This window comes from Acidisoma sp. (genome assembly GCF_035492295.1).
Taxonomy (GTDB): Bacteria; Pseudomonadota; Alphaproteobacteria; order Acetobacterales; family Acetobacteraceae; genus Acidisoma.
On the sequence record NZ_DATJJK010000174.1, the window covers coordinates 1 to 57671 of the forward strand.

49 protein-coding genes (1 of these 49 running past the window's edge) are annotated in these 57671 nt (G+C 61.0%); 14 read left to right on the forward strand and 35 right to left on the reverse strand.

The window, feature by feature from the left end:
- The 5 genes from VL752_RS12410 to VL752_RS12430 form a co-directional block, all read right to left on the reverse strand.
- On the reverse strand, window positions 1-455 hold a 455-nt coding region (locus tag VL752_RS12410; RefSeq protein WP_325355642.1), incomplete at its 3' end, for a hypothetical protein.
- 164 nt (window positions 456-619) lie between these two features.
- Window positions 620-1009 (reverse strand): response regulator transcription factor, encoded by a 390-nt coding sequence (locus VL752_RS12415; protein ID WP_325355644.1) that lies wholly within the window; start codon window positions 1007-1009, stop codon window positions 620-622.
- Between the two features lie 166 nt (window positions 1010-1175).
- Entirely contained in the window at window positions 1176-1802 is a 627-nt protein-coding gene (locus VL752_RS12420; RefSeq protein WP_325355646.1) for a response regulator transcription factor, read from the reverse strand.
- On the reverse strand, window positions 1799-7657 hold the full coding sequence (locus VL752_RS12425; protein WP_325355648.1) for an AAA family ATPase: 5859 nt from the start codon (window positions 7655-7657) through the stop codon (window positions 1799-1801). Before VL752_RS12425 ends, VL752_RS12420 begins: the two co-directional genes overlap by 4 nt.
- Before the next feature lie 333 nt (window positions 7658-7990).
- Window positions 7991-8605, reverse strand: coding sequence for an arylesterase (locus VL752_RS12430; RefSeq protein ID WP_325355650.1), 615 nt, complete (start codon window positions 8603-8605; stop codon window positions 7991-7993).
- A gap of 67 nt (window positions 8606-8672) precedes the next feature.
- Here VL752_RS12430 and VL752_RS12435 point away from each other — a divergent pair, with 67 nt between their 5' ends.
- The 4 genes from VL752_RS12435 (at window position 8673) to VL752_RS12450 (ending at window position 15080) form a co-directional block, all read left to right on the forward strand.
- Complete coding sequence (locus tag VL752_RS12435; protein ID WP_325355652.1) at window positions 8673-9374, forward strand: ABC transporter ATP-binding protein; 702 nt, start codon at window positions 8673-8675, stop codon at window positions 9372-9374.
- The gene (locus tag VL752_RS12440) at window positions 9371-11896 is read left to right on the forward strand and encodes an ABC transporter permease (RefSeq protein ID WP_325355654.1); all 2526 of its coding nucleotides are present in this window, start codon (window positions 9371-9373) and stop codon (window positions 11894-11896) included. The genes VL752_RS12435 and VL752_RS12440 overlap by 4 nt, the downstream gene beginning before the upstream one ends.
- 354 nt (window positions 11897-12250) lie before the next feature.
- Window positions 12251-13612 carry an MFS transporter gene (locus VL752_RS12445; protein WP_325355656.1) on the forward strand — a complete coding sequence of 454 codons (1362 nt, stop codon included), beginning with the start codon at window positions 12251-12253 and terminating at the stop codon, window positions 13610-13612.
- Between the two features lie 271 nt (window positions 13613-13883).
- Window positions 13884-15080 carry a mandelate racemase/muconate lactonizing enzyme family protein gene (locus tag VL752_RS12450; RefSeq protein ID WP_325355658.1) on the forward strand — a complete coding sequence of 399 codons (1197 nt, stop codon included), beginning with the start codon at window positions 13884-13886 and terminating at the stop codon, window positions 15078-15080.
- A gap of 152 nt (window positions 15081-15232) precedes the next feature.
- On the opposite strand, the gene VL752_RS12455 is transcribed toward VL752_RS12450, so the two are convergent.
- The 6 genes from VL752_RS12455 to VL752_RS12480 form a co-directional block, all read right to left on the reverse strand.
- Complete coding sequence (locus VL752_RS12455) at window positions 15233-15976, reverse strand: SDR family NAD(P)-dependent oxidoreductase (RefSeq protein ID WP_325355660.1); 744 nt, start codon at window positions 15974-15976, stop codon at window positions 15233-15235.
- Between the two features lie 408 nt (window positions 15977-16384).
- Window positions 16385-17236, reverse strand: a complete 852-nt coding sequence (locus VL752_RS12460) for an N-acyl homoserine lactonase family protein (protein ID WP_325355662.1) — start codon at window positions 17234-17236, stop codon at window positions 16385-16387.
- 40 nt (window positions 17237-17276) lie between these two features.
- A complete protein-coding gene (locus VL752_RS12465; RefSeq protein WP_325355664.1) occupies window positions 17277-18287 on the reverse strand; it encodes an ABC transporter permease in 1011 nt (336 codons plus the stop codon).
- 22 nt (window positions 18288-18309) lie between these two features.
- The gene (locus tag VL752_RS12470; protein ID WP_325355666.1) at window positions 18310-19872 is read right to left on the reverse strand and encodes a sugar ABC transporter ATP-binding protein; all 1563 of its coding nucleotides are present in this window, start codon (window positions 19870-19872) and stop codon (window positions 18310-18312) included.
- Window positions 19873-19881: 9 nt separating this feature from the next.
- On the reverse strand, window positions 19882-21042 hold the full coding sequence (locus VL752_RS12475; protein ID WP_325355668.1) for a sugar ABC transporter substrate-binding protein: 1161 nt from the start codon (window positions 21040-21042) through the stop codon (window positions 19882-19884).
- Between the two features lie 139 nt (window positions 21043-21181).
- Window positions 21182-21955: an SDR family NAD(P)-dependent oxidoreductase gene (locus VL752_RS12480; RefSeq protein WP_325355670.1), complete on the reverse strand. Its 774-nt coding sequence runs from the start codon at window positions 21953-21955 to the stop codon at window positions 21182-21184.
- A gap of 188 nt (window positions 21956-22143) precedes the next feature.
- Here VL752_RS12480 and VL752_RS12485 point away from each other — a divergent pair, with 188 nt between their 5' ends.
- The 5 genes from VL752_RS12485 to VL752_RS12505 are packed head-to-tail and all read left to right on the forward strand — an operon-like array spanning window position 22144 to window position 27478.
- A complete protein-coding gene (locus VL752_RS12485; protein WP_325355672.1) occupies window positions 22144-22815 on the forward strand; it encodes a GntR family transcriptional regulator in 672 nt (223 codons plus the stop codon).
- Between the two features lie 57 nt (window positions 22816-22872).
- The gene (locus tag VL752_RS12490; protein WP_325355674.1) at window positions 22873-23883 is read left to right on the forward strand and encodes a substrate-binding domain-containing protein; all 1011 of its coding nucleotides are present in this window, start codon (window positions 22873-22875) and stop codon (window positions 23881-23883) included.
- 48 nt (window positions 23884-23931) lie between these two features.
- Window positions 23932-25452 carry a sugar ABC transporter ATP-binding protein gene (locus tag VL752_RS12495; protein ID WP_325355676.1) on the forward strand — a complete coding sequence of 507 codons (1521 nt, stop codon included), beginning with the start codon at window positions 23932-23934 and terminating at the stop codon, window positions 25450-25452.
- Window positions 25449-26477, forward strand: a complete 1029-nt coding sequence (locus VL752_RS12500; RefSeq protein ID WP_325355678.1) for an ABC transporter permease — start codon at window positions 25449-25451, stop codon at window positions 26475-26477. Before VL752_RS12495 ends, VL752_RS12500 begins: the two co-directional genes overlap by 4 nt.
- 5 nt (window positions 26478-26482) lie before the next feature.
- Window positions 26483-27478, forward strand: coding sequence for an ABC transporter permease (locus VL752_RS12505; RefSeq protein WP_325355751.1), 996 nt, complete (start codon window positions 26483-26485; stop codon window positions 27476-27478).
- Between the two features lie 216 nt (window positions 27479-27694).
- Here VL752_RS12505 and VL752_RS12510 read toward each other — a convergent pair whose 3' ends face one another.
- The 3 genes from VL752_RS12510 to VL752_RS12520 are packed head-to-tail and all read right to left on the reverse strand — an operon-like array spanning window position 27695 to window position 31254.
- Window positions 27695-28672 (reverse strand): substrate-binding domain-containing protein, encoded by a 978-nt coding sequence (locus VL752_RS12510; RefSeq protein ID WP_325355680.1) that lies wholly within the window; start codon window positions 28670-28672, stop codon window positions 27695-27697.
- A gap of 24 nt (window positions 28673-28696) precedes the next feature.
- Complete coding sequence (locus VL752_RS12515) at window positions 28697-29734, reverse strand: ABC transporter permease (RefSeq protein WP_325355683.1); 1038 nt, start codon at window positions 29732-29734, stop codon at window positions 28697-28699.
- Window positions 29731-31254, reverse strand: coding sequence for a sugar ABC transporter ATP-binding protein (locus VL752_RS12520; RefSeq protein ID WP_325355685.1), 1524 nt, complete (start codon window positions 31252-31254; stop codon window positions 29731-29733). The genes VL752_RS12515 and VL752_RS12520 overlap by 4 nt, the downstream gene beginning before the upstream one ends.
- 156 nt (window positions 31255-31410) lie before the next feature.
- Here VL752_RS12520 and VL752_RS12525 point away from each other — a divergent pair, with 156 nt between their 5' ends.
- Window positions 31411-32454, forward strand: coding sequence for a LacI family DNA-binding transcriptional regulator (locus VL752_RS12525; protein WP_325355687.1), 1044 nt, complete (start codon window positions 31411-31413; stop codon window positions 32452-32454).
- A 307-nt stretch (window positions 32455-32761) separates the two neighbouring features.
- Here the strand turns inward: VL752_RS12525 and VL752_RS12530 are convergent, their stop codons facing one another.
- From VL752_RS12530 to VL752_RS12600, 15 genes are all read right to left on the reverse strand, one after another.
- Window positions 32762-33322 (reverse strand): glucose-6-phosphate isomerase family protein, encoded by a 561-nt coding sequence (locus VL752_RS12530; RefSeq protein WP_325355689.1) that lies wholly within the window; start codon window positions 33320-33322, stop codon window positions 32762-32764.
- A gap of 33 nt (window positions 33323-33355) precedes the next feature.
- Window positions 33356-34168: an ATP-binding cassette domain-containing protein gene (locus VL752_RS12535; protein ID WP_325355691.1), complete on the reverse strand. Its 813-nt coding sequence runs from the start codon at window positions 34166-34168 to the stop codon at window positions 33356-33358.
- A gap of 5 nt (window positions 34169-34173) precedes the next feature.
- Window positions 34174-35187, reverse strand: a complete 1014-nt coding sequence (locus VL752_RS12540; RefSeq protein WP_325355693.1) for an ABC transporter permease — start codon at window positions 35185-35187, stop codon at window positions 34174-34176.
- 20 nt (window positions 35188-35207) lie between these two features.
- Window positions 35208-36176 carry an ABC transporter substrate-binding protein gene (locus tag VL752_RS12545; RefSeq protein ID WP_325355695.1) on the reverse strand — a complete coding sequence of 323 codons (969 nt, stop codon included), beginning with the start codon at window positions 36174-36176 and terminating at the stop codon, window positions 35208-35210.
- Window positions 36177-36242: 66 nt separating this feature from the next.
- Window positions 36243-36965 carry an SDR family oxidoreductase gene (locus tag VL752_RS12550; RefSeq protein ID WP_325355697.1) on the reverse strand — a complete coding sequence of 241 codons (723 nt, stop codon included), beginning with the start codon at window positions 36963-36965 and terminating at the stop codon, window positions 36243-36245.
- A complete protein-coding gene (locus tag VL752_RS12555; RefSeq protein ID WP_325355699.1) occupies window positions 36962-38527 on the reverse strand; it encodes a sugar ABC transporter ATP-binding protein in 1566 nt (521 codons plus the stop codon). The genes VL752_RS12550 and VL752_RS12555 overlap by 4 nt, the downstream gene beginning before the upstream one ends.
- A gap of 22 nt (window positions 38528-38549) precedes the next feature.
- Complete coding sequence (locus tag VL752_RS12560; protein ID WP_325355701.1) at window positions 38550-39566, reverse strand: substrate-binding domain-containing protein; 1017 nt, start codon at window positions 39564-39566, stop codon at window positions 38550-38552.
- Between the two features lie 64 nt (window positions 39567-39630).
- A complete protein-coding gene (locus VL752_RS12565; protein ID WP_325355703.1) occupies window positions 39631-40659 on the reverse strand; it encodes an ABC transporter permease in 1029 nt (342 codons plus the stop codon).
- Window positions 40660-40675: 16 nt separating this feature from the next.
- Complete coding sequence (gene xylB, locus VL752_RS12570) at window positions 40676-42139, reverse strand: xylulokinase (protein WP_325355706.1); 1464 nt, start codon at window positions 42137-42139, stop codon at window positions 40676-40678.
- A 6-nt stretch (window positions 42140-42145) separates the two neighbouring features.
- Window positions 42146-42778 carry an SIS domain-containing protein gene (locus VL752_RS12575; RefSeq protein WP_325355708.1) on the reverse strand — a complete coding sequence of 211 codons (633 nt, stop codon included), beginning with the start codon at window positions 42776-42778 and terminating at the stop codon, window positions 42146-42148.
- 71 nt (window positions 42779-42849) lie between these two features.
- Complete coding sequence (locus tag VL752_RS12580) at window positions 42850-43797, reverse strand: sugar-binding transcriptional regulator (RefSeq protein WP_325355710.1); 948 nt, start codon at window positions 43795-43797, stop codon at window positions 42850-42852.
- A gap of 204 nt (window positions 43798-44001) precedes the next feature.
- Window positions 44002-44664 carry an RraA family protein gene (locus VL752_RS12585; RefSeq protein WP_325355712.1) on the reverse strand — a complete coding sequence of 221 codons (663 nt, stop codon included), beginning with the start codon at window positions 44662-44664 and terminating at the stop codon, window positions 44002-44004.
- 4 nt (window positions 44665-44668) lie between these two features.
- The gene (locus VL752_RS12590; RefSeq protein WP_325355714.1) at window positions 44669-45436 is read right to left on the reverse strand and encodes a FadR/GntR family transcriptional regulator; all 768 of its coding nucleotides are present in this window, start codon (window positions 45434-45436) and stop codon (window positions 44669-44671) included.
- Complete coding sequence (locus VL752_RS12595) at window positions 45433-46353, reverse strand: carbohydrate ABC transporter permease (protein ID WP_325355716.1); 921 nt, start codon at window positions 46351-46353, stop codon at window positions 45433-45435. The genes VL752_RS12590 and VL752_RS12595 overlap by 4 nt, the downstream gene beginning before the upstream one ends.
- Before the next feature lie 40 nt (window positions 46354-46393).
- Window positions 46394-47698, reverse strand: coding sequence for an ABC transporter substrate-binding protein (locus VL752_RS12600; protein WP_325355718.1), 1305 nt, complete (start codon window positions 47696-47698; stop codon window positions 46394-46396).
- Between the two features lie 161 nt (window positions 47699-47859).
- On the opposite strand from VL752_RS12600, the gene VL752_RS12605 reads away from it, so the two are divergent.
- The 3 genes from VL752_RS12605 to VL752_RS12615 are packed head-to-tail and all read left to right on the forward strand — an operon-like array spanning window position 47860 to window position 51214.
- Complete coding sequence (locus VL752_RS12605) at window positions 47860-48630, forward strand: SDR family NAD(P)-dependent oxidoreductase (RefSeq protein ID WP_325355720.1); 771 nt, start codon at window positions 47860-47862, stop codon at window positions 48628-48630.
- Between the two features lie 27 nt (window positions 48631-48657).
- Window positions 48658-49455, forward strand: a complete 798-nt coding sequence (locus VL752_RS12610; RefSeq protein ID WP_325355722.1) for a carbohydrate ABC transporter permease — start codon at window positions 48658-48660, stop codon at window positions 49453-49455.
- Between the two features lie 37 nt (window positions 49456-49492).
- The gene (locus tag VL752_RS12615; RefSeq protein WP_325355724.1) at window positions 49493-51214 is read left to right on the forward strand and encodes an IlvD/Edd family dehydratase; all 1722 of its coding nucleotides are present in this window, start codon (window positions 49493-49495) and stop codon (window positions 51212-51214) included.
- 47 nt (window positions 51215-51261) lie between these two features.
- On the opposite strand, the gene VL752_RS12620 is transcribed toward VL752_RS12615, so the two are convergent.
- The 3 genes from VL752_RS12620 to VL752_RS12630 all read right to left on the reverse strand — a co-directional run bounded on the left by VL752_RS12620 (window position 51262) and on the right by VL752_RS12630 (window position 54340).
- On the reverse strand, window positions 51262-52011 hold the full coding sequence (locus VL752_RS12620; protein ID WP_325355726.1) for an SDR family NAD(P)-dependent oxidoreductase: 750 nt from the start codon (window positions 52009-52011) through the stop codon (window positions 51262-51264).
- Window positions 52012-52302: 291 nt separating this feature from the next.
- Complete coding sequence (locus VL752_RS12625) at window positions 52303-53679, reverse strand: sensor histidine kinase (protein WP_325355728.1); 1377 nt, start codon at window positions 53677-53679, stop codon at window positions 52303-52305.
- Window positions 53666-54340, reverse strand: a complete 675-nt coding sequence (locus VL752_RS12630; protein ID WP_325355730.1) for a response regulator transcription factor — start codon at window positions 54338-54340, stop codon at window positions 53666-53668. The genes VL752_RS12625 and VL752_RS12630 overlap by 14 nt, the downstream gene beginning before the upstream one ends.
- Before the next feature lie 262 nt (window positions 54341-54602).
- Here VL752_RS12630 and VL752_RS12635 point away from each other — a divergent pair, with 262 nt between their 5' ends.
- Window positions 54603-55298: an MIP/aquaporin family protein gene (locus tag VL752_RS12635; RefSeq protein ID WP_325355732.1), complete on the forward strand. Its 696-nt coding sequence runs from the start codon at window positions 54603-54605 to the stop codon at window positions 55296-55298.
- A 239-nt stretch (window positions 55299-55537) separates the two neighbouring features.
- Here the strand turns inward: VL752_RS12635 and VL752_RS12640 are convergent, their stop codons facing one another.
- The 3 genes in view from VL752_RS12640 to VL752_RS12650 are tightly spaced (at most 32 nt apart) and all read right to left on the reverse strand, a layout consistent with a single transcriptional unit that may run on beyond the window.
- Complete coding sequence (locus VL752_RS12640) at window positions 55538-56308, reverse strand: SDR family NAD(P)-dependent oxidoreductase (protein ID WP_325355735.1); 771 nt, start codon at window positions 56306-56308, stop codon at window positions 55538-55540.
- A 22-nt stretch (window positions 56309-56330) separates the two neighbouring features.
- Window positions 56331-57098 (reverse strand): SDR family NAD(P)-dependent oxidoreductase, encoded by a 768-nt coding sequence (locus VL752_RS12645; RefSeq protein WP_325355737.1) that lies wholly within the window; start codon window positions 57096-57098, stop codon window positions 56331-56333.
- A gap of 32 nt (window positions 57099-57130) precedes the next feature.
- On the reverse strand, window positions 57131-57671 hold the 3' portion of the coding sequence (locus VL752_RS12650; RefSeq protein ID WP_325355739.1) for an ABC transporter permease. Its footprint extends 446 nt past the window's final position; 541 of the gene's 987 nt are visible here — the last part of the coding sequence; its start codon lies off the right edge, out of view; its stop codon occupies window positions 57131-57133.

Sequence of the window (57671 nt, forward strand, 5' to 3'; positions counted from 1 at the left end):
ACCTGCAGGTCAAGATTGCGGACTGCGGGTTGGTATGCGACTGCGAGACCGATACAGAGATCTTGCAGAGTGTCCTCACACTCGAGCAGTCCACGAGCGCGAGTTTGTCGCAGAGACAGATAGCACTGAGCGAGTTTAGAGATGGACAGAAGATCCGAGTTGGAATCCTCGCTTTTATTGCGCGGGGACCTCGCCCCGAATGAATCGGCCAAGGCCAGCTCGAGGAAACCAGCGGCACGGAGCCGAGCTTCCTCTTTCCAGATCGGTTGACCGAGAACCTCGGTGTCGTGATGGACAGCCTTCAATGCATCTACGACAATTTCGAATAGCGCCAAGCGCCAGCGCAACTCGGGGGAAACCTCGCCCAGGACGGGTTCGGCCGCCCCCGTCTTGTCCGAGCGTTTTATTTCCTCGCGGATGATGGCAGATAGCCCAGCAGCCTGAAGTCCGTCCATTGCTCAATCTTTCAAGAGAGGGAGCGGCACCACGGAGTCGGGTGGGAAGGATCGTGTGCCTCAGCCTGATCACGCCCGCCAAGGCGAGCCGTGAATAACGCCGCGAAAACTGCAGAGTTTAAAAGATGTCGTGTTTGAGGAGCACATCGGCCACCTTGTCGCGTTCATTTCCTGATAGGGGAGCCCGAGGTTGCAAGGCTCGCTTCTATGCAGGCGAGTAGGTCAGCGTCCTTGAACGGTTTGGTCAGATAGCAGACGGCACCATTCTTCTTGGCGCACTCCCGGTCCCGTTCATCCGGAAAGGCCGTAATGAGAATTGTCGGAATTGGGGTGCCTGCTGCGGCCAAGTGGTTTTGCAGCTCTAGTCCCGACATGCCGGGCATCCGCATATCCGCAATCAGGCAGGAGGCCCTGGAGGGGCCACCGGCCCGAAGAAAATGTTCGGCACTGTGGAACGATTCTGCAATAAAACCGGTCGCTCTCATAAGACCCAGGACCGCTTCGCGCACAGAAATGTCGTTGTCGACAATCGAAATTACGGCGTTTCCTGGCATGTGCCCTGTTGCTTTCTATCCGACGGCCAACATTAGCGCTGCCAGGCGGCGCCTCGCTATTGCGCAAGAGGAGCGCGGTCATGGACTTGTAGCAAGGGCTCTTGCCCACTCGCAGTGGTGGGATTGACCCGGAGCCTAGGGGTTCTACGACTTTAGTATCGATCGCCTACGCGTTTTCGGCAGAGATTCCGAGCATGTCGGCCATGCGCACCAAATCGACCAAAGAGTGCGCGCGCATCTTGCGCATAACCTGGCTGCGATGGACTTTCACCGTTGTCTCGCTGACATCGAGCCGTCCGGCGATTTGTTTGTTTTGCAGGCCCGTGATCACGAGCGCCAGAACTGAGCGCTCCCGTGCGGTCAGGCCAATGAGACGCTCTTGCAATTCCGCCAAACGTTTGGCGTCCTGGCGCCGGGCGCGATCACGCTCGATCCCGACCTGAATGGCGTCGAGGAGTTCCTGTTCACGGAAGGGTTTGGTCAGGAACTCCACGGCTCCGGATTTCATCGCGCGAACAGACATTTCAATGTCAGCGTGACCGCTGAGAAATATAATCGGCAGACGGATATTTGCGCTCGCCAGTGTCCGCTGGAATTCCAGGCCGCTTTGCCCGGGCATGCGGACGTCTAGCACAATACATGCAGGCGCATCCGGGAGTTTAGTTTGCAGGAATTCCTGTGCGGTCCCGTAGCTCTGCACCGTCAGGCCCAGCGACCGTAGCAGGTTTTCTATCGCTCCTCGCACGGACGCATCATCGTCCACGACGAGGACCACTGGCTGCGGCTCGGTCAAGGTGCCTCCTGACTGTCAGTGGGCAGTTGGAACTCGAATACGATGCCTCTCGGCAGTTTAGGCTTGGACAATAGTCGTCCGCCATGCGCCTCAATGATCGATCGGCAAATCGAAAGTCCCATCCCTAAGCCGTCAGGCTTAGTCGTGAAGAGAGGCTCAAAAATGTGCTGCGCGAGCGCCGGGTCTAGTCCCGGGCCGGTGTCCCCGACCGCAACCCGCACATGGCCCGGCTCGGCCGGTGTGACGGTGACATGAAGCTCCCGCCTGCGATCCGCAACCTCTTCCATCGCCTGGATGCCGTTAACGATCAGGTTCAGCAGCACTTGCTGCAGTTGGACCCTGTCCCCCAATACCGGCCGGTCGCCGCCGGCGAGATCCGTGACAAGCACAACACCGCGCCGGTGCAATTCGCTACGGGTCAGGGTCAGCACCTCGTCGATGGCATCGGAAATGTCAAACTTGGCTATGTGAGGGCCAGATTTCTTGACCATTGCCTGAAGCCCCTGGATCACGTTCCCTGCCCGCATACCGTCGCGCTCTATCTGAGCCAGCATTATCCGCGCTTCATCAAGATCCGCTTGATCCCGGTTCAGCCAGCGCAGGGCAGATGCGGCATTCAGTGTAATCGCGACCAAGGGCTGATTGATCTCGTGTGCCAGGGAGGCGGCGAGTTCGCCGAGCGTCGTCAGCCGCGAGACGCGGGCGAGGTCGCTCTGAACGTTCCGCAACGCCTCTTCGGCAAGCTTGCGTTCAGTGATGTCCATGACCGTCCCAAAGAATTCCGGGGCGCCGGTGTCCGTGAGGCCGGGGTGGCCAATACTTTGCAGATACCTGATCGCGCCGTCAGGCAGAATGATCCGATACTCCCGTTGGAACGCGCGCCTGTCCTGCGTCGCTTTGGCGAAGTTCTGCTCCAGCAGAGGCCGGTCCTCAGGGTCAACGCGGTCGAGAAGCGCATTGTACGACACCTGCTTGGCGGCCGGATCGAAGCCGAAGATCCGGAGGAATTCTGCTGATGTGGACAATACCTCGGCGCCCACGGTCCAGCGCCAGCTGCCAGTCCGGCTTATCACCTGCGCCTGGGCGAGCGAGGCTTCACTGCGCCGCAGTTCCTCCACGGCGCGCTTCCGGGCGGTGATGTCGACTGCGACCCCCGCATAAAGCGGTGGGCCCGAGCCAACCGGGATCACGAAGGTACTGAGCTCTGCCCAGACTGTTCCGCCGTCCTTGCGTCGGTAGCGTTTCTCGACGACCTGCGTCTGGGGGCCGCCGGCCGCGCGCGCGGCGATGATGGCCGCGGTGGAGGCGCGGTCATCCTCGTGAGTAATGTCAACGGGCGAGAGGCGGAGCAGCTCCGCTTCCGAATAGCCGGTCATGCGCTGCAGCGCTTGGTTTACGGCGACGTAGCGCCCTGCCTTACCGACCAATGCCACGCCGACCGGGACATTTTCGAACAGGTTGCGCCAGCGATCTTCGCTCACCTGCAATTCGGCGTAGAGCCCGGCATTTTCGAGCGAGATCGCGGCTTGCGATGCGAGCAATTCCAGCACCGAGATTCGGGCCGGCGTGAACACGTAGGATGCAAGGTTGTTCTCGAGATAGAGCACGCCGAGCAATTTGGTCTGTTTGACCAGGGGCAGGCAAAGAAGTGAGCGCACGCGCGTCCGGCTGAAATACGCGTCCGCCGCGAAGGGGTTCTGGGCCGCAGCATCATCCAGGATGACGCTCTGCCTTGTTCGGATTACGGTGTGGAGAAGCGATTCGGGCAGTTCGGCAGCTGTCACCTCTACGCGCCGAAGCGCGACCTCGATCGTCTTGTGAGCACTCCTGGCCTCCGATTCGATCTGCAGTTTGTCGCCGCGCAGAAGAATGAGCAGACCACGTTCTGCACCGGCGTGTTCGAGCGCGATCGTCATCAGGGTTTCAATGAGCCGATCGAGCACGATCTCACCGGAAACCGCCTGCGATGCCTTGACGGCCGCGCCGATGTCGAACTGTGCGATGGGCGTCCCGAGCGCAGTGGCCGACGGTCGCGTCATCCCGTCCTCGAAAACTCCGGGATGAAGCGTCTCAAGCTGCCGGACCTTGCCCATGGCGCCCCAGAGCGAGTAGCAGGATCGCGCGTTCCGGAGAAGTGCGGAGGATATCGTTTCGAGTCCGCGTGCTGCGTAGAACCGCGCGGCCACTTCCTGCGCCAGGCCTTCGTTCTGAACAAATCCATTCGCGCGCGCCTGCCGGATGGCATCTTCATAAAGGCGCTCGGCGTCAAGCACACGGCCGGTGAGGCGCGCAATCTCTGCCGATACCAGGGCGTGCTTGTCACCGAAGGTCGGTGGATAGGTTTCGGCCCATTCGCAAAGTTGTTCCTGATGTGCCGCGAGAAGTTCGCGCCAGCGTGATTGCTCGTCGGCCGAAGCTTCCCCATAGAGCGCTGCCACTGTCAGCGCGCCATAGTAATAGTAATCCAGCAGCTGGATTTGAGCGGCTGCGGCCGACAGGAGCGGCTTCACTTTTTCAGCTGCCGCGAGCGCATCGGCGTAGTCGCCCGACAGAAACCGCGCCTTCAGTTTAAGGATCCAGTAAAAGCAGGTCATCAAGGTCATCCGGTCTTTGGCCAGCTGCGCCTCGAACCTTGCTTCGTCAAACTGTGCATCGCTGAAGGTCGAGAAGGTCACTGTCCGACCTTGCATAGTCGCGATGAAGCGTTGCTGGCTCCGGACTATGTCTGCCGCGTCTCCATACCTGGCGTCCCGGGCAAAATCCAATGCTGCCTCCGACTCGCGCCATACCGCGTCGAGTGGATCATTCAGCAGGAGACGACCTGTGACAGATTGGTACATGCCGTAGCAAGCAAAGGTCAGATCGCCCGTCTCGATCGCGGCACGATAGGCGGCGCCCATGAAATTGATCGCGGTTTCGACCGACTGCGTCCAGAAGGCCACTGTTCCCGCTGCATGATAGACCTTCGCCGGGTTGGCGACGAATCCATGCTTCTCGACCAGATCACATGCAAGCTTGGCAAAGCGATAACCCTCACCGAAACGGTGAAAGACCGGGCCAAGGACAAACCCCAGCAGGGCATAGCCGAGCGTGGCAGCGCCACTTAGTCCGTGTTGCGTGCCGACCGTCACCATGCGGCAAGCGATCAGGCAAAATAGGTGAAAGTCGGTGAAGTAGGCAGGGGGCGTGAGAACCGAGAGCAGCTGCATGGCAGCCTGAAGTTCAGGATCTGTCATCAGCGGAAGATCAACCAGGCTCTCGATCGAGCGCCCATCGAGAGTCTGCCAGACCATCTTATACTCGAGCTGGACTTGCTCCCAGCTCGGGTGTGCCGGCAGTTCAATGCCGAACAGCCGCAGGCACTCCAGCGCGCTGGCAACAGCCTGCTGGTTTTCCGACTTCATCACATGGAATTGGAGTTTGAGTTGGTAGATGGTGGCCAGATCGACCGTCGACGTCGCGCGCTGAAGCAAGGTTGCAATCAATTGCTCCGCCTTGTCGAATTCACCGGTCAGAAACGCGCACTCCGAACGCTCGAGCCAGAGGTTGAAGGCCAGCTGGTATTGGCTGCCCGAGTCCTCCTCGTCCAACAGTGCCATGCCGGATTCGAAATAGCTGCGTGCCGCGGCATAGGCCGCCGAAGCCTTGGCTTTTCGCCCGGCACGCAGGTTGATTGCCGCGGCTCGTATTTTTTCGTCGCGGTCGACGAGTAACGCTGTCCCGCGATTGAACTGGTTCGCGACATCGAAGAGATGCTCGGCGAGGTCGTCGGCGGTCATGCCTGCCAGTAGCGCACGGCCGATGCGTAAGTGGATATCGGCCCGCCGGTCATCGGGTATCAGCGAATAGGCCGCTTGCTGAATACGGTCGTGGGGAAACTTATAGGCACGGTCCTGCGGCAGGACGAGCCCGGAATGAACCGCTTCCCAAAGGGCCGCTTGTGTCGCCGCCTCAGCCTCCCCACGCACCAGGGCCAGAGTGGCACTCTCGGCAACGTTGCCTAGGCAGGCGAGTTGTTGGACGGCTTCGCGGGTGCCGGGGACAAGCCGCCGCAGTTTGCCCACCATGAGATCCACGACATTGTCGGTGTAGTTTTGGGCGCGAATGCGGTCGACATCCCATTGCCAGGCAAGCGTGCCACGGTCGAAGGTGAGCAACTCTTCCTCGGCCAGCGCCGTCAGGAACTGGATCGCGAAGAAGGGATTGCCGCTCGTTTTCTCCTTCACCAACCGTGCCAGCGGGCGCGCGCTTTGCGGCGTGCTATGCAGCCCGTCGGCAATCAGCCTGCTAACATCCTCCAGACGGAGGGGTGCCAACACGATCTCCTCGACCCGCCCACCGCCTGCGCGGATCGCCTTGAGCGTCCGCAGGAGCGGATGCGTCGGTCCGACCTCGTTGTCCCGGTAAGCTCCGATCAGCATGAGGTGCCGCACCTCGGAATGCGTCAACAGGTGCTCGAGGAGGTCGAGCGTGGCCGTGTCCAGCCACTGCAAATCGTCAAGAAATAAGGCGAGCGGGTGCTCCTGCCGCGCGAAGACGCCGAGGAAGCGCCGGAAGGCCATCTGGAAGCGGTTCTGCGCGTCCTGCGGCGGCAGATCCGGGACCGGCGGCTGTTTGTCAATCACGAGTTCCAGCTCGGGAACAAGGTTGACGATGAGCTGGCCGTTCGGGCCCAGCGCCTCGTTCAGGGCAGTTCGCCATCGGCCAAGAGCCGCTTCGCTCTGGCCCAGAAGCGGGCGCACAAGGTTCCCAAATGCTTGGGCCAGGGTGGCGTAAGGGATGTCATGCTTATACTGGTCGAACTTGCCGGACGCGAACAAGCCACGCGACGGGACCAGCGACCTGTGCATCTCATTCACTACCGAGGACTTGCCGATTCCGGAATAACCGGACACCAGCACCAGTTCGGGCGTGCCGCCTGCCACCACACGGTCGAAGGTTGCGAGCAGGCGGTCGATCTCGCCCTCGCGCCCATACAGTCGCTCCGGGAGCAGCAGACGGTCCGGCACGTCCCGTTGCCCGACCGGGAATGGCGCAATGCCGCCGGTCGCCTGCCATGCCGACAGGCAGCGCTGCAGGTCAATTGCAAGGCCGACAGCCGTCTGGTAGCGGTCGTCCGCAGTCTTGGCGAGCAGCTTCAATACGATCGTCGATAGAACCCCGGGGATCCCAGGAATCCGTTCGCCGGGCGGCACGGGCTGTCGGGCGATATGGCAGTGCACCCATTCCATCGGATCCGCCGCGATGAAGGGCAGCCCTCCGGTCAGCATCTCGTAGAAGATAATGCCAAGCGCGTAGAGATCACTCCGAGAGTCGATCGAGCGGTTCATCCGCCCGGTCTGTTCGGGCGCCATATAGGCTAGCGTGCCGGCGATGACCTCGGGCGGTGACGGCGCCTGACGCTCGCGGGGCAGCCGCGAGGCGATCCCGAAGCCGGTCAGCCAGACACCACTGTTGGCCGGGTCGACAAGGATATTGGCTGGTTTGAGGTCCTTATGGACCAGCCCCTGCGCATGCATCCGGCCGACCGCCGCCGCGAGCGGGACGGCAATGCGCAGGAAATCCAGCACCTCCATCGGCCGGCCGAGCATATGATCGAGCGGCTCCCCGCCCGAATCAGCCAAAACCAGCGTGAGCCCACCCCCGCGCCGGAGTAGTTCGACCGGAATGACAGCCCATTCGCCGCCAAGCTCGGCCCGCATCGCGTATTCATGTTCAAGCCGATGGAGCAATCCAGGGGAAGAGCCGTCGGCGCGAGCCAACAGGATCGGCGCCAGGCCCTCGCCGAGCCCCCTGAACAGTGTTGGTGGGCCCTCCCCTAGATGAGAGAGCGCGTAACCCGACAGTTCCGTCACGAGGAACCTTCTACCGGCGGCGGTCGTCCCGCTCGCCCTTGCGTACCGCTCTCGATGCGGTACCCTTCGCCATTCTACCAGAATGTTGTTGCGGTTTGACACGAAAAACGGTTCGTCCGTCGATCGCGTGGGGATTGCAAAATTCCTGCCGGGTCACATTACCGCGCTGCGAGGGACCTTGAGCGCAGGGTGATCACAGGTAACTTGCCTGAGCGACCAATCGCGATGACGGCGCGGGTTTCGATGAATTCACTGACCGTTCCGACGTGATGGCCCAATGCACAGGCGGCGCCGACGCGCTTAATCGCTCCAGTAACTAGTTTAGTTGATCTATCATCGTTTTATAACTTGCGCCTTTGCCTCCGCAATCAGCTTCAGCACCAGGGGCTCCAGTCTTCTGACTTCAATATCCACACCCGCGGCATTCGGATGAAGCCCGTCCGGCTGGGCATATTCTGGATGGCCAACAAGGCCCTGAAGAAAGAAGGGATCATAGATCAGCCCCGGCCGCTTGCCGAGATCGGCGAAAACCGCCTTGAACCTGTCGTCGTAGTCATTGCCGAGATTGGGTGGAGCGATCATGCCGGTCAGCAGCACCGGGATGTGTCGGGACTGCAGCTGATCGAGGATATAGGTGAGGTTATGCCTCATCAGCGAGGGATCGAGCGCCCGCAGCGCGTCATTGCCGCCAAGCTCGACGATTGCGGCGTCTACCGGGCCGCCGCCGAGCGCCCAATCGAGTCGCGCCGCCGCATCTGTCGTTGTGTCGCCCGAAACCGCAGCGTCCACCAGAATAACAGCAGTGCCCTGTGCCTTCAACGCGGCGGCAAGCTTCGCTTGAAACCCGTCCTTTTTTGGCAGTCCATAGCCTGCGGTGAGCGAGTCGCCGAGGATCATCAGGTGCACCGGCGCCGCCTCAGCTCTGCTCAGACTCATCATGGTTCCCATGATGAAGAGCAGCAGCGCAAGAATTGCGCGCTTCGCAGTGCCGATCCCGCCACTATATGAGCCTCGCATGATCGAACTACTCCCCAAGGCGGCCACGCCGTCACGTCCGCCAATCATCAGTCTGCGTGACCTTCGGCTTAGCATCTCCGCCGCTGCCGGCACGGTCAACATTCTCCGGGGCATCGACCTGGATATCGAGACAGGTGAGACGATCGGGATTCTCGGTCCTTCGGGTTCGGGGAAAACAAGCCTGCTCATGCTTGTGGCCGGTCTGGAACGGGCCACCGGCGGGGCCATCACTGTCGCCGGGACAGATTTGGCGCGCCTCGATGAAGATGCGAGGGCACGGTTTCGCCTCGCGCAAATGGGCATCGTTTTTCAGTCCTTCCACCTTATCCCCACCATGACCGCCGTGGAGAACGTGGCCGTGCCGTTGGAACTTGCCGGCAGACCGGATGCAACGGCAGTTGCCGCCGAGGCCCTCAGGCGCGTCGGGCTCGGCCACCGCCTGTCCCATCGGCCGGCGCAGCTTTCCGGGGGTGAGCAGCAGCGGGTAGCACTGGCCCGTGCCTTCGCGCCCGGGCCTCGTCTCCTGCTGGCCGACGAGCCGACCGGCAACCTGGACAGCGAAACGGGCAAGCTGGTGATGGATTTGCTGTTTGATCTCTGCGGCCAGGCGGGCGCGACCCTCCTGCTGATCACGCATGACCCGGTGCTCGCCGCACGCTGCGGCCGAACCGTGACCATTAAGAACGGCCTGCTCGCGTGATCCGGCTGGCCTGGCGGATCGCGCTGCGCGATCTGCGCGGCGGCACACGCGGATTGATCATTGTCCTGCTATGCCTTGGCCTCGGTGTTTCATCGATCGCCGGTATCGGCTCGCTGCGTGCAGCCCTTGGACAAGGGATTGCGGAAGATGGCCGGGCGATTCTGGGTGGCGATTTCGTGCTCTCGACCGGGCTCGGGCCCTTTTCGCCGGCCGTCTCCGCGTGGCTACGGTCCCGCGGCGCACGGGTGTCAGAGACGGTAGAAACCCGCTCCATTCTCGTGGCTCCTTCCGGCCACCGGCTGCTGGTGGCGGCCAAGGCCGTAAGCCCTGATTGGCCACTGATCGGCCAGGTGACCACCCAGCCGTCTGGCCAGTTCGGCAATCTGAAAAAAGGCATCGATGGTCGGCCCGGCCTGGTGCTGGATCCCACCGGCGCGCAGACGTTGAAACTTCATGCGGGCGACACGGTGACCCTGGGGGGCGTGAGGTTCGCCTTTCGCGGGACGATCGCCGATTCGCCGGACCGGATTGCCGACAGTCGGCTATTCGGCGTGAAAGCGTTCGTACCCCTGGCCGCGCTTGCCGGCACGCCACTCGTCGCGCCAGGTGGACTCATCACCTTTAATCTTCAGGTGGCCTTGCCGCCGGGTGTCTCCGTTCCAGCGGCGCTTGCGGCGCTCCAGGCGCAGTTCCCGCGAAATCTCTGGCGCATCCGCACGACGGGCGATGCCACGCCCGATCTCTCGCGCTTCGTCGATCAGGCGGCGTTGTTCATGACGCTGCTGGGCCTCTCCGCATTGCTGGTCGGCGGCATCGGCGTCGCGAATGGCGTAGAGGCCTGGCTCACGGCGCGGGCGCGGAGCATCGCGACCTTGCGCTGCCTTGGCGCATCGGCACGGATGGTTGGCCTCATCCAGGGGCTGCAACTGGCGGTACTGGGCATTCCGGGCGTTCTCGCCGGCCTGGCGCTTGGCGCGGTGCTGCCGGTGCTTGTCCTGCCGGCTCTGCGCGACACACTTCCGGTGCCGCATCATGTCGGGCTTTATCCCCTCCCGCTCGCCTTGGCAGCCGCTTTCGGGCTGCTCGTGGGCGCTATTTTTGCGCTCAGGCCGCTCCGCCGGGCGACCGCCATCTCGGGGGCTGCGTTGTTCCGGGCGGCAGCGCTGCCGCCAAAGGTGCCGTGGCGGCTGAGGCCGATGCTCGTCGAGCTGTCGCTGATCCTCTTGCTCGTCGCGCTGGCCGCCCTTTCGGTGCCGCGCCCGAGCCTTGCCTTGGGCTATTGCGCGGGTGCCATCGCCACGCTCGTCTCGCTGAGGGGCATAGCGGCTCTCCTCCGGTGGCTGCTGCCGCGCCTGCCGGTGTCGCGCAATGTGGCCGTGTCATGGGCGCTCCGGCGGCTGCACGGGCCAGGCTCGCCTTTGCCGCTCATGCTGATGTCAGCCGGTGCCGGTCTCACCGTGCTTGTAGCAGTGGCCGAAATCCGCGCTAATCTCATGGCCGAGTTTGCAGGCGAATTGCCCCGTTCAGCGCCGAGCTTCTATTTCATCGACATTCAGCCGGCCGAGCTTTCGACCTTCGAGGCCGTGGTGCGAAACACCCATGCCGCGTCCGACCTCCAGGAACTGCCGAGCCTGCGCGCCCGGATCCTGGCCGTGAAGGGCGTGCCGGTGGCGCAATTCCACCCTCCGGGGCGAAGCGACTGGCCGCTGCGCACCGATGTCGGCTTCACCTATGCGGGTAAACCGCCGCCGGGCACGCGGTTGCGCGCCGGGCAATGGTGGCCCGACGATTACCTCGGACCGCCCGAGGTCTCCTTCGATGCGCGGATCGCCAAGGAGTGGGGTATCCACATTGGGGACCGGCTCACGGTCAGCGTCCTGGGGCGGCAGTTCGACCTCAAGGTTGCAAGCCTGCGCGACATTCACTGGCAATCCCTTGAGCTGAATTTCCTGCTGATCGGCACGCCTGATCCCTTCGCGGGCGCGCCCCATACCGTGATCGCGACGCTCAAGGCGGATCCGGGCCAGGAAGGTGCCGTGCTGGCAGCCGTGACGGACGCCTTACCGGGTGTCACGGGCATCGATGTCGGCCAAGTCCTGGCAGCGTTCCGAGACTTGCTCGGTCAGATCGGCACGGCGGTTAGCCTTGTCGGGCTCGTGGCGCTTATGGCGGGCGGCCTTGTTCTCGTCAGTGCCATTGCGGCGGAACGCGAGCGGCGCATTGCCGAAGCCGTGGTGCTAAAAACACTCGGTGCAACGCGGGCGCAAATTCGCCTCGCCTGGCTCACCGAATTCGCGGTGGCCGGCGGCATGGCCGGCGTCGCCGCCGCGGTGCTGGGCGATCTCGCTGCCGCCGTCGCCATTCGCCGGGTCTTCCACACGGATTGGCATTTTCTGCCCGGGATCATGCTGCTGACGGTGGCCTTGAGCATTCTGGCGATGATCGCGCTCGGCTTCGTCTCAACCGAGCGCGCACTCCGCCAGCCGGCGGCGCCGCGGCTCCGGTTGGAGAACGGCGGTTGAGGCATTGCCGACTGAACGGCACTGGCGTGGCGTGGATCGGGCAGTTCACCTAACGAGGTTTGGCGTGACGCCAAACTCACCCGTCATTCGCTGATAGCAGGCCATCGACGTGTCAAGTTACGAGACGTTAAGCCGACCGCTACCAGCCCGTTGAGCAATCGCGCTGTCTAGCCGATTCAGCTTGACTTGTCGTCCCCATCAAAATGATCGCTGACAAGATCCGAGCCGATTTCGTCAACGGGCAGCTACACGGTTTCGGGGCTTCCGGTCTTCGACCTCTCCTGCTTTGATGCCGAGGGCGACTTTTGTACGCCCTAGACATCCAATCCCCTCTGCGGAAGGAGAAGTCCGATCGTGTCGGCAACCACGACGCTGCAGCTACGCATGGATGAGGCGGTTCGCCATGTCATCCGCAACTACAACCCGCAAGGCAGTCGTATTGGCTGGCTGATGCTGGCTTCGATCTTTGTCGAAGCATGGGACCTATACGCGATTGCTTTCGTCCTGATCTTCATCAGGGCGCAGTACCATCCGAGCGCCCTGCTTCTCGGACTAGCGGCGGCCGGTACGCAAGGCGGAGCTTTGGTGGGGGCTCTCGTCGGTGGTTGGCTTTCAGATCGCATAGGCCGACGCATCATGTTCCTCTGCACCATGGTGCTCTTCATCGTTCTTGCCGTCGCGCAGGCTTTCGTGACGAGTGTTGCATTGCTTGCCGTGCTTCGCTTTTTCCTCGGCATTCCGCTTGGCAGCGATATTTCCAATGGCTACACCTACATCATGGAATCGCTGCCCCCAGGCGAGCGAGAGGTGGTGGGCAATCGTTGGCAGTTCATGTTCGCCGTCGGCGAGATTATGACGCTGGCTACAATCCTCGTCATGCTGCTTTTCCACATGAACCACGAACTCGTGTGGCGCATCACGCTTGGCCTTGGCGCAGTGCCGGCGCTGATCATCTTTCTGCTTCGACACAGCCTCCCCGAGACCGCTGTCTGGCTGATACGACGGGGAAAGTTTCGTGAAGCGAAGCTGGTGTCGCGTCGTCTCTATGGCGACGAACTCGAGATGCTTCCCAATCAGGACTTCGAAGTACCTCAGCCGCGTCCAACCGAATTCCTGAACGACACGCGCCGCGATCCCGTGCGGTGGCGCGCGACTCTCTTCAGTTGGATCGCATGCTTTGCGCAAGGCACTGAATTTTCTACTTTCGCCTTCTATTTGCCGGTTCTTTTTAGTCTCGTCGGCGTGTCATCGTTAATCGGAATCAACGCCGTGACCATGGCGCTCTACGTCGTAGCGGCGATTTCCGGCTGGGTCGGCCCGATGATCACGCCACGTATCGGGCATCGTGGCATTAGCATTGCGGGTTTCGGCATCGTGTTCGTATCGCTGCTCGTCGCAGCCTGGGCGCTTTACACGAATCACATCGTGGTGCTCCCCTTTGCCGCGGCTGCGATGCTCTGGGGCCACTATTGGGATGCGTCAAACACCATGACCATCGCCACCGTTGTCGCTAAGCCGCAATATCGCGGGACAGCTTCCGGCTTCGCGTACATGTTCGTCAAATTGCCATCATTTTTGGCAATCTTCCTGTTCCCCTCTCTCTTTGCCGTCGTGGGCCACGCCACAGCCACGCTGCTGGTGGCGCTTTGCCCGCTGGCCGGTCTGCTCGGTGCCATCTTCCTCCTGCCGGAGATATACGGCTACGAGCATCACTGAAACGTGCCTACCCTTTCGCAGGCTTTAGCGTTGTCATTTTCACCGTGGAAGAAGAAGATTTTGACCGCTGTCGCCTACGGTGGCTAAGCGCCTCCCATTCCCGATGAGAGGCGGAGAGAAAACATCGACTGCCACTTCGCGATGCCGATTCCGTCCGACGGCACGCCGTTGGCGGTGTCGGCAAAGCTAGGCCCCGTGCTTTTGATTTCGCTATGAACTTTCTCATCGCCGCGGATGTCATCTAAGGACTCCGCAATAAGTTAGAGAACTCATGAAAATCACTGCCGTCGAAACTCTCTACACCCACGAATTTGAAAACGTGCTTTGGGTTCGAATCCACACGGATACCGGGCTCGTGGGGCTTGGCGAGACCTTCTACGTGGCTTCCGCGGTTTCCGCCCACATCCACGACACGCTCGCATCGCGACTTCTTGGCCGCGATCCGCTGCGCATCGAAGCGATCAATCGAGATCTGGTCGACCTACCGCTCGCTCAGGCGAGCACCGGGGCAGAATACCGAGCGGCTTCCGCGATCGACATCGCGCTTTACGATCTTTGGGGTAAGGCCACGAACCAGCCGGTACATCAATTACTCGGCGGCCTGTGCTGGGACAAGTTGCGGATCTACAATACTTGTGCGGGCTACCAGTATGTTCGCAATCGCGACATTCGCCCGGTCAACACCTGGAATATCGGAACCGAAGGCCCTTACGAGGATCTGAAGGGATTCATGACCGACGCCGGAGCACTGGCAGAAAATCTGCTCGAGATGGGTATCTCGGCGATGAAGATTTGGCCTTTCGACCCTATTGCTCGTCAATCGAACGGTCTAGATATATCAGCGGCGCAGCTTAACGAAGCCTTGAAGCCTTTCGAATTGATCCGCAAGCGTGTCGGAAGCCAAATGGATATCATGGTCGAATTCCATTCGCTGTGGAACCTGACGACCGCGAAGCGCATCGCCGGGGCGCTCGAGCCCTATGAGCCCGCCTGGTTTGAAGATCCAATCCGAATGAACTCGAGTCAGGCACTTGCGGATTATGCGCGCTGCACGCGGGTGCCAGTGTGCGCGAGCGAGACACTTGGATCGCGCTTCTCCTACAAGGAGATGCTCGATCGTGACGCCATAGATATTGTGATGGTGGACCTCTGTTGGACCGGAGGGCTGACGGAGGGGCGCAAGATAGCTGTGCTCGCCGACACTTATCACAAGCCTTTCGCACCCCACGACTGTACCGGACCGGTAGGCTTCGCGGCGGCCGTCCATACCGCCTTCTCCCAACCGAACACCATGATTCAAGAGTCGGTGCGGGCCTTCTACACAGGTTGGTACAAGGAACTCGTCACGGAAGTTCCGACAATCAGAGATGGCTACGTATGGCCGATGGAAGGGCCTGGCCTCGGCACGGACTTGCGGCCGGCCGTTTTTGAGCGATCCGATTTGGTGGTTCGACGCACCGAAGCGTGAGATTGCCGCGGCCTATCGACCTCACCGCAGCACGGCACTTCCTACTAACGCGCCGGGTGGCGTTGCTATGAAGGGTGATCGCCGCTCACGAGGATCTTCGCCAAGTAAGCGAAGATCCTCACTGTTACGTGCTGCGGCGCCGATTGGCCTGATCAGGCGATGCTCCAGCCGCCGTCAATGGTGAGGCAGGTACCGGTCACGAAACTGGCGCCGTCAGAAGTGAGGTAAGCGGCCGCCTCTCCAATTTCATTCGGCGTACCCAGCCGGCCTATCGGTGCGCGCGCCATCAACGCCTTGCGTGCTGGCTGCTCGTCAACGTCCCGAGTCATCTCCGTCCCGACGAAGCCGACGAGGATCGCATTGGAACGAATCGAATGTGGCGCCCACTCGACGGCCAAGGTGCGCATGAGACCGAGAAGCCCGCTCTTGGCAGCTGCATAGGCAACAACGTTGGGCAGGCCGAGGCGCTCGCTAGTCAGTGATCCAATGAAGAGTAAGCTGCCGCCGCGTCCGGAGGCAATCATCCGCTTGCCCGCGGCCTGGGTCAGCAGAAAGGCCGCCCTCAGATGCAGCCCGAGAATCTGATCCCATTGCTCGACTGGAAACTCGACGGCCGGGCACCTGAACTGATTGCCAGCCGCATGGACAAGCGTGTCGGCAGCGCCAAATTGCGTTTCGACACGATCGACGAGCGCCTCGGCGTCGTCGCCGTTGCCAATGTCCCATGTCAGCGGATCGGCATCGAACCCCTGTCCTCGGATCGTCTCCAAGGTGCGCAGCAGCGCATCTTCCCGACGGCCGACGAGCACCGGACGAATCCCCTTCTGTGCCAGCGCTGTCGCGATGCCTGCGCCAATTCCCGAGCCTGCCCCGGTCACGATCGCTCGCCGGATCATGAATTGCTCTCCACGTGTCTCCGTGTTGGTCGCGCACCGATGGAACGCAGTTGTTGGATTCCTGTCGTCGGCAAGTCGGTGCTGCCGAGGGCGCGGTCATTCATGTCTCGATCCTCTGATTGCCGCAGTGAGATATTCGCTGAAAGTGCACAGCTTTGCAGCGCACCGCGAAACAGACCGAGTCAATCCGAACCACCCCGTCATTGCAAGCCGCCGGGGTGCATATCATCATTGCCCCCGGACTAACCGCCCCACGAACAGCTCATCCGTGAAATGTCACCTTTGACATTCTGCGTCGCCACCATTCTCGCCTTCGTCGTGGACAATCACACCCAGGCGTCAGACAGCATGAAACTTAGCAACGCAAGTCTCACCAGATGGAAGGACGCCCAACTTGAAGGTGCGTTCCTAAGCGGCCCTGAAGACTCGGAACCCATCGACTTCTTTGATCATCGCAAATCGGCTCCAACGATCGAAGTCGTGCAGAATGACAAGCCGATCCAGATCGCCTCCGATCTCCTTGTTAATCCGATCAACCGATTTCAACTGATCCAAGGCACTCCCGATTCCTGAGCCAAGGGGGATGTAGACCCCGTCGTTATTCGTGCCGGTGAGGTTTTGTGCACCGTAGATGCAGTCGCCTGCCACCACCACCCGCCCCTTCGCCGTCTCAAGAATAACAAACTGCTGCCCAAAGGTGTGCCCCGGTCCCGATCGCACATGAATACCGGGAACCACGTCGTCCTCATCGCCCTCCACCAGCATCAAACGATGCTCCTTGGCTGCATCGAGGGCGCTGTAGATGTCGTCGGGATCCAACACCGCCGTTAGAAAACCGAACTGGCGCGGCATCGCCATGAGTTCGATCCAACTGAGCAGTTCACGCTTCTGCAGATGGAGCTTTGCATTCGGAAACTTCTCAACAGACCCCATATGATCGAAATGCGCATGAGACAGGACAATGTCTGTAATGTCGTCTGCCAGGACACCCATCTCTTCCACCATTCTGACTGGAGATATCCAGCTCGGAATGCCAAATTTCTCGGCGACAGCGATACCATTGCCCTCTTTCATGAATCCGCAATCTACCAAGACATTCCGATTACCACTTCGGGCGAGAACGAAGGCGAAGGGTAGATCGATTGCGCCCTTGTCATAGGCGCCTTGAATCAAGGTAGCGACGGGCTGATCCTTGCTCCGCGCATATTCGACAACGTAGACTTCCCACATCTGCCCCGGTGCACCAACGCTACTTCCCATGAATCATCTCCAAAATCGGCAATTCTCGAATTGCACACAACTACTTCTTGACGTGGCGAGATTCCGCTCGCGCGCAGATAACCGCAATGATGAGGACACCACCATTAAATATTGGCTGAACCCAGAAAGGCGCACCAAGAAGGTTCAAGCCGTTGAAGCCTACCGCCATCAGAATGATGGCAATCACTGCGCCAGGAATATTGTAATAGCCCGGCCTGTAGGTCGTCACGCCCAAAAACGCGGCGGCATAGGCCGGCAGCAACAGATCTGGGCCAAAGCCGGCATTGGCGGCGCCATTCTGGCCGAGCGCAAAAACCGCGCCGATCCCAACCAGAAATCCTGCAATCGCGAAGGCAACGATCTTCAGTAGTCCTGTCCGGATACCCGCCAAAAATGCCACACGCTCCGACCCGCCGATCGCGTAAAGCTTGCGCCCGAAGGGCGTTTGCTCAAGCACATAAAGTAGGACAACAGCCATGAGCGCCGTCAGCCAGACCGTTATGCCAAGCCCGAGAAAATGCCCTTGTCCGATAGCCAGAATCGTCGGCGGAATACCGTCGAACAGCACTTGGCCGCCGCTCAGCCCCAACGTGATCCCGGTTAGGAGAATTCCGGTCCCGAGCGTCGCGATGAAGGAACTGATCTGGAAGCCCACTGTCAGCACGCCGTTTATGATACCAACCGCGACACCACCAAGAAGCATGGCGGGGATGACGACACCTGCCCCATAGCCCTGACCGCCGAGGAACGCACCCAGCATCGTCAGGAATCCGAGCATATTGCCGATCGATAGATCGAACTCCCCGACGACAAGCGGCATGATGGCACCGAAGGCAGTGCAGCACACGACAGCCTGCACAACTAAAAGATTCTGCCAATTCCTGATGGACAGAAAGCGGCTGCTGATCAATGAGAAAACAAGAATCAGCAGAAATAGCAGGACGACGGTTGCGTAGCGGCTGAACAGATGCACGATCGCTCGTCGAAACCGAGAGGGCAATTGCACTCGCGCATCGAGCGCGGAAGCGGTCGAAACGTCTTGTCGGGTCATAATCCAATTCCCAGATGAATGCCTATGCGTACGACCATCGGCTAATCACGCCCTGATCAAGCTCATCACCAGTCAATTCTTTTGCCACGATCCCATTTCTCAAAATCAAGACCCGCGAGCACATGGCCGCCAGTTGCTCCGGTTCTGTCGAGAAGAAAAGAATCGACACTCCCTCCGCCGCCGCATCGCGTAGGATGTCGAACATCTTCGCCCGCGCATTCGGATCCACGCCGGAGGTCGGGTCCTCCAGGACCAGCACCGTCGGACGCAGCAAAAGCCATTTTGCGAGCAAGACCTTTTGCTGATTTCCGCCGCTGAGCTGGCCAAAGAGTGCCTTCGACCGCGACGGCCGGACGTCCAGCTCCTTGATAAGCTGGCCCATCACCCGCTCCTCGCGCTTGTTCGAATGCCAGTAGCGGCTGAGAGCCGGCAGCAGGGCGTTTTCGGTAAGAGACAGCGACGCAATCCCTCCGGAGCGGAGGCGATCGACGGGGAGCAACGTGACACCCGCCGCTATCAACTCCCGCGGAGTCGCGGAGAGCGGCACCGCCCTCCCCCGGACCTTCAGCACGCCGGACTGGCGGGTGGACATGCCGCCAAGAATCTTTGGCAGTTCGCTGACACCACTTTCGATCAAGCCCGCGACGCCGACGATCTCACCGCGTCGCATATCGAAGGAGACGTCTCTCATAAACTCGCCCGCCAAGTTGCGTGCCTGCAACACGATCTCCGTCTCAGCAGTGCCGCAGGAACCTTGGACTGCGGGTGCCCGCTGCGCATGAGCGGAATCAGCCGCCGCCCAAAGGCGCGACACGCCACCGCCTCCCCCGGTTGCAGCCACCGCCCGCTGCCGCGTCTCGCTTCCCACCATCAAGTCGATCAGTGTCCGGTTGTCCGCCTCGCCGGCGGGTCCCGTATAAACCATGCGCCCATCCCGCAAAACGGTGACGCTGTCTGCTCTGTCCTGCAATTCGGCAAGCCGATGCGTCACCATCAAGACGGCGGTTCCCGCCTGTGCGATGGTCGCCACACGATCCAGAAACACCGCGGCCTGGTTTTCAGGCAGCGAGGCCGTGACTTCATCCAGGATAAGAAGCTCAAGCCCCATCTTCACCTGGTCAAGCGCAATCACCATCGCGACCAGAGCGCGCTCAGCGGGGCTGAGCGTGCCGGCCAGTTGACGCGGATCGACAGCAACATCGAAAGAGTGAAGCATCGATGCGGTTTCGTCGTAGAGCCTGGTCCACGAGACCTTGCCACGGCGCGTTGGATAGCCCCTGAACAGCGCGACACCTTCGGCAACCGTCATGGTATCGATCAGTGGTGCCTCCTGATGAACCACAGCAATGCCCAACCGGGCGGCCTGATGAGGAGAGGCGATGCTGGCGACCGGGCGTCCTCCGATATGGAGCTCACCGGCCTCGGGCTGATAGACCCCCGTCAGAATCTTTGCCAACGTCGATTTGCCGCTTCCGTTCGCGCCAAGTAGAGCGTGTATCTCTCCATTCTTCAGAGTGATGTCGACGCTGTTCAATGCCTGGATGCCGGCGAACTCTTTGGAGATGCCTGTCGCCTTGACCGCCATCCTCTGCGCCTATTTCCAGAGTGCCAGGAATTTCGCCTGGTAGCCCGTGTTCGCCTGCCAATCGGCGCCCGGCGGAGGAAGATTCGTCTTGTCCAGAACGACGAACGGAAGATTTTCGTTATGTGGCTCGAACAGCGGCTGCTTATTCAACAGACGGATTGTCTGGTCTACAATGGCCCAACCCATATACTCATTATCATAGGCCGCGTCCGCAACTTGGAGCCGGCCGGATCGTATGAAGGCGAGATTCTGCTGATTCCCAAGGCCGCCAATAACCTTCACCTGACCCATCATTCCGGCCTGCATCAATGCCGTCACCTGAGCCGCGACAGGCGGATCGAATGCGCCGAACACATAGTTTACGTCTGGATGATTCCGCAGATAGCCGACTGTCATCTGCCCCAACTCGGTCGCGATCTGCGTCGCCGTGAAGTAGATTGGCTTGGACACGACACATTTCGGGCATTCCGCGAGTCCTTGTAGGACCCCGATCTGCTGCGCGCGAATGGACGGAAATTCCTTGTCGGAGAAGAGGGCGATATTCGCCGTGCCATGCGAGTCCGCGATCATCCACTGCGCGATGTGCCTGCCCAGAGTGCCGTAGTCCGGACCCACATCGAAGGCAAAGCCAAGTCCGTTCGGCGCGGTAAGGGCGACAGGGTTGGGTGTATCGATGCCGTTAGACCCGGCCACCACCGGAATCCCAGCCTTCTTTGCCTCAGCCAAAGCAAGCTGAATGAGGTTCGGATCAATCGCGATCGTCACGATCACATTGGCGCCGGACGAGATCGCATCGAGGATCGCCGCATTCTGCTTGTTGGGCGTCCCGCCGCCATCATAAATTTTGACGGTCCAGCCAAGTTTGTCGCCCGCATGCAAGACACCGAGGGCCGGGGAGACGCATCCGTGCAATACGGAGAGGCAGGTGATCACACCCACCTTGAGGTGCTTCGGCGCAATTGCCGCGGTCGTCGGGCCGGCATATTTGGCGGGTGTCATCGTGCGCGCTGTCTGCAACATCGATGCATAATCATCCGCATGCGCGGAAGGCAGGGACATTGCGCCGACGGACAGCACACCGAGAGACGCAATCAGTCCCTTAGCTACCCCATTCAGTCCCCGCTTCGGTTGGCGCTTGGCCGCCCGAGCACGATTTTGCCGGTTTAGCATTTCCTCTTTTCTCCGTTCTCTTTAAATAGCCGGAACTTTGGGCGAAGACGCCGATGGACATCGCGATGAGGCGACGTAGTTTTTGCCGAGTTACCTCATAGTATAATCGACATCTGTCACGGTTTCCATACGACAACTCCTACGGCATAAGTTGTCCGCCGTTGACCTCGATGATCTGGCCGGTAATGTAACCGCTGAGCGTATCCGATGCGAGGAACAGGTAGGCACCGACGCATTCCTCGGCGGTGCCGGCCCGACCCATCGGAATGCCGGCGACCATCGCGTTCATCTGCTGCTCCGTGCTGTAGCGTTCGTGAAAGGGCGTGAGAATGACGCCGGGCGAGACGGCGTTGACCCTAATGCCGTCCCCGATCACTTCCTTCGCGAAGCCGCGCGTGAAGGTGCTGACGAAACCTTTCGCCGATGCATAAAGCACGGCGCCCCCGCCACCACCATTGCGGGCGGCGATAGACGTGGTGTTGACGATGACACCGCCATTCTTTCGTAACCATGGATGGGCGGCGCGGCTGGCCCACACGACGGAATGCGCATTCAGATCCAGCACGGCGCGATCATGCTCCTCCTCCGATGCGACGGAGGGCACGCGTCCGAGCATGCTGCCGGCATTGTTGATGAGGCCATCGATACGGCCAAACCGCTGCCCAACCTGCTCCACCACGTCAGCCACATCCCTCTGGCGCGACATATCTCCGTGGACAAGGAAGACTTGGCCACCATTCTTTCGAATGTCGTCGGAGACTTTTGCTGCGTCATCTTTGCTTGAATTGTAGTGCACGGCAACGATTGCTCCCTGGGCGGCGAAAGCTCGGGCCACCGCCGCGCCGATGCCGGTTGAAGCACCGGTTACCAGAAAGACTTTGTCGGAGAAGCCAGGTATCGCGAGCGCGCTCATAGCATGTCCTTCAGTTTTCCAAGATGGGTCCGCCTGCTCTGACAGCCCCGGATCGAAAAGTTCTTGACGGATGTCTGATGTATCAGATTAAATAATTGAAATCCAGATGGGATCGGCCGGGCGAATTCAGATAGGGCCAATTCGGTAGAGAGCCAATTCGGTGGACCGGAATGAAAGGGAGGGGCTGGTTGTTCAACACCGAGTCCTTGAGTGACCAGGCGGAGCGGGCGCTAAAGGAAGAGATCCTGTCCGGGCGGCTGGCGCCGGAGCAGCGGGTGGATCTCAGCGCTTATGCGGCACTTTGGCGGTTGAGCCCAACGCCGCTTCGCGATGCCGTCAAACAGCTTGAGGCTCAGGGGTTTGTCGAGGTTTCACCACGACGCGGTGCCTTTGTCGTCAAGGTGGATTCGCAAACGGTCAAGGAGATCTTTGAGTTACGCGTGGCTCTCGAGTGCCTCGCGGTTCAGCTTTCTATCGACCATATTCCCCCTATGGAAGCGCAGGCCGCGCTTGAGAGTTACCGTGCGATTGCAACTCTGACGGCCAAGAAGAAACGTAGGGAGCGTCTGTCGTCCATTGACAATCTTGTTCATAATTTAGTTGTCAAGCATTGTGGGAATGCGCGTCTTAGAAAGACGATGGAGGGGCTGAACGATCTCATCCGCTGGAGCCGTTGGATCTGTTACTCGACCGAGCCCATTCCGTATGAAGCCGCACTGCCCGAGCATTTGGAAATCTGCGAGGCGCTGTGCGCCCGTGACACGACGGCAGCTGTGGAAGCGATGCGGCGGCATCTTCTGAATACATTTCATCGGATCGATGCCCAGCTGAGGCTGAAGCAGAACCCGAAGAAGGGCTGACTCGAGGAAGTAAACAACACGACCGACATAAGTCGGCATGATGGGAGAGACAGCGAAATGTTGGCGACTCTACGCGCAATCGCGATGATGAGTGCTATCACCATTGTCTTATTGATGGGCCACGGATCTTCTTTTGCGGCGAGTAAAGGCCTCGTGGCATTTTCGCAGGCCGAGATGACAAATGAGTGGCGTGTCATGGACACCAAGGAGATGGAGAGGGCTTGGAAGCACGCCGGCTACGATTTTGTGTGGACCAACGCAAATTCCGATCCGTCGAAGCAGCTGTCGGATGTCCAGGACCTACTGACCCGCAAACCGGTTTTGCTCATTGTGGCGCCCATCGAATATGAGCCTCTCGCCCCGGTGCCGGGCCTGGCGGAAAAGGCCCATGTGCCTCTGCTCGTTGTTGATCGCGCGTTGCCGGGCCAGCCTGGCAAAAATGGGTGGATTTCGCTTGTGACGACCGATTTCGTCGATTCCGGCAAGCGCGTTGCCGAGGACGTCGTGGCTCAACTAACCAAGAAGAATGGCGCGCCGAAGGGCATCCTTCTGCATGTCACCGGCAATACGGGTGCCTCCCCGGTCATCGACGAGGAAAAGGGGCTTGAGGAAGTTTTCAAGACCACGCCCGATATCAAAATAGCGGCGTCCTGCGACAGCAAAAACTCCCGCGAGGGCGGTCGGTCTTGCATGGAGGACCTGCTCCAGGCGTTTCCGCCCGGCAAAGTGGACGGCGTGATTTTCGACAATGACGCCGCCGCCATTGGTGGCATCGCCGCCCTCAATGCGGCAGGCCGCACGGATCTCAAGAGTATGGTGTGGGGCAAGGATGGCACAGTCGATGGCCTGACGGCGATTTTGAACGGCGAAATGAGCTTTACGGTGCAGACGCCACCGTTCTTCGGCGCGGCTTCGGTGTTGATTTTTGAGAATTGGAAGGCTGGCAAATCCGTGCAGCCTGTCGTCTACGTCAACAAGGAATCTTTTGACGCTCATACGCCGGCTGATAAAGCTCGTGTTGAGCAGAGAATTCAGGAACTGAAGAAGATGGGCGTCGGCTGCTGCTGAAAGGTCTCGCCCGAGCAATGACCACTCCTGTCTCTCCGGGAGACTGACATGACGCGCACCGCACCAGTGTTACTGACCATGGCCGGGATCAAGAAGGACTACCCCGGCGTGTGTGCGCTCAAGGGCGTGGATTTCGACCTGCACAGGGGCGAGATCCACTGCCTCATCGGCGAGAACGGCGCCGGCAAATCGACACTCATTCGTGTCCTCTCCGGCGCCGAGAGACCGAACGCCGGCACAATCACTTTCGACGGCGTGACCTATGCGGCCATCGACCCCGCTCTCGGTCATCGGCTGGGGATCGGCGTCATCTATCAGGAATCCGACCTCGTCCTGCCGATGACGGTCGCGGAGAATATTTTCCTGGGGCACGAGCCCGCCTGGGGCGGCATTGCACTGAAGACCGATCAGATGCGCAAGACCGTTGCGGATCTTATGACAACCTTTAATCTGCGCTTTCCGCTGGATGCGCCGGTGCGGGATCTGGGACCAGCCCAACGGCAGCTGGTTCAAATCGTCAAAGCCTTGTCTCGACAGATCAAATTGCTGGTTCTGGATGAACCGACCGCTGCGCTCACCACCGGTGAAATTGACTATCTCTTCGGTCTTTTGCGGGAGTTTCGGGCGCGCGGCATCGGAATGATCTATGTGTCGCATCGCCTGAACGAGATCACGGCTATCGCCGACAGGGTGACGGTGATGCGGGACGGGCTGCGCATCGAGACGATGCCGGCAGCAGCGGCGACGGAGGATAATTTGATCCGGGCTATGGTTGGGCGCAGCCTGGCCGCCCACAAGCGTCGCGTGCCTGGTCCCGTTGGAGACGACGTATTGTCGGTTCGCAAACTCGGGGTCCACGGGCAGTTTCAGGACATCAATCTCGACTTGCGGAAAGGCGAGGTACTCGGGATCGCGGGGCTGGTGGGTGCTGGCCGAAGCGAATTGCTCGAATGTCTGTTCGGCATCACCAGGCCCGACGAAGGGCAAATAACGGTTATGGGTAAGGCCGTTCACTTCGCATCTCCCCTCGACGCAATTCGCCATGGATTTGGATTGGTGCCGGAGGAGCGGCGCGAAAGCGGACTCGTTCTCGGCCGGCCGGTCGAGGAAAATATCGCCTTCCCAATCCTCAATCGTTTGACCACGGCTTCTCTCATACATCGGCGCCGGCTGTCCGCGGTCGCAGCTGGCCTCGTTGAAAGCCTTCATATCAAAACCCCGTCTCTCAAACAGGTGGTGCGAACCTTGAGCGGTGGGAATCAACAAAAGATCGTCATCGCCAAATGGTTAGCGGCGAACGTCAAAATATTACTTCTGGATGAGCCGACGCGCGGAATCGATGTTAATGCAAAGTTTGAAGTCTATAGCCTCATAGAAACTCTCGTTGATCAGGGGGTATCCATCATCATGGTCTCCTCCGAAATGCCGGAATTGCTTGCTTTGAGCAATCGTATCCTGGTGCTTAGCGAGGGGAAGCTCATCAAGGAACTCGATGCGGCTACGACGGACCAGGCCGAGATCATGCGATATGCGGTGCCGAGATCCGGCCCCGGGAGGGTAGCCGCATGACCTTGTGGTCGCTACCCGGGTCCCATTCGAAACAAGAGATCCTGATTGTCAGCGATCACAAGCCGCGTCATTTCGCGGCCGATCTTGGCCGCTTCGCGTCGCGGGCCGACGTGTTCCTGATCCTTCTGGCCTTTGTGATCGTGGCGTCGCTGGCTAGTCCGGATTTTCTGACCGCAGGTAATATCCGCAATCTGCTCAGCCAGGCAGCGCTGCTTGGCGTTCTGGCGATTGCGCAGTTTCTCGTTGTCATCTCTGGTGGGTTTGATTTGTCCGTCGCCGCTGTCATGGCTTTGGCATCGGTGCTGCTGGCGCGCTATTCTGGCGCCGGCCTGCCCGCCGCCGCGCTTTTGGGTTTAGGTGCCGGTTTGGTCTGCGGGCTTGTCAACGGTATGACGGTCACCAAAGGGCGTGTGCAACCCTTGATCGCAACACTTGCGATGATGGGTATCGCACGGGGCTTGGCCTTCACCGTCAGTCAGCAGAGCATCCTGGTCAAATTGCCTGAACTCGACCAGATAAGGTCCTGGGACGGGTTTCTGACAGTCCCCACCATTATCTGGCTGGTTCTCGTGGTAGCCGCCACCTGGTGGTGCCGTGGGACCCGACAGGCTCGGCATGCATACGCCGTGGGCGGCAACGAGATCACCGCCAGGCTCGCGGGCGTCGCGGCCGATCGCATCAAAATCGGTATTTACACAGCCGCCGGCACGCTGTCGGGGGTCGCCGGCCTGCTCCTCGTCATTCGCTCGGGAAGTGGAGTACCGAGTGTGGGCGTGGGATGGGAGCTTGATTCGATCGCTGCAATCGTCATCGGCGGTGCCAGGCTTTTTGGCGGAGAGGGCAACCTGCTGAAGGCAATGGCAGGCGTGCTGATCTATCAATTGATAGCCAACATCATGAACCTGGTCGGCGTCGATCCCTTTTATCAAGGTATTGTCCGCGCGCTTGTCATCATCCTCGCGGTAGGGTTGAGTGTCCTACGGAAGACACGCGCCGAACACCGGCAGATTCAGGGGCGCCTGTAATGTCGATGGCACTATTCAGGACCGACAGCTCGAATTCCCTGGGTCGATATTTGCGACAGAACAGCATCGTGTTTGTGTTCTTCTGTTTCGTCATCTTCGCAATTGCTGTTTCCTCTGGCCGGTTCATCCATCCATCCAATCTGATCAACATTCTGTTTCAAACCTCCGTCGTCGGGGTCCTCGCTTTGGGCGAGACGCTGGTCATGCTGACGGGCGGCATCGATCTGTCGATCGTGGCGACGACAGTCGTAACGGCAATCATTATCGGTGGCGCCGGGTCGGAGCAGCAGCAGCAGATGAGCATGTCCAATGCTCTGCCCTATTTAGGATTTTGGCTCTCTATTCTCGTGGGGATCGGTGGCTCGTTTCTCATTGGCCTGATCAACGGCATCATAATCGTCAGATTTCGAATTCCCGCCTTTATCGCGACACTCGCGATGTCTCTTATGCTCGCGGGGGTCGCTCTGCTGCTCACCGGCGGTGCGCCCATCTACTATCCGGATCCGTTTTTTGCGCAGTTTGGGCAGGCCAAGCTATTGCACATCCCCTATCCGGTCTGGACTTTCGTGGCTCTCGCCTTGATTTTGGCCTTCCTTCTGTCCCGCAGCAAAATCGGCCTGATGGTCTATGCGTCAGGTGGCAATAATCGGGCGGCACGCCTCTCGGGCATTCCGGTCGGGTCTGTCACGATTCTTATGTACACCCTCTGCGGGCTCATGGCCGGGATTGGCGGCTTCCTGTTCCTCGCGCGCACCGGATCTGTGGCGCCGGATTCAGGGGGCAGTTTTCTGTTGACGACAATCGCATCCGTGGTGGTCGGCGGTGTCAGCCTCGCCGGGGGAATAGGCTCCATCAAGAACGCTGTCTTTGGCGTTCTGCTCCTCGCATCGCTCAGCAATCTCCTGAATATTCTTCTGATTTCGCCGCATATTCAGGATGCCGTGAGTGGTGTAATCATTCTCGTAGCGCTCATGGTCAATGCCCGCGTCAACCCAGCGTGATGCTAATATCAACTTCCACGGCCGCTGACTGATAGAGGGTCTTGCCGACACGAGACGCGGCCTTGTCCTCACGCCGCTGAGCGCTGTAAGCGGCCTCCAGGATACAACGTCAAGCCTCGCCTAATCGGCCGCCGCTCGCCAATCAATGGCTGGCGCGAGGTCCGACAGAGTCGATCGCTGAGGTGCGGGACACCTCAACGATCTATCTGCTCGTTGTCAGCCCTTGTCGTATATCGCCTTCGCATTGGTCGGATCGATCCGCATGGTGGGCACCGTCACCATCCGCGGGACAGAGGTCGCGCAGTCGATCAGGATCTTCTTGGCGAGGTCGAGCGCCTCGGCCGCTCCCGTGGGATAGACGAAAGTCGCGGCCCACTCCCCATCTGCGACGGCGCGGATACCGCCCGAGGGGCCCGGCAAACCATCCGTGCCAATGATCTTGACCTGGCCGAGTTTCCCAGCCTGCTTCACGGCGATATAGGCACCGGCTGCCGCTAGATCGTTGCTCGTATAGACCAGCTTGATATCAGGATGCGCCTGCAGCATCGCCGAGAACACCGTGACCGCCTTGTCCTCCATCCAATCCACCGGCTGCACGGCAACGATTTTGATCTTCGGATTGACGGCGACCCCCTCCTTGAAGCCCTCCAAACGTTCAATGGCAGGTGAGGAACTCGGCAGGCCTTCCAAGATGGCGACATCGCCGCCGTCGGGCAGCAGCGTCGCGGCATACTCGCCCGCCTCCTTAGCAATGGCGCGGTTGTCGCCGCTCACAAAGCTTGTGTAGTCGCTACCCTCGGTCTTCCGGTCCAGCTCGATCACCGGAATGCCGGATTTGTAGACGCGGCTGACGATCGGCGTGAGCGGCGCAGCTTCGTAGGGCGAGATGAACAGGATATCGACCTGCTGCGTGAGGAAGTTCTCGACCTGCGAGACCTGGGTATTGTCATTCGCCTGGCCATCCGCGATCACCAGCTTGAACTGCGGATAGTTCTTCACCAGCGTTTGCATAACGTGATCGACCTGAGCCCGATACGGCTCCTTGAAATTCGCTTGGCTGAAGCCGATGACGTATTGATTGTTCGGCCCACAGGTTTTGACCAGCGGCGATGCGGCCCAAGCGTTCGGGGTTAATGACAGCGTCACGAGCGCGAGCAGTCCTCCGCCCTTGAGCGCAGCTTTGATGCGTTTCATTCGGCTCTCTCCCTTGTTGCGGTCTTATCGGGTGCTTCCGTCTCCTCGGGCGACGAGTGATTGCAGGCCCGCCGCCAAGACGATGATTGCGCCCGTCGCCAATAGCTGCATCGCGGCGCTGACATCGTTGAGCTGTAGAATATTCGCCAGTGCGCCGAGCATGACGGCGCCGGCGATCGTGCCGATCATGCTGCCCGCCCCGCCGAACAAATCCGTGCCACCGATCACCACGGCGGCGATCGCGTTCAGCTCATATCCCGAGCCGTCGTTCGGGCTTCCGAAGCTGAATTGGCCGGCATGGACAATGCCCGCGATGCCGGCGCAAAACCCGCTGAGGCCATAGACGGAAATCTTGACCCACCGCACCGGAATGCCCGAAAGCCTGGCCGCGCGCTCATTACCGCCTACCGCGAAAACATAGCGGCCATAGCGCGTTTGATCGAGGAGGAAGGTCGCGAGGCCGGCCAGCACGAGGAAGACGAGGGTTGCAACCGGGAAGGTATCGCCGAACAGCCGTTCGCCGAGTACCGCAAAGGCTGGCGGCGCATTGCCCGGTCCCTGGCCATAATTGATGTTGATAAAGGTGTTGTTCGACGCAATCAGCGCCAGCCCGCGTGCCGCCTGCAGCCCGGCCAGGGTGACGATGAAGGCCTGGATGCGCAGTCGTGCCGAGATGAGCCCCTGAACCAGTCCAAAGATCGTGCCGACGACGATGACCAGCGGCAGTGTCGTGCCAAGACCCCAGCCCTGATTGACGAGCAGGGCCGCCGTCAACACGCTGGATAGGCCCAATACAGCGCCGACCGAAAGGTCGATGCCGCCGGCGATGATGACGAAGGTCATGCCTAGCGCCAGAATGCCGGTCTCGGAAATAGACCGCACGATATTGGCGATATTCTCGGGATTGAGGAACAGGATGTGGCCATGCCGGCGTGGCGAGAAGATAATGCCGCCCATCAGCACGAGGATGAGCCCGAGCAGACTCTGGAAACGCACGAGGTAAACGAGTGGGGACTTTCGGGGCCGGCCGGCCGGCGCGGGCGCCGTTATCGATTCCGTCATGCCACCAGCGCCTCGCCAAGGCTGTAGCGCCGCAGCGTTGCTTCGCTAACGCCGGCGGAAAAGGCAGCGACCGTCACGCCGCCATGCATGACGACGATGCGATCGCAAAGGCCAATCAGCTCCGGTAGTTCCGATGAAGCGACGAGAACGCCGAGCCCATTTAAGGCGAGAGCGCGGAGCTGGCGGTAGATTTCGCCCTTCGCACCGACATCGACGCCACGTGTCGGTTCGTCCAGCAGCAGAAGGCGCGGGTTGTCCAGCAACTCTTTGGCAAAGACGACTTTCTGCTGGTTGCCGCCGGAGAGATTGATGACTCGGGCGGCCGGCAGCCTTGGCCGCACGTCAAAACGCTCCAGTGCACCAACAACCTCCGTCTGCTCGCGTCCAGCCGAGACCAGGCCCCAGGGCGTCATCCGTGCGAGCGTTGACATGACGATGTTGCGTGCGACCGTGTGCCCGAGGACAAGGCCGGTGCTGCGGCGGTCATCGGTGACGTAGCCGATGCCGGCGCGCCGTGCCGCCCTGATCGAACCAAGTGCCGCCGGCTTGCCGTCGATCGCGACCCCGCCATGCCAGCGGCCGCGCACCTCGAAGCCATAGAGGGACGAGAGAAGCTCCGTTCTGCCTGCGCCCATCAGCCCCGCGAGACCAACGATTTCGCCCTCGTGCACGGTGAGCGACACGTCCCGCGGCGCCTGCCAACCGGCGCGCTCCACCGCCGGGGTAAAGCGGGCATGATCGAGCGTGAGCAAAGGTTGCCCAATGCTCGATGCTCGTGGCGGAAAGAGGTCCTGGAAGCTTTTGCCGACCAGCATCCGCACGAGGTCGGCCTGTGGCGCATCGGGCGGAGCATCGCCCACCACAAGACCATCCCGCATGACCGTGACGCGATCCGCGATGCGCGGAACCTCCTCCAGCCGATGCGAGATGTAGATAACGCCCACGCCCCGCCGCTTGAGCTCACGAACGGTCTCGAACAGATGCTCCGCCTCTGTCGCCGAGAGGGCCGCCGTCGGTTCATCGAGGATCAGGATACGCGCATCTGAAGCGAGTGCCTTGGCGATGGCGACAAGCTGCCGCTCCCCCATGCGCAGGGACGAGACATGCAGCCTGGGATCGAGCGTGACGCCGGCTTGGCGAAGCAGCGTCTGTGCACCGCGGAGCATCTCCTCATGCGCCATGGTGCCAAACGACGTCACCTTTTCGTGCCCAAGGTAGAGGTTCGCCGCGATGTCGAGCCCTGGGACGAGATCAAGCTCCTGCGGAATCATCACGATCCCGGCCGCGTGCGCCTCGCGTGGGGTCTGAAACCGGACCGGGGTGCCGGCAAGCGTCATCGTGCCCCGATCAGGCAGCGCGGCTCCACTGATGATTGCCATCAGCGTGCTTTTGCCGGCTCCATTTTCACCTAGAAGTACATGGATTTCCCCGGAGGTCAGGGTGAAATCGACACCGCGCAATGCGCGAACGCCGCCGAACCGTTTCTCCACACCCGATAGTGCCAGGAGCGGCAGGACCAAGTTTCGCTTCCCCATGCCAATTCGACCGGCGGCCTTCTGACGGGCCACATCCTTGGGGTGAAGGCTATGGTCATCGAAGCGCTTGCGCAAGTGCTTTTCCTGAGTCCGATTTTGGATGAAGATAGCGGTGCAGTCTGACAGTCAGGGAGGTGCTGCGTGACGACACTGGCGGATGTTGCCCGGGTAGCCGGCGTCGCAGCGTCAACCGTGTCGCACGTGATCAACGGCACCCGCTTCGTCTCGGACGAGACGCGAGAGGCGGTACTCAGGGCCATCTCCGAGACCGGCTATACGCCCAATACGCTCGCGCGCTCGCTGGCACGCTCGGGGGTCAGTACCGGGACGGTCGGCATTGCGCTCTCGGCGGCGTCCAACCCCTATTTCATGAACCTCATCCACGCCGTCGAAGGCGAACTCACCGCACTTGGAAAGATGGTCTTCCTCGCCGATACACGGGAGGTCGCCGCACGCGAACTCGACGTGGTACGCTCGCTGCACCAAAGGCGCGTAGACGGCATCATTCTCGCGCCATCGGGTGGCTCACGGGAGCATGCTCTGCACTATCTGATGCAGAACAAGGTGCCGACCGTGCTTGTCGACCGTTGCGTGGCACCGGAATTCACGCAGATTGGTGTGGAAAATACCCTGGCCATTCATCAGCTTGTTGATCACTTGGCCGGTCTTGGCCACCACCACATCGGAATGATCGGTGGCCAGGCCGGCATCGCCACCACCATCGAGCGCGTGACGGCTTATAAGCGTGCCCTTGCTCTGCACAAACATCCCTTCGATCCCTCATTTCTCCTGACGAGCAGCGAGTCGGTCGCCGAAGCACGGGATGGTCTTTCCAAGATGCTGCGGCTGCGGAAACGCCCGACAGCCATCATCGCCGGCAACAACCAATCGATGATCGGCATCATGCAGGCGCTCCATCATCATAACGTGAAGGTGCCGGAGGAAATGGCGGTCGTGGGGTTCGACGATTTCGAATGGGCGGATTGCTTTCATCCGCGCCTCACCGTCATTGCCCAGCCCTTCGAGCGGATCGCGCGCATTGCCGTGCAGCTTCTGGTCAAGACCATGGACAACCACATGGCAAAACCGCGGACCATTCGACTCAAGCCAACCCTCATCATCCGGGATTCCTGCGGCAGTACGCTTGCTAGGACGCGGACCGCCCGCCTCTCGCACGCGTCCTAGGACGGGTGCGGCAGGCCCGCGGCGAGAAAGAGGGTATTCCCCTTCAGCCCTGCACTCATCACCAAGGCCGCACCGCCCCGGCCTTGAGCCGGATCGAGGTGATCCCTAGCCTCTCCGGCTGCGGTCCAAGACACCAATTGTGGCTCATTGCGGCTTGGGTCGTCGAGGCTCGCCGGCGTGACGACGCTAATCAATTAGTCGAGGCTATTCGATTGGCGGGACGAAAGCCGGGCAGGTCTGCCGAGCCCGCCTTCGCGTCCTCCGTTTAGGACGAGGATGCGGATGCCGACATGAGTTCTGGCAGCTCTCAGAAGGCAGGGTTCGACACGATTGTTGGATGGCCGTCCCTCTCCACAGCCAAGCGCCGCATTCCCCGGGTGACAATGTCGCCATAATCATGACCGGCGGTCGTCTGACAGAACCAGGCGAAAACGAGAGGGTTGGAGCCGGTATTGACCGAGCGATGGGCCCAGCCCGGCGGGATAAAGGCACAAACGCCCGGCCCCATCTCCACCTCACTCGTTTCGCCCTCCCGCGTCTGCAAGAGGAGAAGCCCCGTGCCGCTCTGCGTGTAGTAGGCCTCCCCACAATCATCGCGAACGTGATAGTGACCCCGGGTCATGAAATACTCGTCCCCGATCTTCCCCGGATACATCGTCGTGGTGCCGAAGAAGATGTCGCTGCCGGGTTGTCGGTAACCGGCCACCTCGTAGCCGATCGCGTGCGGGCTCTCTCTCAAAAAGTCATCGAAGGCGGCACCGTCGTGATAAAGACCGCGCAGTTCAGCCACCGGCTTGCTGTAATGCTCATTGGCCTTCGGCACCGCGCCACTGCGGCCATCCATGAAGACACCATCAGGACGAATCATCTGCTTGTTCCTTTGTTCAGAAAGGACGTCCGGCTACTCATTCAAACTGCGCGCAATCTCGGCCTCGGACGCACCAACGATATCATTGACGACGGCCGCAGTCGTCGTCTCCCGTGTGACATGCTCCGCCACGACCTGACCCAGGCGAAGGACAAGAATCCGATCCGTGATCGCCATAACATGGGCCAAGGTGTGCGATATCAGGACGACCGCCACCCCTTGGTCCCGAACATGACGCACGAGGCGGAGCAATTCCTCGACCTCGTGCACACCAAGATGATTGGTGGGCTCGTCGAGAATAAGAAGCTTGCGCGCCCAGGACATCGACCGTGCGATGGTGATCGCTTGACGTTGCCCACCCGACAGATTGCCCACGCTCGTCTCGAGATGAGGCAATCGGATCCCGGTTTTGGCAGTGTCGGCCTGGGCAACCTGCGTCATCGCGCGGTTGTCCAAAAAGCCCATCCTGCCGAGCAATCCTGGCCTGACAATCTCGCGCCCGAGAAAGATATTGGCTGTGATGGACAAGGTCGCCGCCAACCCAACGTCCTGGTACACGGTCTCGATTCCGGCCGCGAGCGCTTGCTGCGGCGAGATCCAACGGCGGGGCTGACCCTCGAAGAGGACATCCCCGGATGTCTGCGGAAACATTCCCGAGATGATCTTGATGATCGTCGACTTTCCGGCACCGTTATCCCCGACGAGGCCGAGGATCTCACCGGCCCGGACGTCGAGGGACACGTCCGCGAGGGCCGTCACCGAACCGAAGGTCCGCGTGACGTTCCGAAGCACGAGGAGCGGCGTATCCTGCACGTCTCCGGTCTCCGATGCTGGAGCAGTCGCCATCTCTGTCAATCCCGAGCCCTGCCTCGTTCCTGCATCATCACCGCGACTGCGATGATCACGCCGATGATCACCGTCTGCCAGTAGGGTTGAATGCCGGCCACGATGAGGCCGTTGACAATGACGCCGATGATCAGCGCGCCGAGCAGGCTGCCGAGGATCGTGCCGGTGCCCCCGAAGAGGCTGGCGCCACCGATGACGACGGCCGCAATCGCGTTCAGTTCGTCATTGGCGCCTTCGAGCGGAGAGCCCGTTCCAAGGCGCATGAAGACGAGCACGCCAGACACCGCAGACAGCAAACCCGCAAGAACATAGATCTTCAGGAGATGTCTTTGCACGGGGATGCCGGCACCCCGCGCCGCCCGGGCGTTTGAGCCGATCGCGAAAGTCCACCGCCCAAATCTGGCGCAATGGAGAAAGAGCCCGACGAGGATGCCTAAGATGGCAGTCACCAGGATGGGCAAGGTCAGAATGCCGAGGAAGACATGATTGCCCCAGGTCGCAATCGATGGCGACATGCCGGAGACGTCTACACCGTTGGTCAACACGAACGTCAAACCAGTCGCGACGCCGAGCATGGCAAGCGTCGCGATGAAGGGTGTGACCTTGGCCTTCGTGACCATCAAGCCATTGGCGAGACCGATGACAAAGCCGACCGCGAGGGCGGCAAGCACACCCAGGAGCAGGCTCGGAAAAGCCCCAAGCCCGGCGCCACCCTGATTGACATTGACGAGCACGAGCGATCCGAGGATGCCCGACAGTCCCAGGGTGGCTCCGACGGAAATGTCGATCCCGCCGGTGATGATGACGAGCGTCTCACCGAACGCGAGCAGGATGGTCTCTGTCGAATCCTGCAGAATGCTGCTGACATTGTCTGCACTGAGAAAGCCGACATTGAGTATCTCGAATGCCCCGACGATGATCACCAAGCCAAGCAGCAACATAAGCTGCTGCTTGACCAGGGGGCGGCGCGCAAGCCACGCGGCGCCTCCCTGCCCGGCTACTGCCGAAGATGATGACATGATCCGCTTCACAACGACCGTTACTGGCCGCGATAGAAATATTGCGATTGCTGAGCCATGGTTTCGCGCTTGATGAGAATGTCCGGAAGAACGTTGAACTTCTTCTCGGGCTGGGTTCCCTTCGTCGCGTCATAGGCCATTTTGACGGCCATTTCTCCCTCCATCGCCGGTTGCTGCGCGATCAGCCCGATGAGTTCCCCCGCCTTCAGCGCGTTGACCTCGTCGGGCTCGGCGTCATACGCGACAACTTTGACCTGCCCGAGTTTGCCCGCGTTCCGCAGCCCCTGGATAACGCCGATCGCGGTTTCGTCGTCGATGCAGAAGATCCCTGCCAGATGCGGATAGCGGAGCAGAAGTTCGCGCACGACTTGCGCAGCATGGCTTGGCTGATCGCTGCTGAACTGGAAACCAAGGTATTTGAGGCCCGGATAGCTCTTGAGCTTGGACTCGAATCCCTGCTTGCGAAGCTGATCCGTGCTCGTGCCGGGCAGGCCGTTCATGAGATAGACCTCGCCCTTTCCGCCCAAGGCTTCGCTCAGAAGATCCGCCGCTAAAGCTCCACCACCGATGTTGTCTCCTGTTACCGCGCCGGTGATCTTGGAGGTATCCGCAACGCTCGTGTCCGCCGTGACCACGGGGATATGCAGGCTGACGGCCCGGTTGACAGAGGGCATAAGCGCGTTGCCATCCGTCGGCACCAGGACGAATCCTGCCGGATGCTGATTGAGAACGGCATTGACAAAAGGCAGTTGCGCCGTCGGGGAATATACGCCCATGGCACCTTGCCATATCAGATGAACGCCAAGCTTCTTGGCTTCCTGCTCTGCCCCGTAGTGCATGGAGATGAAGAATGGATCGGAGGCCAGGCTGGGAACGAAGCCGATGGTCGGAGCTTGGGCGCGTGCCGCCTGACCACCGAGAGCGAAACCCATCACCGCCGCGGCGAGGCAACCATGGAAAAGGCCGGACAATAGGAAATTCTTCTTCATTGTTTTCTTCCTCTTGTTTCGTCTTGCTGTCTGGTCGGCGCAGTGTGCTCCAGATTGTCGCCCGTTCTAAAACTCCTGCCGTGTGGGCGTGATCACGATCTCCTGCAGGATGACATCCTGGGGCATCTGATAGGCGAAGAGCATGGTGCGGGCGACGTTTTCCGGCTTGATACCTCCTCCGATATCGGCGCCCCGCGCGGCCCAGACCTCATGCGCTTCCCTGTTGAGCATCGTCGTCTCGATCTCGCTTTGTGTCAGTCCTGGCGACACGACTATGACCCGCACATCGAAGCTGGCCATGCTTCGCCGGGCCGCTTCGGTCAACGCATGAACATAGGCTTTGGATGCCCCGTAGGCGTCATGATAAGGGTAGGATTTGCGACCAGCGATGGAACTGACATTGAGAATCGTGCCGTGCCGTCGTTGCTTCATACCCGGCATGACGATGTGCATGCAGTTCATGACACCCAGACAGTTGATATCAAGCAAGGCTCGCCATTCCGCCGGGTCCTGATCCTCTATGCGCGCGAGCGGTGCGATGCCCGCGTTGTTAATGAGACAGTCAATGGGACCATGCTCCCGTTCGGCTTCGGTAACTGCTGCGGCGATCTCTGCACGTTCGCGAACGTCGACACCCAAACACAGGGCACGCGGCAGGTTCAGCTCCTCCAGTTTCGCGCGACGGCGGCCGAGCAGCAGCAGGGGATGTCCGGCTTCGGCAAAAAGCTTTGCCGTTGCGGCGCCAATTCCGGTGCCCGCCCCCGTGATCATGACCAGTGGCTTCTTCATGAAAGGGACTCCTGCAGAAGCAGCGGTGATGCGGCGGACGAAGGTGGGTGCGTCAAGGCCAGGCGGCGCAACGTTGCATTGTCCAAATTAGATACGGGGTGACGCTCCCCGGCGCAGACGCCGTTGTGCATGATGATGACCTCGTCACATACCGCCAGCAGTTCGTCCTCTTCGGTCGAGACAACGAGAACCGCGACTCCCGATTGGACGGCCAGGTCTCTGATGAAGGTGTGGATCTGGGCCTTCGTCGCGACATCGATGCCCTTCGTCGGCTCATCCAGGAGAAGAATGGTCGGGTGCTGAAGCACGGCTTTGGCAAGCAGCGCCTTCTGCTGATTTCCGCCGGAAAGGCGGGAAAGCGGTGCGTGGATATCTCCGCGCACCTTCAGAGATTGCAGGATTCCTATGGCGTCCCGGGCTGCATCCTGCTGGCGGATCACGCCTGCCCAGGCATGACGTCTCAGAACCGGAAGCGTGCAATTGCGCACGGCATCGAAATCAGGAATGAATCCGTTTGCCTTGCGCTCCTCGGAAACATAGCTGATTCCAGCACGCATGGCGTCGCACGGCGAGCGAGGCCTGAACGCCGCCTGGCGCAGACGCATGTGGCCATGGTCTACGGGCTCGAGGCCGTACAAAGTGCGCAGCAGCCGGCTTCGCCCTGAGCCGGCGAGGCCGTAGAGTCCAAGAACCTCTCCCGGCGCTAGGTCAAAGCTGACATCCTTCAGACCGCGCCTTGCCCCGATCCCACGCACTGCAAGGCAGACGGCCTTGTCTTCCCCCGGAGATACGAGGGGAGAAGCCGATGCTTTTTGCGCCTGAAGGCGCACCGCCTCCTGCTCGCCAACAATTGATTCGACAACCTCCGCGCGCGACAAACCGGTGATCGGACCGTCCAGGACAACGCGCCCGTCCATCAGCGCCGTCACGTGATCACAGGCAGCGAAGATCTCATCGAGCTTGTGGTCCACGATGACGATGGCGACATCCCGCTCCCGCGCAATCCGGCGCAGTGTGGTGATCAATTGATCGATTTGGCCACGCTCCAGCGCAGTCGTCGGCTCGTCAAGCAGGATGACCTGGGCGTTGCGGGCCAGGGTTCCGATGATCTCGACCATCTGTCGCTGCGCAACAGGGAGATCGGCCAGCTTCTCCTGCCCGGTGAGATTTAGACCATATTCGGCGAGTTGCCGGGAAGCAGCAGCCTGCATCGCTTTTTTGTCGAGAACGCCCGCCCTCGCCACCTCGCGTGCCAGAAAAAGGTTCTGCGTGACAGTCAGATTTTCAATCAGCGACAGTTCCTGGAAGACCGAGGCGACGCCCGCGGCGGTTGCGGCGGCCGGGCCGGAGAAGGTCACCGGCCGCCCGTCCAGCAGTATGGTTCCGCCGTCGGGCGCGGTTACCCCGGCAAGTATTTTGAGCAGGGTCGATTTACCCGCGCCGTTGTGGCCGACCAGACCATGCACTTCGCCGCTGCGCAGCGTGAAGGTCACACCGTGAAGCACCGTCGCCGTGCCGTAGCGCTTCACGATCCCTTGCGCAATCAGACGCTCCGCAGGCATCTCTCGTCTCCCGACCGGCCGATCACCCAAGCTCGCCCGGGGGAGGCGTCTGGCCATATTTGAAGACGGCGACGGGCAGAAGGACGGAAGGCTTCACATCCTTGCCATCGACATAGTCACGGATGCTTTGCACGACGATCTTCGCATAGGTTGCCGGCTGCTGCGCCGCGCAGCCCTTGTACGGACCTTCGAGTTTTGTGTCGGCGGCGCAAAACGCGAACAGGCTCACCTTGTTCGCCTGGCCGAGCGCCTTGATGGCCTGGATGGCCCCCACGGCGCCAGGCCCCGTGTCAGCGAAGATCACATTCATCTCCGGATTGCCCTGGAGCATCTCCATCGCGACCTTGAGGCTCACATCCGGTTGGACGAGTCCATTGACGACGCGCGTCACCTGGGCATTCGGATTTGCGGACAGCGCCTGCTTGAAGCCTCCGTCTCGCTCATTGGTTGGAAGCTGCTGCGGATCACCAACGATACCGGCGACGATCTTGGCATTCGCTCCCAAAGCCGCCAGCGTCGCCTCACCCATCACCCGTCCGCCTTCGACCTGATCCGGACCGACATACTGGACGATGGCACCGCCTTGCGCCTTCAGGTCATGCTCATCCACCGAGACATTGACGGTGAAGACCGGAATGCCGGCCTTGGACAGCGCCGTTGCCATGGCGGCACCTGGGCCGGAATCGACGGCATTGAGCGCGACCGCGCAAACTTTCTGCTGAATGAACGCATCGATCTGCGAAAGTTGCCGAGAATCGCTGTTGTCGGCGATCGACACCGCGATCTTGAAACCAGCCTCCTTGCCATGGTCGAGGAAGCTCTGCCGCATGGCGATATAGTACGGATTTGACGTGTTCGGCAGGGCGACGCCGATGAGCGGTGTCTGATCCTTGCAGCTTGCCGGCATGAGTTTGGCGCCACCCGTCTGCGCCTCGGCCACGCCGATTCCGAGAGCGAGGGTCATCGCGGGCAGGGCCACGGCAAGGCCCGCCCAGGGCCGGATCCGCCGCGTGGATGAAATCGCACTATGTTGCACCATCGAACGCATTCCCTTGTTTTTTTGTTCTTGCTGAGCTGCTGTTGACGGCATTTGCCGCCTCGGATCAATCGCTTCGGCGAAAGCCGTGGTTTCGAAGGAGGGATCGGAGACTCTCGAGCATGGGCGTTCCGGCATTGCGGCGCCGGTACGTATCGAAAATGACGGCAATGAGAACGATCACGCCGATCACCAGAGATTGCCAGTAGCTGCTGACATTGAGAACGTTCATCCCATCGCTGACCACGGCAATGAGCACTGCGCCGATCATTGCGCCCTGCACCCGCCCCACACCACCGAAGAGGCTGACACCGCCGATCACGGCTGCGGCGATGGAGAAGAAGAGTTCGTCGCCCAGTCCGGTCGTCGGAAATCCGACCATAAGACGCGCCGTATCCACGATGCCGCCAAGGCTCGCGCAGAGTCCGCTGATGGCATAGACGACGATCGTCGTCGTCGTCAGATTGACACCGGCGAGATGCGCGGCCTCCCGGTTTCCTCCAACGGCATAGATATGTGTGCCGAGGATGGTCTTGGAGAGCAGCAATCCTGCCAGAATTGCCATGACCGCAAGAATCAGCACTGGCACGGGAACCCCGAGAAACCGGCCTTGCCCGACGAAGGCAAAGCCGCTTTGCGTCACCGAGATTGAATTGGCACCGGTGATGATGAGAGCCATCGAGGATGCCACCCCCATGGTCGAGAACGTCACGATAAAGGACGGCACGCGAAAGACTTGGACGATGAGACCGTTGAGCATGCCCATCAGCGTGCCGCAGAGCAGCGTCACGAAGATGGCCAGGGGCCAGGCCAAGCCGTGGGACATGAGCAGGGAAACCAGGACGCCCATGAAGGCGATGTTGGCGCCTGTCGAAAGATCGATCCCCCCAACGAGAAGCACAAAGGTCTGACCGAGCGCCAAAAGGCCAATGACCGCCCCGTTGAGCAGCAGGACCAGCCCATTCGACAATGTACGCATATTGGGCGACATGGCGCAGAAGAGCGCGAAGACGATGATGAGCATGGCGAGGATGCCCGTCTCGTCGGGCAGTTGCCAGCGATGAGGAACCGCGGTGGCTTTCGTCGCACTGCTCATTGCGTCCTCCCCGTTTTCAATGCGCCAGCCATTTGGCCATCCCCAGTGCCGGTGCCGCCGCTTCGCGATACGCGGCGCGGATCGCCTTGGCGCCCGCCATGTCGCGGGGCACCGCCCCAAGTATCAGCGGTGGTGCCCAGGCACGGGCGAGCTCGGCCGCTGGTTCGCCCGTCAGGGCCGCAGCCGCCTGCACCGCAGCGCCTGCCGCCGCTGCTTCCGTCGCCGGGCTGAGATAGACGGGCTCCCCTGTCAAATCGGCCAGAATTTGCTGGTAGGCGCGGGAGCGCGCGGCGCCCCCTGTTAGGATCAAGCGCCCGTCCATCCGGGCGCCCGCCGCGCGCAACAGGTCTCGGCCATCCAATAGACTGCAAAGGACGCCTTCGATCGCCGCCCGCGCGATCTGTTCCGGGCTCGTATTGCTGCGTAGACCGAGCAGTTGTCCCGTCGCCAAGGGCAGGTTCGGCGTACGCTCCCCATCCAGATAAGGCACGACGACAACCCCGCTGCCCGCCGCCGCCGCAAGAACCATTGCATCGAACTGATCCGTGTCCACGCCCAGAAGGCGCCGAAAGAAATCCGTCACCTTCGCCGCGTTGAGAGTCGTGATCATGGGCATGAAGCGGCCGGTTGCATCGGCATAGCCGTTGATGGCGCCGGACGGATCATGAACGGCCCTTTCGGTCACCGTGTAGACGGTACCGCTCGTGCCCAGTGAGATGACCGTATCTCCTGAGTTGATGCCGAGACCGAGGGCGGCAGTCATATTGTCGCCGCTGCCAGCTCCGAGAACGGCACCCGTGAGCCCGTCCAAGCCTGCCGAGGGGCCGATCTGGCCGGCTTGCCCATTCGAGGCCAGGACCTCCGGCAGAATCTTTTCCCAGTCGAGACCAGGGGCGGCAAGCTCCGCCAACTCATGATCCCAGCAATTGCGGATCGGATCGAAATAGCCGGTGCCCGAGGAACCGCCTCGTTCCGTGACGGCGTGATGTCCCATGCGATAGATCAAGTAATCCGCCGGCAGCATGAGTCGTGCCACCCGATCGAGTGTTCGCGGATGGCATCGCCTGGTCCAGGCCAATTTGGAAATGGTGAGCGCCGGGCCTGGCACGGACCCGGTGCGCGACGCCCAATCCAGCGCAGGCAGCCGCTCCACGAGAGCGGCGGCATCGGGAGCCGATTCCGTGTCGTTCCACAATTTCGCCGGGCGGACTGGTTCGTCATCGGAATCGAGCATGACGAGACCGTGACCCTGCCCACCGACGGAGACTGCCGCAACCGCGGGGAGATGGGAAGACAGTTGGCCGAAGGCCGCCGTCAGCGCACGCCACCAATCACGGGGGTCCTGCTCACTCCTGGGCGGAGTTGTCGGTGGATGGGGGGCGCGCGCCTCCGCGACCAGATGTCCGTCCATGAGGGAACGAATGACGATTGTGCAGGACTGCGTGGACGTATCGATGCCTGCGACAAGATTGCGCCCCACGACCGGCTACTCATCATCCGCAGCGGGGGCCAGACACACGCCATCACGGCCGACCGCGCCTGCGGGATGGGTATAGAGTACCTGATCCCATCCGTAGCCTCGCATGACGCGGGTCACGTCGGTAATGGCATCGAGCAGGGCCGCCGCGGCGAGCGAACTTCCTGTAGCGATGATGGCGCCAAGGTCGGCATCCGCAGGCAGTTTGAGGGGCAGCAGATAGTCGGCGAGGGACGCCAATTCGGAGTCCGCCGTGGCGGTGACGACGATGAGGCAACGCGAGAGCGTGCGGGCGCGTTTGCAGAACTCGTTCAGTTCTGCGGAGCTTCCACCCTTGGAAATGGCAATGACGGTATCTTCCGCTCGGAGTACACCAAGCCCGCCATGCAGCCCGTCGGCCGGCGACAGATAGAAGGCTGGTGTGCCGGCGACGGAAAGCAGATGCGCCGCCCGCATGGCGACCGCGCCCGACGTTCCACTGCCGGTGACCAAAACCTTCCCGGACCCGTCTGCAAGTTCCCGACAGACCTGGACGAAGGCCGGCCCCAGGGCGGTCTCCGCCGCTGTGACAGCCGAGCCATTCGCCTGAATAACCCTCCGGGCGATGGCCAAAGCGCTTGAATATTCAAGTGACGTCTTCATGGCGACGCTCGGGTTTCTTTTTTTGAAGCCTATGTCGCCGACACCCGCAGAGTCAATTGAGCATCACGCGCTCATTTGAGCGAATCCTTCAAAAGATGGCGCGCGACGGTTGCATCCGTGATCAGCGTCGACAGCCAGCCGCCCTTCAGAACCGCATGGATCGCGGCGGCTTTCTCGCGGCCTCCGGCCACGCCGATCACCATGGGCACTTTACGGATTTGACCGGCACTCAAGCCGACGACATTCGCTGCGAGTGGGGTCGTGACGGCCTTTCCGCTTGGGTCGATCAAGACGGAACACAGATCCGCACAGGTGCCGGACGCCTCGGCCTGTTCCTGCCATTGCGCCGGCAGGGTGCTGAACAGTGTCGAGTTGGTAGGGTGCCAGGCGCCGATACCGGAGACCAGGACGTCGATCTCAGCAAAGCGTGCCATCGCGCGGGCGACACTGGGCTCGTTGTGGAGGCGTTTTAGGAGATCCTGATCCTCGAGCCACATCGGCAAATAGAGAGGATAGGCCGTTCCGTGACTCAAGGCCGCCAAACGGTGAACGAGATCGACAGAACTCTGGGCATATTCGGCACCCGCCATGCTACCGATCGCCTGCACGACGTCGATCTTGGGAAGCTTGGTCAGTGCCCGTGCGCAGGCGGCAAGCGTTCGGCCCCAGGCAACCGCCAGGGTTTGCCCATCCGTCAGAATTTCTTCGAGAAGCGAAGCCGCGGCGCGGCCCAGAGCGTCCGTCACGCCCTGGGGCGCGTCGTCCAGGCCCCGCACCACCACGGCATGGCGCAGGCCATAGTGGGCACTCAAACGCTCCGCGAGCGGCACGTCGTATTCGTCGAGGTCCTCGATGACGAACCGCACGGTCCCGGTCTCGATGGACTCGTCGATCAGGCGCGCAACCTTGAAACGCGAGATTCCGAGGCTTTCCGCAATCTCCGACTTGGTCTGCCGACCGACGAAGTAACGTTGTGCGACAGTCGTCATAAGAAGCTTCACGCTAGGCCGCCTAGCCATGCGAACCGATCTCCTGGGAGAGGGACTCATCCAATGAGCGCAAAGCGCTCGTCTGAGCGATCCGTGTCAAGAGACTGTCGGCAAGGCAAGTGCCTTCCTGAGGCAGGCGCGGAAGCCGCGGTGGGGCGGTTCGGAGGCCTCAGGCGGGGCGGCGGCCTGGTGAGAGCCAGGCCCGCTATTCAGACTTGGTTGGCTCTCGTCCCATCAAAGAATGCCGTAGCGCTCGAACACCTCACGCAGTGACGTGCCGGAGCGGAGCGCCGCGAGCGTATCCTTTTCCCCACGCAGCTTCTCGGCTGCCAGACGCAGCACCTCCTCCTCCGCCGCCTGGGGCACCACGACCAGCCCGTCGGCGTCACCGAAAATGAGGTCGCCGCTTTCAACCATCACGCCCGCACATTCCACCGGCACGTCGATTGCCATCACGCGGGCGCGGCCCTTGCTGTCGAGCGGCGCGATGCCACCATGGAATACCGGAAAACCCATTTCACGAATGGCCTTGATGTCGCGAACGCAACCATCCATGACCGCGCCCGCCGCTCCGCGCACCTGCGCGGCGGTCGAGAGAAGCTCCCCCCACGGAGCGACGCGGGCAGGATTGCTGCAGGCAAACACCGGCACCTCGTCCGGCATCAGGCTGTCAATCAGCGCGATCTCCAGATCATAGGGATTAACTCCGTCCTCGACGTGATAGACCTCCATATAGGCGCCCGTCCGCGCACGGCCGACTAGGATCTGGCTCTCGTCGAGCGGACGGATACGGGACGGCATGGCCTGCCTGCGCAGCCCCACTTGGTCGAGACAGTCAGACAGCAGGGCAGAGAACAGGCTTTCACGCAGTTCCGCCATACGCGGGGTCACGGTCATGGAATCATCTCCTGGCTATTTTGCTCGGTGGCGGCCGAGACGGGGTGAGTCTTTTGGCGCCCGCTGCCTGCGCTTCCGTCACGTCACGCTCCGATGCGTTGACAAGGGTGAGCATTGCGGCCGCGGCCGCGGCACTGTCGCCGGACGCGATCGCATCCAAGACAGTCTCATGGAATGGCAGAGATTGCTGTTGCCCCTGCGGCGCATCCAGGGATAGGCGCAATGTGATGTCAAGGGCGACAGTCACCGCCTGACCCAAAGCGCGGAACAGGGAATTACCGACGCTGGCCAGGATGATGCGGTGAAAACAGGCGTCGGGCTCGAGAAAGCGCGCGCTGTCCTCGCCGGCCGCCGTCATCTCGGCCAAGGCCGCAGCAAGGTCGTCCAGCTGCGCCGGGGTAATCCGGCTGGCCGCGAGAGCCGCTGCCGCAGGCTCGATCACCCTGCGCAATTCAAAGAGTTCGGTCACGAAGCTGCTGCGTTCACCGCTTTGCGAACGCCACTGCAGAATATCGGGATCAAGCAGGTTCCATTCGGAGTCGTCACGTACGCGTCCCCCAGCGCGGGAGCGGATGTCGATGAGGTTCTTGCTGACCAGCACGCGCAGCGCCTCTCGCAACACGCTGCGGCTGACCTGCAGTCGCTCGCACCACTCCGTTTCGTTGGGCAGTTGGGAGCCGGGCGGGAACCGACGGGCGACGATGTCCTGTCCGATCGTGTCGACAACCTGATCGACCAGCGATCGCCCGCGACGGCGGATGACGCTCGTCATGCCGGTGTCCTCCGGTAGAGCAGCATGAGTGGCGCGGTGACGATGGCGATCACGAGCAGAAGCACGATCCCGACCGTCGCGCCCATGCCGAAATCGGTTTGATTGAATGCCAGGCGATAAATGTAGAATTCCATGGTGGTCGTACTAAAGCCCGGGCCACCGCCTGTCATCACGAAAATCAGGCTGAACAGCGCGGTGAAGGCCGCTATCAGTGTGATGACCGTTGTGAAGACGAGGAAGCGGGTCATCAACGGGAGAACGATCTGGCGAACAGTCGCAAGAAGGCCGGCGCCGTCGATTGTCGCCGCTTCGAAGATCGCGGCGTCGATGCCGGACAGGCCGATCAGGAAGATGAGCGTATTCTGGCCGACCTGAGACCAGATGAAGGTAAGAGCGATCGGGATGATCGCGGTATGCACGCTGCCCAGCGGATCAATGCGGAAGCGATGCATGCCGAGCGTATCGAGCATCTGGTTGATGAGACCGTCCGACGAATAGACGCGCAACCAGACGATGCCGATGACAACCCAGGACAGAGTTGCCGGCAGAAAGATAAGCGCGCGCACCCAGCGCCAGCCCGGTGGCTCCATCGCAATGATGATCGCGATGCAAAAGGGAATAAAGACGGCAAAGGGAACGGAAAGAAGAAGAAGCAGATTGTTGAAGAAGACACTGCCGAAATCGGGACTATGCAGGAGATGGAGATAGTTGCCGATCCCGTTCCAGCTGGCCGACAATCCGTCCCACTGCATCAGGCTGTAATAAGCTGTCTCACAGATCGGCAGAATCAGGAACAGGCCCCAGACGAGAAGCAACGGCGCTACGAAGGCGAGGCCGGCTCGTTGGCGGTGTCGATGAAAGCCGCGAATGCGCGGGGGCGGCACACTCGCGGACGTCGCAATAGGTCTGCCGCTCATCGTCGCGCCCGCCCCCGCCCCTATGCCACTGGCCCTCCGCTCAGTGCTTCTGATCGGCCGGCAGATTGTTCCAGGCATCCTGCATCTTCTGCAGCGCCGCCTGAACGGTCATCTGCTGGGCAAAAGCGGCGGTGAGCACGCGCTGGCCGACATCCACCAAAGGCGGCTGGATGACGTTATCAATCATCGGCACCGCGGTGAAACCGTCCTTCTCCGTCAGCGCGAAAAGATCGGCGTAGAGAGGATTGCTGGCTGCATAACCCTCGCGCGCCGGCACCAATCCGCTTTGCGCTAAAATCTTCTGCGCATCTCCACTCATCAGGAAGGTGAGGAACGCGATCGCATCCTTCTTGTTCTGGGACGATTTGAGGAGGGAGAGCCCATCGCCGGGCAACTCCACGACCGTCTTCGTCGGCGTATTGGAAAAGGGCAGCGGAAAGACGCCAAGGCTGCTGCCCATCTTGTCGTAGAGCTGTTGCAGGTTCCAATTGCCATCGACAATCATTGCGGCCTTTCCGGCCGCGAATTTCGTCAAGATGTCCGATGTTGTCAGAACATCGGGGTTGGTACATCCGTTCTTGTGCAAATCGGCCCATTTCTGCAGCTGGTCCGCGATGGGCTGCGAGGTCCAGGGAATTTTGCCGTCGGCAAGGCCGCTCCACTGGTCCGCGGGATAGGCGCCGGCCATCAGGTAGCTGAGATCATAGAAGGGATAGAATTCTGAACTCAGCGCCTGGCTGTCGCTGCCATACAGCATCGGGTCGACGCCCATGGCGCGCAATTTCTGGCAGGCGTCCGTCAATTCCGACCAACTGCGCGGCGGCGCGTCGAAACCCACCTTCTTCAACAGATCCTTGTTGTAAAAGCCGATATAGAACTGATCCTCAAGCGGCAGAACATAGAGCGCCTTGGCCGTGTCATAGTCTTGGGACGCCCAGCGCAGCCCCTTCATCTGATCGAGCGTGTTCGCCGGCAGCAGCGGCCGCAGATTGGCAAGGAGATGGGCGTATTTCAGGTCCCACACGCCCGTCCACATGACTGCGATATCGGGTGCCGAATGGGAGATGGAGGCAGCCGTCAGCAGTGCGAAATAGTTGTCGGCCGGCTGGCTGACGACCTTTACCTGAACATCCGGATCGGCCTTTTCGAAGGCCGCGACAACGGCGCTCAAAGCGGTCGCGTTCACTTCCGTCCCGTAATTGTGCCAGATCGTGATGGTTCCGGCGTCAGCGGGGGCAGTCGCGCCCGCCAACGCGCCAAGCGCGAGGCCGCCGAAAACAAGGCCCGATAGTCGCGCCCGGAAACTCCGGCGTGATCCACATGGGGCATTCTGATGTCGTGACATGAATTCTCCCTCCAAAAAGTGGTTTCAGGCACGCCCGCCAGGGCATTCGGTCCGGCGCCGAAATCGCCCTTGGAAAAATCATATGATATGTTTTAATCTGTGACGGCCGCTGTCAATCAAAATCAGCGCGGACGGTTTGCAATTTGCCCGAGGAGTGCGCGATGGAAGCCCGAGATGCGTCCTATCCCAGCCTGAAAGGCCGGCCTGTCTTCATCACTGGCGGGGCCTCCGGCATCGGCGAAAGCATTGTCGAACATTTCGCTGGCCAAGAAGCGCGGGTCACCTTCCTGGATCTCCAGCGTGACGCTGGAGAAGCGGTGGCCGACCGGATCGCCGCCCGCGGGCTCGACCGCCCGCTTTTCATTTCCTGTGATCTCAAGGATTTGGAAGCCTTGAAGGCGGCGGTCGTGCGGTCCTCTGCCACCCAAGGCGCGCCCCTCGTGCTGATCAATAACGCCGGCAATGACGATCGCCACAAGATCGAGGATGTCACGCCGGAATACTGGCAGAACCGGATGGAGACGAATCTGCGCCATCAGTTCTTCGCGGCCCAGGCCGTGCGCCCGGCCATGAAGGCGGCAGGCGGCGGTTCCATCATCTGCTTCAGCTCGATCAGCTGGTTCGCGGGGGAGGCGAACTACATCGCCTATGTCACGGCGAAAGCCGCAATCAGCGGAATGACGAAGGGCTTGGCCCGCGAACTGGGGCCGGAACGCATCCGCGTCAATGCCGTCGTCCCCGGCTGGGTAATGACGCAGCGGCAGATCGAGCTTTGGCTCGACGCTGACGGCGAGCGGCAGATCAAGGAACGGCAATGCCTGCCGGACAAGCTCATGCCCGCCGATCTGGCGCGCATGGTGCTGTGGTTGGCGGCCGATGATAGCCGCATGTGTACTGCACAGCATTTCGTGGTCGATGCGGGCTGGATCTAAGGCGATGGCGATTGCGGATATCACGGCATGAGAACCTTCCTCGGTCCCCGCGGTCGTGTGGTCGCAAGCGGTATCCTCGGCCTCGTACTGATCGTGATGCTGTTCCCCTTCTACACGATCGGCCGTGGATCGATGGAATTCGCCGGGCATGTTTCCTGGCGCAATTGGCGAGTCCTGTTTGAGCATCTTCCGGTTTTGCGTCAGCTGATTAATTCGAGCATCGTGACCGTCGGGTCCGTTGCCTGCATCCTCATCATCAGCTCGCTTGCGGCCTTTGCTTTGACAAAGCTCAAAGTCCCGCGCGGGGGCGCGCTGCTGGGTCTGATCGGCGCCAGCATGATGATCCCGATGCAGTCGATGATCCTGACGGAGTTCATCAACTTTGCGGCCCTCGGCGTATCAGACAACTTCCTGTCTGTGATCGCGACCTATGCCGCGCTCGGCATTCCCTTCGGCACCTTTCTCATGACGTCCTTCATGCGCGATCTTCCCGATGAACTTGTCGAAGCGGCGCAGATCGACGGCATGCCCTATTGGCGAATTTTCGCGAATGTTATTCTGCCGCTCAGCGCACCGGCTCTGCTGGCCGTTGGCGTTCTGCAATTCATCCAGATTTGGGATGACCTTCTGGTCGCACTGATCTTTTTGCAGGAGCCCGCGGTGCGGACCATCACCGTCGGTCTCGCCGTGCTGCAATCAGGCCGCGTTCTCGACATTCCGGTCCTGCTCGCTGGCTCGCTGTTGAGCGCCCTGCCGGCGATGCTTGCCTATCTCCTGTTCCAGCGCGCGCTGATCGGCGGTCTGACGCTGGGAATCGGCAAGTGACTCGCCCTTCTCTGCCCATTTCCTTCGGAGACCATCCATGACGGCCAAGCGCCTGCGTTCCCAAGCCTGGTTCGGTGGCGATGGCAAGAACGCCATCATGTATCGCAGCTGGATGAAAAATCAGGGCATGGCGCCCGATGCCTTCGATGGTCGCCCGGTCATCGGTATCTGCAACACCTGGTCCGAACTCACCCCTTGCAATGCCCATCTGCGCGATCTGGCGGAACGGGTGAAGCGCGGCGTTTATGAGGCTGGCGGCTTTCCCGTCGAGTTTCCGGTCATGTCGCTCGGCGAATCGAACCTGCGCCCGACGGCGATGCTTTATCGCAACCTCGCGTCGATGGACGTGGAGGAATCCATTCGCGGCAATCCGATCGACGGCGTCGTTCTCCTCGTTGGGTGTGACAAAACAACACCGTCGCTGCTTATGGGGGCGGCCTCCTGCGACTTGCCGACGATCGTTCTGTCCGGCGGCCCGATGCTGAACGGCCGCGTGCGCGGGAAGCCGGTGGGCTCGGGCACCGCCGTCTGGCGTTACAGCGAAGACGTAAAAGCCGGGCACATGACGCTCAAGGATTTCATGGATGCGGAAGCCGGCATGGCGCGCTCCGCCGGCAGCTGCATGACCATGGGCACGGCCTCGACCATGGCCAGCATGGTCGAGGCGCTTGGCGTCGCCCTGCCCGAGAATGCCGCCTTGCCGGCCGTGGACGCCCGCCGCGGGGTATTGGCGCAGCTTACCGGCCGGCGGATCGTGGAGATGGTGCGGGAGGACCAGAAGCTTTCCTCCATCCTCATCCCGGCCGCCTTCCGTAACGCCATTCGTGTGAATGGTGCCATCGGTGGGTCGACCAATGCCGTGCTTCATCTGATCGCGATCGCCGGCCGCATCGGTGTACAGCTCGGTCTGGATGACTGGGATAGGCTCGGCCGAGACATTCCGACGATTGTCGATCTTCAGCCCTCAGGCCGCTTTCTGATGGAAGAATTCTGCTACGCGGGCGGCCTGCCGGTAGTCATGAAGGCTTTGGCCGAAGCCGGCAAGCTTGAAGGCGACGCACCCAGCGTCACGGGCCGTTCAATCTGGGAGAATGTGCAGGCGGCCGAGAATTTCGACCCAGAGGTCATCCGCACCTTTGCGAACTCGCTGACGCCGGAAGGTGGCATCGCCGTGCTGCGTGGGAATCTGGCGCCGGATGGCGCCGTCATCAAGCCCTCGGCTGCCACACCCGCTCTCATGCAGCATCGCGGCCGGGCTGTCGTCTTCGATACCATCGTCGACTATCACCGCCGCATCAATGATCCTGATCTCAACATTGATGAGACCTCCGTGATGGTGCTGCGCAACTGCGGACCGCGCGGCTACCCGGGCATGGCGGAGGTCGGCAATATGGGACTGCCGCCGAAAATCCTCGCCCGCGGCATCACAGACATGGTGCGCATTTCCGATGCGCGTATGTCCGGCACCGCCTATGGCACGGTCGTGCTGCACGTCGCCCCCGAAGCCGCGGCAGGTGGGCCGCTCGCCTTGGTGCGGGAGGGGGATATGATCGCGCTGGATGTCGCGGCGCGTTCTCTGGTGCTGGAGGTGCCGGAAGCGGAGCTTGCCCGACGGAAAGGGGCGTGGCAGCCGCTCACGCCCCCACCGTCCGGCTATCAGAGCCTCTACATTCAGCATGTGCTGCAGGCCGATCGCGGTGCAGACTTCGACTTTCTCGTTGGTTGCCGTGGCGCCGATGTGCCCGCCCATTCGCACTGAAACCCTGTCCATCTGCTTAGGTTGCAGGGTCGATAGCCCAATGCGGCTCAAACCTGCGCCAAACCGCCATCGATCGGAAGGTCGATGCCGGTGACGTAGCTCGATTCGTCAGATGCCAGGAAATAGGCGCCGGACGCGAGTTCCTCCGGAAGGCCGAGCCTCGCCAAAGGCGTCATGGACGCGAACACTTTCTTCGCCGCGTCCGATGCTTCGTCGCTGTTGAACTGGCCACGAATGATCGGCGTTTCCGTCGCACCGGGGCTCAGCGTATTGACGCGAATGCCCTTATCCTTGAGTTCCTGGGCCCAGACACGCGCAAGGGCGCGAACGCCGGCTTTCGCTGCGGTATAAATGCCGTGAGCGGGGATCCCTTTCACATTGACGATGGAAGAAACCAGGATGATCGAGCCGCCGCGGGTCATCAGCGGCAGGGCCTTCTGAACGGTGAACACGACGCCTTTCACGTTGATGTCCATCGTCTTGTCGTAATGGGCCTCGGATAGATCGAAGATTTTGGCATGCTCGACAAAGCCGGCGTTCGCGACGACGATATCAACGACACCCTTCTCGGTCTTGACTGTCGCGTAGAGCCGATCGAGGTCGTCCAGACTCGCGACGTCGCCCTGAACCGTCGTCACGCCGCGTCCGATTTCGGCCTTTGCGCTCTCGAGTTCGGATTGACGACGGCCAGTGATGAAGACGTGGGCACCTTCTTTCACGAAGCGTTTGGCAGTCGCCAGACCGATGCCGCTCGATCCGCCCGTGATCACGGCAATCTTTCCTTCAAGATTAGGCATAACGCGCTCCTTGGTGCCGCCATCGCGCAGCGGCTTGGGGTGATGAGCAGCCCCTCAATCCTGGGTCACGGCTCGTGACGTGAGGTATCGCTATTCTTATTTTCGGGCGTCAGATCGGTCGAGGCGATAATATTTATTCCACAAGGGAATAACGGATCGGTCGCAGATCCAGTGATCGTCCTGCTGCGCCACCCTTCCTCTGTCAGTCGGAGCGGGATTGGGACCTCCTAGAAGCCTCCCCGATTGGGGTTCGCCCGCCTAAAACCGGGGGTCTTCAAAGCCTCGGCGGGACTAGGCGAAGGTAGAACTGCCTCCACAATTGATGCTGATGTCGAAGCCAGGACCGCCGCTCCTGATTTGAAGGGAGAAGCCATGAAGCCGCACGATCGCCGCGACGAGGCTGAGGCCAATGCCGTGGCCGGGAATCGCGGAATGCTCCGCTCCCCGATGGAACCGGCGGAAAACAGCGTCCCGATTGTGCTGGGCGATGCCAGGTCCGGTATCGACCACTCTGACAGAGGTCGCGATATCTCCGACATGCGTCAAGGAACAGCGAACCTCGCCTCCGACAGGCGTGAATTTTATGGCATTGTCGACAAGATTGCAGATGGCTTCCATCAACAGGTCATGGTCACCGACGACATAGGCCGCGGGTCCTGCATCAACATGAAGGGCGATGCGCCGCATTTCGGCGCTTGGCGCATAAAGGTCGGCCGCGTCCTGCACCAACTCGGTGACATTGACCTGACCGAAATTCGCGCCACGCTTCCCCTCGTCGATTTCCCGAATGCGTAAGATGCTGGAAACAATCGAGAGCGCGTGGTCGATATCCCGAAGCGCTCGCTCTCCAATCTGATGAAACTCTCGCGGCGTTTTCGCATCCTGATAGCCACGTTCCAATCGCGCGCGAAGCCGTGTCAAAGGCGTGCGTAGTTCGTGAGCGATGTCGTCCCCAAGCGCGCGCAGATCATCCACCGCCTCTTCCAGCCTGTCGAGCATGGTGTTGACCGAAGACGACAAGCGGTCAAACGGATCGAAGGAGGACCGCACGGGCAGGCGACGCTGGAGCCGCCCCTCCATGACGTCATCGACTGCTGCCTGCACTTTGCGGAAGTGGCCTTGGGCGCGCCAGCTCAGGAAAATGCCCAGCACCACGGCCACCAGGATCGCGGGGACGGTTACCAGTATCAGCGCACGTTCAATCAGACCGTGGATATATCGCAGCTCATCCATGTCATAAGCGAAGACAACATGCCCCCCACTCGGGGTCGGGCAGGCGATAGCCCGATTTTGATCCGGAATGGCGCTGGGCGGCTGAGTGCGGATCAGACCGACAACCATAGGGCGGGATTGCGCTGTCAGCGCCGCCGGTAGTGTCGCGATATTCCCCGCCACTACCCTGCCCTGGGCATCAAACACGCCAGCCAGTTTTGTTCTATGGACATCGGATTCGACCATATGGTCAACCGCAAAGGCCAAGGCTCGTGGCTTAAGATTCTCAAATGTCATGCAGTCCGAGACGAGACCGCTGTCCACCTCACCCAAGGATGTTCGAACAGTCCACCAATAAAACAGACCGGAGAGAACCGATGATTGTAGGAGCAACACAAGAGCGATGGCGACGCTCCACCGGACACTGGTGGTCCGCAACGCCTCACCGATATTCATCAAGCCGATATCCCTGTCCGCGGACGTTCCTGATAAGCGGAACCTCGTTCACTGCGTCGACCTTCCTGCGGAGCTTGCTCATATGCACATCGACGACGTTCGAGCGGGGCTCAAACCGGTAACCCCAGACATCCTGCAAAAGCATCGATCTCGTGATGATCCGACCCGGTCGTTTGACGAAATACTCCAGCAGGTCCAGTTCCCGCGACTGCAGATCAAGGCCTCGGCCCGCGCGGGTGGCGCTGCGTGCAAGCAGATCAATCTCGATAGGTCCAAATCTGAGAATCGTCTCCCTCGTCTCCACCGGGCGGCGAAGCACGGCGTCAAGCCGTGCGACCAGTTCGACAAGCGCGAAGGGCTTTGGAAGATAGTCGTCACCGCCTGCGCGAAGTCCTCGGACCCGATCGTCAAGGCGACCAAGCGCACTCACCACGAGAGCGGGCGTGCGGATGCCTTCCTCTCGTATGGCCTTGATCACATCAAGACCTTCAAGGCCTGGGAGAAGACGGTCAACGATCAGAACATCGAAGGCGCCGCGCGCCATGGCCAGTCCTGTGATGCCGCTATCGACGCAGACCACCGAATGACCGCAACGCTCCAATTCAAGCGTTACTTCCTCCGCTGTCTCCTGATCGTCCTCTATCAGAAGGACCCTCGCCAACGCACATATCCTATGTCGGTCGTTCTCAATCCAGCGGGTAGCTACCGCCCTTGATGAGGGACTGCCCTATAGTCTTTTTGCAACCCTCGTCCACGTGATAATCATGAAGTGGTTTTCATAAATGATGAAATGCGCGTTATAAGTCTGAACGTCCGTTCATAATGAATCGCGTTTCATAAACTGCAGAATTCTTTAAAATAAAGGGCGCTGTAATTGTCGGAAGGTCGTCTAGTTTCCTGCCGGTAATTTACAGGAGCCTTCCATGCGACTTGCGAAATCTCTTTTGGCGGAATTCATCGGCACGTTTGCCCTGATATTCATCGGTGCCGGCGCAGTGACCGTTCTTCCAGCACATTCGATTGCGGCGATAGCCTTGGCTCATGGCCTCGTTATCACGATCTTTGCCTATGCCTATGGAAAGGACAGCGGATCCTTCATCAACCCGGCGATGACCATCTCGGCCGTGGTCGCCGGCGAGCATCCTGTCCTGGATGCAATCCCCGTCATCATCGTGCAGTTCATCGGCGGCATCCTGGGCGCGGAGGCACTGCTGGCCATTTACGGTCACGGCGCCCCAAACCAACTCGGCCAGACGCTCATCAATCTGCACCAGACCACGCTTATGGGCGGCTTCCTGCTTGAAGCTATCGGATCGTTCTTCCTCGCCAACACCATCCTCAACGCGGGTATCCGCGGCGCAGGCGGCAACCTGGCTCCGCTGGCGATCGGCATGACCTTGACGGTGTGCATCTTTGCCTTCGGCCCCGTCACCGGCGGAAGCCTCAACCCGGCCCGCACGCTCGGCCCGGCAGTGGCGAACGGCAACTACAGCGAAGTCGATCTCTACTTCGCCGCACAGATCCTCGGCGGCGTCGTGGCAGGGCTGCTCTACCGCTTCGTGTGGAAGAAATCCCTGAGCCCGGTTGCCCTCGGCCGGCCGGTCGCTCAGTCGTCGTAAAGAGATCACGGACCTCAAGAGCGAAGCAAACTCGGACCCTGGAGCGACTGTGTTCCGCTTTCACGAGGCAGGTCGGCGACACCCGCTTCGTGAGTCCGAGGGAGGGTTGGCCGCGTCGAGATGGGACGGCGCGCGTGCCCGCTCTCGGCGGTATCGGGGTGTTAAGGGGTCCCTGGGACGCGCACCGGGGGTCCCAATCCCGCGCCCGTTGAGCTTCCTGCCAGGGCCCGCGCCGCCCGCTATTGCGCGAGGAAGCCGCCATCCACGGCCAGCGTATGACCCGTGGTCATAGACGAGGCGGGCGATGCGAGAAAGGCGATGGCATGGGCAACCTCTTCGGGCTCCGCGAGGCGACCGAGCGGCGTCACCTCCCGGATACGGCGCATGAGATCGGCATTCTCCTCGAGCTGGCCGATGAAGGCGGTCCGGGTCCAGGTCGGTGCCACGGCATTGACGCGAATGCCGTGACCCGCCCATTCCACCGCAAGAGCGCGGGTCATGTTGACGATGGCGCCCTTGGTCGTCTGGTAGGAAATGTTTGGATAAAGGCCGCCGCCGGACAGCCCCATGATCGAGGCCGTGTTGACGATGGCCCCGCCTGCCCCGCCCCGCATCATGAGCGCGGCGGCCGCCCGCGCGCAGAGGAAAGCTCCGGTCATGTTGACCGCGACCACAGCGTCCCAATCGTCGAGCGTGAGCTCCAGTGATGGCCGACGGATGGCGCGCCCGGCATTGTTGATGAGAATGTCGAGCCGTCCCTCCCCATCCTCCACGGTCTTGAAGCCGTGCCTCACGCTCGCCTCGGAGGACACATCGAGCGCCAGTCCCCGTGCGCGTACGTCACCCAGCGTCGCGGCCTCCCGCGCGGCGGCCTCACCGTCCAAATCCGCGAGAACGACGCGGCATCCCAGTTCCGCGAGCACAGCGCATGTGGCAAGGCCGATCCCCTGTGCCGCTCCTGTTACAAGCGCGACCTTACCCTCCATCCGCAGAGCGCTGAGCATCGTCATCGGCAGCGTCTCCACCCTCCGATCATTGCGCGAGATAGCCGCCATCCACCGGCAGAACCGCCCCTGTGATGAAGGACGCTTCATCAGACGCGAGAAACAGGATAGCCCGGGCCACCTCTTCCGGCTCTCCAACGCGGCCGATCGGATGGCGGGACGTCACGCCCGCGATATACTCGGCCGACATCTTGTAGAGACCGGCGGTGCCGATCGTGCCCGGCGCCACGGCATTCACCCGCACGCCCTTGGCCGCAAGTTCAACGCCGAGATGCTTGGTGATGCCGGAGGCCACGAATTTCGCCGGGCCATACACCGCCTGCGACGCCTGACCCGCCTCTCCGGAGATCGAGGATAGGCAGACGATGGCACCACCGCCGGTCTTGAGCATTTCCTGCGCCGCGTATTTGCACGTCAGGAACATGCCGCGGCCGTCGATCGCCATGACATGATCGAAGTCCTCGGCCGTTGCCGTCTCCAGATCGCGCTCGGGGATGATGCCGGCATTGGCGACAGCGACATCGATGCGACCGTAGCTGGAGACCGTCTCCAGCACCATCGCCTCGGAATCCGCAGTTTTCGAGACATCGCCCACGACCGCCTTCACCTCGCAACCCGCAGCCGCGATCACGCGGCGCAAGTCTTCGAGACCATCGGCGTTGATATCATTGATGACGAGGCGGGCGCCCTCGCCCGCGAAAACCAGGGCCGTTGCCCGTCCAATGCCGCTGGACGCACCGGTGATCAGCACCGCCTTGCCCTTCATCCGGCCCAGGCCCGTGGGGACTGTTTCCATGCTCATCTCCTGTTCCGCTCCTTCTTCGATTGTCAGGACTTCCGGCGCTTCTGATTGAGGCTGTCGATCAGGACCGCGCCGAAGATCACAGCCCCCTGGATGAACTGCACCCAGAAGGGCTGCACGTTCTTCAGCGTCAGGCCGTTGTTGATGAGGCCGATGATGAGGACGCCGAGCAGCGTACCCAGCATGCTGCCTTTGCCGCCGAAGAGCGATGCGCCTCCAATCACCACGGCCGCGATCGCGTTCAGTTCAAGGCCCACCGCCGCGATCGGCTGGGCGCTATCCAGTCGACCGGCAAGAACCACGCCCCCGAGCCCCGCGAGTGCGCCCGAGATCACGTAGACGATTGCCAGGGTACGATTGACCGGAATGCCGGCCAGCCGCGCCGCATCCCTGTTGCCGCCAACCGCATAAACCTCCGCCCCGAACACTGTGCGGGAAAGGACGAGACCGGCGACCAGAAAGACCAGCAGCGTAATCAGCGCCGCGACAGGAAAGGGGCCGAGATTCCCGCCGCCGATATTGTCGAAGGCATCGGGGAACGAGAAAATGGTATTGCCGTTGGTGACG

Coding starts and splice junctions, on each gene's coding strand:
- VL752_RS12415 (WP_325355644.1), bottom strand. CDS start 1,009: ATGCCAGGAAACGCCGTAATTTCGATTGTCGACAACGACATTTCTGTG.
- VL752_RS12605 (WP_325355720.1), top strand. CDS start 47,860: ATGGAAGCCCGAGATGCGTCCTATCCCAGCCTGAAAGGCCGGCCTGTC.
- VL752_RS12625 (WP_325355728.1), bottom strand. CDS start 53,679: ATGAATATCGGTGAGGCGTTGCGGACCACCAGTGTCCGGTGGAGCGTC.
- VL752_RS12530 (WP_325355689.1), bottom strand. CDS start 33,322: ATGATTCGTCCTGATGGTGTCTTCATGGATGGCCGCAGTGGCGCGGTG.
- VL752_RS12510 (WP_325355680.1), bottom strand. CDS start 28,672: ATGAAACGCATCAAAGCTGCGCTCAAGGGCGGAGGACTGCTCGCGCTC.
- VL752_RS12555 (WP_325355699.1), bottom strand. CDS start 38,527: ATGCCTGCGGAGCGTCTGATTGCGCAAGGGATCGTGAAGCGCTACGGC.
- VL752_RS12610 (WP_325355722.1), top strand. CDS start 48,658: ATGAGAACCTTCCTCGGTCCCCGCGGTCGTGTGGTCGCAAGCGGTATC.
- VL752_RS12460 (WP_325355662.1), bottom strand. CDS start 17,236: ATGGGAAGTAGCGTTGGTGCACCGGGGCAGATGTGGGAAGTCTACGTT.
- VL752_RS12645 (WP_325355737.1), bottom strand. CDS start 57,098: ATGGAAACAGTCCCCACGGGCCTGGGCCGGATGAAGGGCAAGGCGGTG.
- VL752_RS12590 (WP_325355714.1), bottom strand. CDS start 45,436: ATGACGAGCGTCATCCGCCGTCGCGGGCGATCGCTGGTCGATCAGGTT.
- VL752_RS12635 (WP_325355732.1), top strand. CDS start 54,603: ATGCGACTTGCGAAATCTCTTTTGGCGGAATTCATCGGCACGTTTGCC.
- VL752_RS12515 (WP_325355683.1), bottom strand. CDS start 29,734: ATGACGGAATCGATAACGGCGCCCGCGCCGGCCGGCCGGCCCCGAAAG.
- VL752_RS12465 (WP_325355664.1), bottom strand. CDS start 18,287: ATGACCCGACAAGACGTTTCGACCGCTTCCGCGCTCGATGCGCGAGTG.
- VL752_RS12470 (WP_325355666.1), bottom strand. CDS start 19,872: ATGGCGGTCAAGGCGACAGGCATCTCCAAAGAGTTCGCCGGCATCCAG.
- VL752_RS12560 (WP_325355701.1), bottom strand. CDS start 39,566: ATGGTGCAACATAGTGCGATTTCATCCACGCGGCGGATCCGGCCCTGG.
- VL752_RS12495 (WP_325355676.1), top strand. CDS start 23,932: ATGACGCGCACCGCACCAGTGTTACTGACCATGGCCGGGATCAAGAAG.
- VL752_RS12565 (WP_325355703.1), bottom strand. CDS start 40,659: ATGAGCAGTGCGACGAAAGCCACCGCGGTTCCTCATCGCTGGCAACTG.
- VL752_RS12595 (WP_325355716.1), bottom strand. CDS start 46,353: ATGAGCGGCAGACCTATTGCGACGTCCGCGAGTGTGCCGCCCCCGCGC.
- VL752_RS12535 (WP_325355691.1), bottom strand. CDS start 34,168: ATGGCGACTGCTCCAGCATCGGAGACCGGAGACGTGCAGGATACGCCG.
- VL752_RS12430 (WP_325355650.1), bottom strand. CDS start 8,605: ATGGGAACCATGATGAGTCTGAGCAGAGCTGAGGCGGCGCCGGTGCAC.
- VL752_RS12480 (WP_325355670.1), bottom strand. CDS start 21,955: ATGAGCGCGCTCGCGATACCTGGCTTCTCCGACAAAGTCTTTCTGGTA.
- VL752_RS12550 (WP_325355697.1), bottom strand. CDS start 36,965: ATGAAGAAGCCACTGGTCATGATCACGGGGGCGGGCACCGGAATTGGC.
- VL752_RS12435 (WP_325355652.1), top strand. CDS start 8,673: ATGATCGAACTACTCCCCAAGGCGGCCACGCCGTCACGTCCGCCAATC.
- VL752_RS12580 (WP_325355710.1), bottom strand. CDS start 43,797: ATGGCTAGGCGGCCTAGCGTGAAGCTTCTTATGACGACTGTCGCACAA.
- VL752_RS12545 (WP_325355695.1), bottom strand. CDS start 36,176: ATGAAGAAGAATTTCCTATTGTCCGGCCTTTTCCATGGTTGCCTCGCC.
- VL752_RS12600 (WP_325355718.1), bottom strand. CDS start 47,698: ATGTCACGACATCAGAATGCCCCATGTGGATCACGCCGGAGTTTCCGG.
- VL752_RS12490 (WP_325355674.1), top strand. CDS start 22,873: ATGTTGGCGACTCTACGCGCAATCGCGATGATGAGTGCTATCACCATT.
- VL752_RS12450 (WP_325355658.1), top strand. CDS start 13,884: ATGAAAATCACTGCCGTCGAAACTCTCTACACCCACGAATTTGAAAAC.
- VL752_RS12640 (WP_325355735.1), bottom strand. CDS start 56,308: ATGACGATGCTCAGCGCTCTGCGGATGGAGGGTAAGGTCGCGCTTGTA.
- VL752_RS12575 (WP_325355708.1), bottom strand. CDS start 42,778: ATGAAGACGTCACTTGAATATTCAAGCGCTTTGGCCATCGCCCGGAGG.
- VL752_RS12475 (WP_325355668.1), bottom strand. CDS start 21,042: ATGCTAAACCGGCAAAATCGTGCTCGGGCGGCCAAGCGCCAACCGAAG.
- VL752_RS12585 (WP_325355712.1), bottom strand. CDS start 44,664: ATGACCGTGACCCCGCGTATGGCGGAACTGCGTGAAAGCCTGTTCTCT.
- VL752_RS12500 (WP_325355678.1), top strand. CDS start 25,449: ATGACCTTGTGGTCGCTACCCGGGTCCCATTCGAAACAAGAGATCCTG.
- VL752_RS12620 (WP_325355726.1), bottom strand. CDS start 52,011: ATGCCTAATCTTGAAGGAAAGATTGCCGTGATCACGGGCGGATCGAGC.
- VL752_RS12455 (WP_325355660.1), bottom strand. CDS start 15,976: ATGATCCGGCGAGCGATCGTGACCGGGGCAGGCTCGGGAATTGGCGCA.
- VL752_RS12615 (WP_325355724.1), top strand. CDS start 49,493: ATGACGGCCAAGCGCCTGCGTTCCCAAGCCTGGTTCGGTGGCGATGGC.
- VL752_RS12505 (WP_325355751.1), top strand. CDS start 26,483: ATGGCACTATTCAGGACCGACAGCTCGAATTCCCTGGGTCGATATTTG.
- VL752_RS12540 (WP_325355693.1), bottom strand. CDS start 35,187: ATGTCATCATCTTCGGCAGTAGCCGGGCAGGGAGGCGCCGCGTGGCTT.